This window comes from Actinomadura sp. 6K520 (genome assembly GCF_004349245.1).
GTDB lineage: Bacteria > Actinomycetota > Actinomycetes > Streptosporangiales > Streptosporangiaceae > Spirillospora.
This window is the reverse complement of the sequence record NZ_SMLC01000030.1, coordinates 1-54445: the sequence shown is the minus strand read 5'-3', so window position 1 is coordinate 54445 and position 54445 is coordinate 1. Positions and strand designations below refer to the sequence as shown.

The following is a 54445-nucleotide window of genomic DNA, read 5'->3' as shown; positions in this document are numbered from 1 at the left end:
CGGCAGCAGTACTAGCGTTGACCCATCAGCTAGCAACACTAGATTCTTGGAAGGGTCATCATGCTCTACGCACTTGAGGTCTGCGCCATCGTGGTTCTCGGCGTGATGGTGGGGGTGGAGTTCTCCGTCGCCTTCGTCTTCAATCCGATCCTCAACGCGCTCCCTGGTGACAGTGGCCAACTAGGCCGCGCCCACGGGGGCCGGATGCTCGGCGCCGTGATGCCGGTCTGGTACATCACCTCGCTCGCCCTCGTCGCGGTCCTGGCCGTCGCCGGGTGGGAGAGCCGCGGCACCGGCCTCACCGTCACCGCCGGCGCGCTGCTGGTCCTCAGCGTGGTCATGTCGATCCTGCTGCTCGTCCCGATCAACAACCGGGGCAAGACGTGGACCCCGGAGAACCGGCCCGCCGACTGGAAGGAGCAGGCGAACCGCTGGGACCGCCTCCACTACGTCCGCGTCGCCGTCATCGTCGCCGCCTTCGCCCTGCTGGCCGCCGCCCTGACCGGAAACTGACGACTCAGGAGCGATCGGGGCCGGGGCGTGCCGGCCTGGAGGGTCGGGCCGGTGGGTGATCAGCGGCTGATCCAGCGAGGATCAGGGGCTGGCGGCGCGTCCGTCGCAGCCCGGGTCAGGCTTGCTCCTCGCTCAGCGGGACGCCGACCCGGGTGGGGACGTCGTTGGCGAGGCCGCGGTAGCGCTCGACTGCCTCGGCCTTCAGGTTCGGATGGGGCGGGGCTGGTCGGCGATGCCTTCGGGGGCGCACGCAGGTCTGCTGTCCACTTGGGTGCCCGGGTCACCACGGAGGACGGCGGGCATCTGCGGGGGTCGCTGAAGCCGGTGGCCTTGACGCCCGGCGGCTGGGGCGGCGGGCCCGGGTCTCGGTGCCGTCGGTCCGCAGGTGGATGTCCCCTCGGCGGCGGCGTAGGCGAACAGGATGCCTCCGTCATGTGGTGGCGCCGTCGCCGTTCTTGGGCGGCTCCTGATCACTGCACTGCCAGGGGAAAGGTGCCAGGTCGGGTTCGACCCAGCCGGTGCGGGCCTGCGTGCCGGCCAGCGTCCTTGAGCGGTAGAAGCGGGCGAGCAGGCGTTTGTCGAGCAGCGCGGGATGCCGGTCGATGAAGACGGCGAAGTCGGGGGTGGCGTGCTCGGCGGCGTGGTGCGCCACCAGTTCCACCCAGGCCCGGCTGACGGTGGCGTGGTACTTCTGCGGTACTCCGGCATAGCGGGCAGTGCGCTGGATGCCCTCGCTGACCAGGCCGATGGCGGCCGGCATGCCGACACGGTGGACCGCCAGCCAGGTCAGGTGCAGGTGGGCGCGGTGGTCGAAGTGCTCGGTGGCGGCGGTCACCTCGGCCATCAACTCGTCGAAGAGCGATGCGGGCTCGGGTGTCGCGGAGCTGGTCGCGGTCATGCGGACACCTCCGCCAATGCGCGCAGGACGGTGTGGAAGCCCGCGATCGCCTCCGGGGGCAGACCGTCCAGGGCCTGCTCCTCCAGTTCGGCCAGGGTCTGCCGGATGGTGCCGGAGACCAGGCGGCCGGAGGCGGTCAGCTCGATGACCACCACCCGGCGGTCGTTCGGGCGGGGGCCGCGGGTGAGGTGACCGCGCCGCTCCAGCCGGTCCAGCACGCTGGTCATCGTGGTCGGCCGGGTGCCGGCGGCGGCTCCCAGCTCGGAGATGGTCCGTCCGCGTCCGTCCGCGAGGATGGCGAGGGCATTGATCTCGGAGGCGGTCAGATCGAGGTCGACCAGTTTCGCGGTGAGGACCTGCAAGGTGGCATGGGTGGCGCGCTGCAGCGCGATCAGCGCCGACTCTTCGGAGGGCACGGCAGAGTTAGTCACGAGATTGGAATATACGAAATCGTAGTACCGGACGGCAAGACCGCCGGATCGCGCTTCTTAGGCGGTTGTGGACCGGTTGTGGACCGGTTGTGGGCCGGTTGGGCGCTCTTCGTCGCGCGGGGCCGCGCCGTGCCTCGGGTTGGCGGGTTGGCGGGGCGGTTTGAGCGTTAGCGGCTGTGGACGGGCTTCAGGTCTATGTCGAGGGTGAAGGGGTGGGTTGCGGCGATCCGGTCGTGGTGGACGCCGGTTGGGACGTATTCGGCGGTGGCGTCGTCCAGCTCGTAGGTGTAGATCGCGAACGCCGGTGCGGTCTGGTCGGTCTCCACCCGCCAGTAGTGCCGGATGCGTGCCGCCGCGTACAAGGCCGGCTGCTTCCGCCGGTCTTTCGCTTGGTGGACGGGGTCACCACCTCGGCGACGAGAGTGACCAGGTCGGCGGGGATGGGCCTTTCGTAGACGTCGTGGGTGACCGAGTACACGACGATGTCGGGAGCGATCTCGACCGGCTCGACCGCGTCGTCGTCCAATAGGACATCCACGTCGGTGTCGACCTGCCAGGCGTCGGGAGCGGCGTCCTCGATACGGGTCGCCAAACGCCGCGCGATGCGCTGATGGATCGGGCGGGGCCGTGGGCTCACGACCAGTTGCCCGTGGACGAGGCTCACGCGCACCGGAAGGTCTTCGGGCAGCGCCTCATAATCCGCCCGAGTGCAGGTTTCGCCGGACGGCATGGGGAGAGGTGGGGCGTCCATGGCCTGTGGTGTCTCCGGTCCAGGTCGGTGCGGGTGATTGGAGGAGTGCGCCTGCGACGCGCTTTCGATCCTGTCTCATGGGCGGCCGGGCCGGTGCCCGGAGGCCGGACGGGGTGGAGGGGCGGACTGGGGGGCGCCGCCCCTCCGCTGGGATTCAGGAGCGGTCGATTACTGCGAAGACGACCTTGCCGGCGTTGTTCGCCAGCGGGCGGACGCCCCAGCAGCGGGAGAGTTGTTCCACAATCAGCAGGCCGCGGCCGACCTCGCTGATCATGTCGGCCTCCTGCACGTGCGGGAGTTCGCACGTGGCGTCCTGAACCTCCATCCATAGCGCGTCGTCCTCGGTGCGGCCCAGCCGCAGGGTCACGTCGCCGTCCTCCTCGGACGCGTGCCGGAGGGCGTTGGTGACCAGCTCGCTCGCCACCAGGCACGGCACGAAGTCGTCCATGCCCCACTGACCGGACACCAGCCGCACGAACCGCCGCACCTCCGCCACAACCCCGAAGTCCTGCTTCACCACCATCTCGCTCTCCGCCGCCGCACCCATGATCAACTCCTCACTATGTGTGATTTATCCAACACAGTGAGGCACTTTTCGCTTACGATGTGGCTGCCGTCGCAAGGTGGCAAACAAAGGAAGATCAATTCCGCCGTGGGCAGATGCCAACGAGAGGCAAGAGACATGTCCCCACGTCGTCAGCGTCGCCCCAGCGAGTCCCCCGCCCTCATCGCCTTCGGACGACAGATGCGCCGAATGCGCGAAGCCAAGGAGGTTAAGCAGGAGACGATCGCCCACATCACGCAGGTCAGCGGTCCACAGGTAAGCAAGATCGAGAACGGCAAGAAGCGCGCTACCCGCTCCTTCGTGGAAATCGTTGACGATCACCTGGAGGCGAACGGCGCCCTCATCAATCTCTGGGAGGACCTCAACAAGGACGGCCACCCAGTACCGATCTGGTTCGACTGGCCGAAGATCGAGGCCGACGCCGCGATGCTGATCACCTATCAGCACTCGGTGATCCCCGGCCTGGCGCAGACACCGGCCTACGCACTGGCAATCCTGCATAACAATCAGGAAGCCGCAGACGCTCGGATCAGTCGGCAGAAGATCCTCAAGGACCCGAGAGAGGACGACTCCTCCCCACCGATCTACGTGATCCTGATCGATGAACAAGCCCTCTACCGGCCGGTCGGCACCTCAGAGACGATGAGGGAGCAGTTGGAGCACCTAGTGGACGTAAGCATGTTGCCCAACATCACGGTTCAAGTAGTGTTGGGAAGCGGCGAACATGACGGCAACATGGGCGCGTTCGTGGTCGCGACGATGGAGGATCGAAGCGAAGTCGCGTACATCGAGACAGCCGTCCGTCCCCTCACGACGGACGATCCCGCAGACTTGTGCGTTGTCGCACGGACCCTGGTTGTTCTACGTTCACGGGCCCTGACAGAAGAGATGTCACGTGAATTCATAAGAAAGGTGGTCCAAGAAAAATGGACCTGAAGAACGCCGCATGGCGCAAGAGCAGCTACAGCGGCTCGAATGGCGGTGACTGCGTCGAACTGGCGGGGCTCCCCGGTGTCGTGGCGGTGCGGGACAGCAAGGACCCGGACGGTCCCGTCCTCCTGCTCCCCCGCGCGGCCCTGCGGACGGCCGTCCAGTCCGCAGCCAGGGCGCACTGACCGTCCAGCAACGACCGTCCCCCCGGCGTACCCGATTCGTTGAGTCACGGCGAGTCGTCCCGCCCCCTCAGCACGGACGACCCGCCGCAACCACCATCCCCCCAAACTCGCTAACTCCCCCCGCGGACCTCCATTACTCAGAGCGCGGGGTAATACGCGTATACGGGGTTCGCAGCGTCCGTGACCAGCATGGCCGGGTCGCCGCTCGTCCGAGCAGGGCAGCCCGAGAGACGAAGAGATCGCAGGCACCGCGAGGGGTCTAGCGGACACCTCCCGGTCAGTAGGAGCCTCCGAAGCCGCCGCCCGCGAATCCGCCGCCGCCGTAGTCGCCGCCGCCGTGGCCGCCGCCGCCGTAGTCGCTGCCGTAGGTGCTGGAGGGTCCATGGGTGGCGGTGTGCCCGCTACCGCGGCCATCGCGGGACCGTCCGGGATGCACTTCGATCCGCTCTCCGGTCAGTTCTTCCCAGGTCTCGACCTCGGCATAGGCCCTGTCCCCGTGCCGTTCTCGCATGGCCCGCGCAGTGTTGATTCCCCAGTGCACGGGCGTGTGCGGGTGCGCTGCGCGTTCCCTGGCTATTTCTGCCTGGACTTCGCGGGCGGTGGCGTTCGTCAGCGACGGTCGCTCGTCCAGGCCGACCGGGTCGCCGTCAAGCGCGGGCAGCCAGATCTCGATGCGCCGCCGCCCTTGGGAGGACTCCGTCACGGAGCACGCCCAGACCGCGTCCTCGGGACCGCCCAGGGCTGCGGCGCGCTCCTCACGCTCGCGGAGTTGCCGCCTTTGCCACGCTTCCCTCTCCCGTTGCGCCGCGAGCTCCTTGCGTTCCAGCTCCGCCTCGACGAGCTCCGTCAGGCCAGCGGCCTGTTCGTCGTACGCCTGGTAGGCAAGGACCAGTTCACTGTCGAGCCGGTCGCAGACGGCCCGGTACGCTTCTTCCACCTTGGTGCGGCCGCCCGGGTTGCGGATCATCCACAGGGCTCGGCGCCAGATCGGCGCGAACCTGGAATACCGGCGGTGACGGGCCGCGTCCCTCTCGTTACTTATCTCTCTCACCCGCAGGACGAGTGTGCGGGTGGCCTCGATCCAACGGTCCACGTCGGCGGCGGGCGCCCTCATCTTGGACGGGGCGACGCCAGTGTGGAATTCCCAACTCAGCTTCTCGTCGACGGCGAGGTATCTGTATCTGGCGAGGAACTCCGCGGCCGACTTCGGTGCGTGTGAGGAAAGGAAATGGTGAGCTGCGATGCCCAGCGGGGCAGGCAGGATGTTCGTGCGTAAGTAACCGAGTTCTCGTGTTCCGGTCCCTGGCATGGCTCACCTGCCGCGAGGAGGGGCCCTTCCGTTATACCTCGCGGCGCCGCCGGGGTTCAGCGGTTGTTGATGACAACCGGGACGTTCGGGGTCTTGCCGACGAGCCACAGGGCAGGGCTGCCCGGGACGGCGGTTCCGCCGGTGACCTGGCCGTCGCTCGGCGTGGGGGGCGCGACCTGCGTCCAGGACGAGCCGTCCAGGCGGTACAGCTCGCCCAAGTACTCCTGGAGCCCCCACAGCGTTCCGTCGCCGGTCTTGATCATCGTCTGGTGGGCCGGCGGGCGGGGGGCCTGCTGCCAGGACTGGCCGTCCCAGCGGACCAGGAACCGCTCGGACGTCGAACCGCCCGTGTTCCTGACGCCGGCCGCCCACACCTCGTCGGCCGAGACGGCGAGGACGTGCGTGAAGCGGGAACCGTCGTCGAAGCCCGGGATCTCGCTCCACGTCTGGCCGTCCCACTTCAGCAGGCCCCAGGTGGCCGCCGCCCAGGCGGCGTCGTCCGACAGCACGGAGATCTCGTTGACGGAGACGCAGCACGCGTTGGGCGGGCGGCCGGTCTCCTGCACGGTCCACTGGCCGTCCTGCCAGCGGTAGAGGTCGTTGCCGCAGGAGAACCAGGCACCGGCGGAGTCGGGGGCGGGGTTGCGCGGGGCGCAGTTCTCGGCGGGGCCCTGCACCTGCTGCCAGCCCGTCCCGTTCCAATGCGCGAGGTAGGGGGCGCCCTGCTGCCCGTGCGGGCGGAGCGTCCCGGCCACCCACACGTCGGACGGGGTCCTGGCCTCGACGTCCTGTATCACCGCGTCACCACCGGCGCCGGGCGGGTCGTAGGTCCGCCAGGACGAGCCGTTCCACCGGACCACCGCGGGCTTCGGCGGCAGGACGTGGATCGTGCCGGCCCCCCAGAACGGTACGGACCAGTCGATCCCCTGGTACCCCTGGTAGCCGACGGCCCACACGTCGTCCGGGCTGGTGGCGGACACCGCCTCCAGCCCGCTCCGCGGCCACAGCCAGGGGGCGGACGCGGCCTTGAGGGGGGCCGGTTCCGCCGCCGCGGCGGCGGTCGACGGCCCGGCGACCAGGCCCGCGCCGAGCAGACCGGCGGCGGCGATCCGGAGGACGAAGGTCGGTCTCATGCCGGGCTCCCGGGGGGGTGGAGGGTGACGGGCTGCGGCCATTTAACCAAGCCAGTGATCACTGACACAATAGGCGTCGGCACTTGGAATGCGCGCGCTGCTAGGTTGTGACTACGGCGTTCCACCGCTGACATCACGAGGAGACTTGCCATCATGGCGATGCCGGACGAGTCGCCGCCCGTTCGCGAGGACCTACGCGAGGCCTTCGCCGCGCTTGACGTGATGCCCGGGTTTCGTGCCGAGCTGGTTGATGGAGAGATCATCGTGTCACCGACCCCCGACGGGCAGCACGAGACCATCGTCGTGGCCGTCGATGACTGGGTACGGGACGTCCACGGCCTGCGACTGCACCGCAACCTGACCCTGATCAGCCCGGAAGGCGAGTACGTCCCGGACGGGATCGCCGCTCCCAAGGGCGCGTTCGCGGGACGCGAATGGCACAGCAAGCCGGACGGCGTGGTCCTGGTCCTGGAGGTGACGTCCGGTCGTCCGCGCGACCGTAAGGGCGCGGAACGCGACCGTGGGCCCAAACGCCGCGGCTACGCCGCCGCCGAGATCCCGTTGTACCTGCTGATCGACCGGCTGGACGGTAAGGCGACGATCTTCTCCGAGCCGCGGGGCGACGACTACGCGCACAGCGCATCGGCCGTCCTCGGGGACGACCTGCCCATCCCCGAGCCGCTTGACGGCGTCCTCCCGACCCACGGCTTCTGACCCGCGCGACAACGGGGCGGCCGGCTCCAGGATGGTGACATGACGACGCGCTACGAACCCGCCATCGACGTCGACGCGATCGTCGCCCTCGACGTCCACACGCACGTGGAGAGCGACGGGCACGGCCACTACGCGCTCGACGGCGAGCTGCTCGACGCCTCGGCGAAGTACTTCCGCTCCGACGACAACCGGACCCCGACGGTCGGGGACCTCGCGGAGTACTACCGGGCGCGCGGCATGGCCGCGGTGGTCTTCACGGTCGACGCGACGACCGGGCTGGGGCATCCCGGGCTGTCCAGCGAGGAGATCGCGAGCGCGGCGGTGCGGCACCGCGACGTCCTCATCCCGTTCGGCTCGGTCGACCCGCACGCCCCGGACGCCGTGGAGCGGGCAAGGCGGCTCGTCACCGAGTACGGCGTGCGCGGCTTCAAGTTCCACCCCAGCCTGCAGCAGTTCACGCCGAACGACCCCGCGTTCTATCCGCTCTACGAGGCCCTGGAGGAGCTCAGTGTGATCGGGCTGTTCCATACGGGGCAGACCGGGATCGGGAGCGGGATGCCCGGCGGGCGGGGGATCAAGCTGCGGTACTCCGACCCGATGCTCCTCGACGACGTCGCCGCCGACTTCCCCGGACTGCGGATGATCATGGCTCATCCGGCGGTGCCGTGGGTGGACGCGGCGATCTCGATCGCCACCCACAAGGCGAACGTGTACATCGACCTGTCGGGATGGTCGCCGAAGTACTTCCCGCCGCAGCTCGTCCGGCAGGCGAACACGCTGCTGAAGCACAAGGTGCTGTTCGGCTCCGACTACCCGGTGCTCAGCCCGGACCGGTGGATCGCCGCGTTCGACAAGCTGGAGATCAGGGACGAGGTCCGCCCACTGATCATGAAGGAGAACGCGATCGGCCTCCTCGGCCTGCGCTGAGCCGGGGACCGGGTCATGTCGGCGCCCGTGCCGCTCATCCCGCGAACTCCCGCACCGGCACGCCCCGCACGCCCGGGGTACAGGCGAACAGCGCGCCCGCCTCCGGCTCGGCTCCCGGATCGAGGTTCTCCCGGGACGTGGTGATGAACAGCCGGTCGAGCCCGGGGCCGCCGAACGTGCAGGCCGTCGCCTTGGTGACGGGCACGTCCACGACCTCGTCCAGGCCGCCGTCAGGCGCGTACCGGCGCACGGAGCCGCCGCCGTACAGGGCCACCCACACGCCGCCCTCCGCGTCCACGGTCAGGCCGTCCGGGCCGTCCGGCGCGGCGGCGAACGGGCGGCGGCCGGTCAGCCCGCGCTCGCGGTCGTAGTCGAAGACGTCGATCCGGTCGGTGGCGGTGTCGACGTAGTAGGCGCGGTCGCCGTCCGGGCTCCATTCGAGGCCGTTGGAGATCGTCACGCCGTCGAGGACGACCGCCGTGGAGCCGTCCGGGTCGAGGCGGTGCAGCGACGCCGCGCCCTCCCGCAGGTCGTAGGCGATGGAGCCGCAGTAGAACCGGCCGTCCGGATCGCATCCGCCCTCGTTCATGCGCACCCGGTCATGGCTCCAGAGCGGGGGCATGGGGGTCACCGTTCCGGCCGCGTCCTCCAGGGCGAAGCCGCGCTCGACGGCGAGCACCGCGCCGCCGCCGCGCCTGGGCCGGATCGCGGCGACGACGGTGCCGACGTTACGGCGCGTGACCATCCCGTCCGGGGCGAGGGACAGGACGTCGCCCGCCAGCATGTCCAGCCACCTGAGGCCGCCCCACGCGTCGGACCAGACCGGCCCTTCACCGTGGTGGACGAGCGGGTCGGTGATCTGCTCGGCCTTCATCGCCGGCTTCTCCTTCGGCTGTCGGCCCGCGCAGTCGAAAGGCACCGCGCGGAAAGGATGGGGAGGTGGGCGGCGCCCTGGGCCGGTCCGGAGACTCCGTGCGGGGGTCAGGACCATCGCCCACGCCGAATACCCTGGCAGGAACGGACCTCACCTCGGGATTCCCCAGGGTTGGTGACCCCATTGACCTGGCCGGGGGTGAGGTACTCGTCACGTGGTGCCCCTGTGGTCATCTGCTGTGATTACCGTTAGTGTCGTGAACGGTGTGCCGGGAAGTCTGGTCGGCGAGTCCTGACCCGAACGTCTCCCGGAGCGTGTCGATGACCCACCCGATCACGGCCTCCGTGGCCCGCCCGCGGGCGAGCGGCCACCTCAAGGCGATCCCGCCACCCCCTGCCTTCCGGCTGTTCCGGTGAACATCCGCGCCGACGGCACGGGCCGACCCGGCCCGCACGGCGCGTGATCAACTGGTCGTACCACGGCGTTCCCGCTCACCCGGAGATCGTCCCTGTCCAGCCCGGCGATCGGCATGGAGAACGATGTCAGCAAGGAATCCGCTAGTTTCGCGTCGCCGCGGGACCGCGCTCGCCCTGTCGCCGGTGCTGGCGGCGTTCTGGCTCGTCATGTCCGGGCACTACACGTGGCTGCTGCTCACGCTCGGCGCGGCGTCCGTCGCCCTCGTCGTCTGGGTGATCTGGCGGATGCAGGTCGTCGATGACGAGAGCCTTCCGCTGCGGGTCGTCCCGCGCCTGCCGGGCTATCTGCTGTGGCTGCTCGGGCAGATCATGCTTTCGGCCCTGACGGTGCTGCGGCTGGTGTGGTCGCCGCGGCGGAAGATCCGTCCCGGCGTCGGAACGGTGCCCGCCACCGGGATGTCGGACCTGGCGAAGGTCGTCTACGCGAACTCGATCACGCTGACGCCCGGCACCCTCTCCGTCTCCTTCAGCAACGGGGACATCGAGGTGCACGCCCTCCGCGCGGAGGGCGTCGCCGAGGTGGCCGACAGCGCGATGCCGCGCCGGGTCGAGGGGCTGGAGAAGCGGTGATGGTCGCCGCGGCCGTCATCGCCCTCCTCGTCGCGATGGCCCTCACCCTCGTCCGGGCCTTCGTGGGCCCCAGGCTCTACAACCGCCTTCTGGCGATCAACGTGTTCGGGACGAAGACCGTCCTGTTCATCTCGGTCGTCGGCATCATCTCGGGGCGGCCGTACATCTTCGACGTCGCGCTGCTGTACGCGCTGGTCAACTTCGTCTCCACGATCGCCGTGCTGCGGCTGACCCACCTCGACGAGCTGCTGCCCGCGTCCGACGAGGGGACCGCGCGGTGAGCCTCTCCCTGCTGACCGACATCGCGAGCGGCGCGCTGCTGCTGGCCGGCTGCCTGCTCGTCGTCTCCGGAGCGGTCGGGCTGCTGCGCCTCCCGGACTTCTACACCCGCACGCACGCCGGCAGCCTCACCGACGCCGCCGGCGCGACCCTGCTGCTCCTCGGGTTGCTCCTGCAGGCGGACGGCTGGCAGAGCGCGGTACGGCTCGTGCTGATCATGCTGTTCCTGCTGGTGACGAGCCCGACCGCCGCGCACGCGCTCGCCCAGGCGGCGCGCCGCGACGGCGAGCGCCTGCCGGCCGGGGACGAGGGGCGGCACTGATGTCCCTCCTGGTGCTGATGAACGTCTCGCTGTTCACCCTGCTCCTCGCGACGGCGCTCGCGATCACGCGGCAGCGGGCGCTGTACGAGGCGACGATGCTGACCGCGCTGGCCGGGCTGCTGTCGGCGAGCCTCTTCGTGGTGCTGGACGCGCTGGACGTGGCCATCACCGAGGCGGCCGTGGGAACGGGGATCAGCACGGTCCTGCTCGTCGCCACGTTGCGACTCACCCGGTCCCGTGAGGCCGTCACCCCTCGGCGCAGGCTGTGGTCGGGCGGCGCGGTGGCCGTCGTGCTCGGTGCCACGCTGCTGTACGCGGCCCAGGACCTGCCGCCGTTCGCCGATCCGGGCAACCCGGTGCAGACCCATCCCGTCACCCAGACCTATCTGCAGGAATCGCAGGAGGACATCGGCGTTCCGAACACGGTCGCGGCCGTGCTGGCCAGTTACCGCGGTTATGACACGCTGGGCGAACTTGTCGTGATCTTCACCGCCGGGGTCACGGTGCCCCTCCTGCTGCTGCGGACGCGGCGTCGCGCGGAGGACGACGGAGGACGCGACAGGGAAGACGGCGGGCACCCGGGCGGGGAACACGGCGCGGAGCACGGCGGGAAACACGGCGCGGAACACGGCGGGAAACACGGCGCGGAACATGAAACCGCGCGGGCGGTCGTCATGAGCGAGTACCGCGTTCTCCGCGTGGCCAGCAAAGCGCTGATGCCGTTCATCCTCCTCTTCGCCTGCTACGTCCTCTTCCACGGGGACTACGGGCCGGGCGGCGGGTTCCAGGCCGGTGTCATCTTCGCGGCGGGGTTCGTCCTCTACAGCCTGGTCTTCGGGATCGGGGAGGTCGAACGCGTCCTGCCGTGGCCGGTGATGCTGGGGCTCGTTCCGGTCGGTGTCCTGCTCTACGCCGGTCTGGGCGTCGCCAACATGGCGCTGGGCGGCGCGTTCCTCGACTACGACACGCTCGTCCCCGGCCACCCCGAGGAAGGCCAGCACTACGGGATTCTGATCATCGAGACCGGGGTGGGGATCACGGTGGCGGCCGTGCTGATCGCGGTGTACTACAGCTTCGCCAACCGCGGGGCGCGCCGATGACCGGAGGCCACTACATCTTCTGGTTCGTGTTCGTCCTGATGGTCATCGGCCTCTACACGGTGATCAGCCACGGCAACCTGGTGAAGAAGCTCATCGGGCTGAACCTGTTCCAGATCGGCGTGTTCATGTTCTACATCGCCCTCGGCAAGGTCGAGGACGGTCGCGCGCCGATCGTCGAGGAGGGCGTCGAGGTCTACTCGCACCCGCTGCCGCACGTCCTGATCCTCACCGCGATCGTCGTCGGCGTCGCCACCACGTCACTGGGGCTCGCGCTGGCGATCCGGATCTACGAGGCGTACGGCACGATCGAGGAGGACGAGGTCATCGCGCGAGACAACGCGGCGGATGAGGACGGCGTCCGCGACGGCGAGGCGGGCCCGTGACGGCACATCTCCCCGCGCTCCAGGTCGTCATCCCCCTGCTGGCCGCCCCCCTGTGCGTGCTGCTGCGTTCCCGCACGGCCGCCTGGCTGCTGTTCCTGACCGCCGCCGTGGCGGCCCTGGTCTGCGCGTCCGTGCTGGCCTGGCAGATCGCGGACGGCGAGGTGATCCACTACGCGATGGGCGGGTGGGAGCCGCCCGCCGGCATCGAGTACGTGATCGACAAGGCCAACGTCCCGGTGCTGATCCTCGTGTCGGCCGTCGGGGTCGCCGCCGCCGTCTACTGCCGCGCCAGCATCGCGGCGGAGATCGAGGCGTCCCGGATCCCGCTGTTCTACGCCTGCCTGTGCCTGAACCTCACCGGCCTGCTCGGCATCACGGCCACCGGCGACGCGTTCAACGCCTTCGTCTTCCTGGAGATCACCTCGCTGTCCTCGTACGCGCTGGTCGCGATGGGGCGGCGCAGGCGCGCCCTCCTGGCCGCGTTCCAGTACCTGATCGTGGGGACGATCGGCGCGACGTTCGTGCTGATCGGCATCGGGCTCGCCTACGCCGTCACCGGCACGCTCAACATGGCGGACCTCGCGCAGCGGCTCCCCGACATCTACGGCAACCGCGCCCTGGCCGCCGCCGTCATCTTCGTGTTCGTCGGGCTCGCCATCAAGATCGCGCTGTTCCCGCTGCACGGGTGGCTGCCCGGCGCCTACGCCGAGTCGCCGTCGGCGGTCTCGGCGTTCCTGTCGGCGACCAACACCAAGGTCGCGATCTACCTGCTGCTGCGCTTCGCGTTCGGCGTCTTCGGCGCGGCGCTGGTCTTCGGCCGGATGCCGATCACCGAGGTGGGGCTGGTGCTGGCGTGCCTGGGCATGCTCGTCGCGTCCGCCGTGGCCTGCTTCCAGTCCGACTTCAAGTACCTGCTGGCCTGGTCGAGCATCGCCCAGGTCGGGTACATCGTCGCCGGGTTCAGCCTCGCGACGTCCGACGGGGTGACCGCCGCGTACCTGCACGTCATCAACCATGCGGTGATCAAGGGCGCGCTGTTCGCCGCGGCGGGGATCGTCGTCCTCCGGCTCGGTTCGGCGCGGCTGTCGGACATGGCGGGGATGGGCCGGACGATGCCGTGGACGTTCGCCGCGATCGTCCTGGCCGGGCTCGGGCTCGTCGGGGTGCCGCCGACCGCCGGGTTCGTCAGCAAGTGGGTGCTCGCGGAGGCGCTCATCGCGGACGGGCGCTGGGCGGTCCTCGCGGTGCTGCTGGTCAGCTCGCTGCTGTCGCTCGTCTACGTCGGGCGGGTCATCGAGGCCGGCTGGTTCCGCCGGCACTCCGAATCCGTGGCGGTGGAGCGGCCGCCGCTGAGCATGTCCGCCGCGACCTGGGCGCTCGTGCTGGTGTCGCTGGTGTTCGGGATCGCGCCCGAGTGGCCGATGAGCCTCGCCGAAGGCGCCTCGTCCGTGCTGGTGGGGGTGGCGAAGTGAGCGTCCAGGCCACCGGCTGGCTCTCCGCCGGCGGCGCGCTCGCGCTGCCGGTCACGGTCGCGGTACCGCTGCTGGGCGGGCTGGCGGTCGTCGCCCTCCGGCACCGTCCCAACCTGCGGGAGGCGGCGTCGCTGGTCGCGGGCGTGGCGACGGCCGCGCTGGTGCTGTCGCTGTGGCCGGTCGCGAACGACGGGCTGACCTTCCGGCTGTGGGACTGGCTGCCGGGCATCTCGCTGGTCTTCGAGCTGGAACCGCTCGGGCTGCTGTTCGCGACCGTCGCCGGGCTGCTGTGGCCGGTCACGACCCTTTACGCGATCGGCTACATGCGCGGCAACCTGCAGCGCCACCAGGCCCGCTTCTACCTCTTCTTCGCCGTGGCCATCGCGGCCGCGCTCTGGATCGCCTTCTCCGGGAACCTGGCGACGCTGTTCATCGGCTACGAAGTGCTGACGCTGTCGACCTGGCCGCTGGTCACGCACTCGGGGAACGAGCAGGCCAAACGGGGCGGGCGGATCTACCTCGTCCTGCTGCTGACCACCTCGATCGGCCTGCTGCTCCCCGCCATCGTCTGGACGGCCGTCCTCGCCGGGACCACGGACTTCGCGCCCGGGGGCATCCTGGCCGGCACGGCGGGGACGGCCACCTTGACCGTGCTGTTCGCGCTCTACCTGTTCGGCATCGGGAAGGCCGCGCTGTTCCCCTTCCACCGCTGGCTGCCCGGGGCCATGGTGGCGCCCACCCCGGTGTCGGCCCTGCTGCACGCGGTCGCGGTGGTCAAGGCGGGCGTCTTCACGGTGCTCAAGGTCGCGATCTACGTGTTCGGGCTCGACACCCTCGACGTCACCGGGGCCGCCGAACCGATGATGTGGGTCGCGGCGGTCACGCTGCTCGGCGCGGGGCTCGTCGCGGTCACCCGGGACAACTTCAAGGAGCGGCTGGCGTACTCGACCGTGAGCCAGCTCGCCTACATCGTCCTCGCCGCGACGCTCGCCAACGACATCGCGGCGGCCGGCGGTGCGCTGCACATCGCCAACCACGCCGCCGCCAAGATCACCCTGTTCTTCTGCGCGGGCGCCGTCTACACCGCGACGAACCTGACCCAGGTGAGCCAGCTGGACGGGCTGGGCCGCGCCATGCCCTGGACTTTCGGGGCCTTCCTCGTCGCGTCCGTCTCCATCCTCGGGCTGCCGCCGCTGGGCGGCACGTGGAGCAAGTGGCTGCTGCTGCTCGGCGCGGCCGACGCCGGGCAGACCGCCATGCTCGGGGTCCTGCTGGCGGGGACGCTGCTGTCGCTGGCCTACCTGATGCCGATCCCGGTGCGCGCGTTCTTCCGCCCGCCCGCCGAGAAGGGGCACGGGGAGGCTTCCTGGACGCTGGTGGTACCGCTCGTCCTCACCGCCCTGGCCTGCGTGGCCCTGTTCATCGGGGTCGACGCGGTCATCGCCCCGCTCAACGAGGTCCTGGAGTCACCGTGAAAGACGACACCGTGAAAGACGATCATCGTTGGCTGGACGAGCCGCGCAACGTGGACCGCATCGTCCGCGGCCTCTACATCCTGTGCGCCCTGGTGTTCCTCGCCGACCTGCTCTACACCAAGCACCCGCACTTCGGCATCGAGAACACCTTCGGCTTCTACGCCCTGTACGGGTTCATCGGCAGCGTGACCCTCGTGCTGGTGGCCAAGGAGCTGCGGCGGGTCCTGATGCGCGGCGAGGACTACTACGAGCGGTCCGGCGATGACGATTAACCCGGCACTGCTGCTCATCGCGGGCGCGCTGCCCATCCCGCTGCTGCGCGGCCGGGTGCGCGCGGTGTGGATGATGCTGCTCGCCCCCGCCGGGCTCGCCGCGCTGTGGACGCTCCCCGAAGGCGTCCACGGGAGCTTCGAGATCCTCGGCCTCCAACTGGAGACGCTGCGGGTGGACGCCCTGGCGCGGATCTTCGCGACGGCCTTCCTCACCGCGGCCCTCATCTCCATGGTCTACGCCCTGCACCTGCGGGACGCGCTGCAGCAGACCGTGATCCCCGTCTACGCCGCCTCGGCCGTCGGCGGGGCGCTCGCCGGCGACCTCATCACGCTGTTCGTGTTCTGGGAGCTGGCCGGGCTGTCCTCGGTGTTCCTGATCTGGGCGCGGCGCACCGAACGGGCCTACCGGGCGGGGATGCGCTACCTCGTCGCGCAGGTCGCGTCGGGGCTGCTGATGCTGGGCGGGATCGTCCTGCACGTCAACGCGGGCGGCGGGCTGGAGTTCGGGTTCATCGGCGCGTCCGGGGCGGGCGGCCTGCTGATTCTGCTGGCCGTCGGGATCAAGTGCGCCTTCCCGATCCTGCACTCCTGGCTGACCGACACCTACCCCGAGGCCACGATCGTCGGGACCGTGGCGCTGTCGGCGTTCACGACCAAGTTCGCCGTCTACGTGCTGGCGCGCGGCTATCCCGGCACCGGGGAGCTGGTGTGGGTCGGCGTGGTCATGGCCTGCTTCCCGATCTTCTACGCCGTGATCGAGAACGACCTGCGCCGCGTCCTCGCCTACAGCATGATCAACCAGCTCGGCTTCATGGTCGCGGCGGTCGGCGTCGGCGGCGCCCTCGGCGTCAACGGCGCCGCCGCCCACGCGTTCGCCGACATCCTGTTCAAGGGCCTGCTGTTCATGAGCATGGGCGCGGTCCTGCTGCGCACCGGGACGGCCAAGGGGTCGGAGCTGGGCGGGCTCTACAAGTCGATGCCGCAGACCATGGTGCTGTGCGTCATCGGGGCCGCGTCCATCTCCGCGTTCCCGCTGTTCTCCGGCTTCGCCACCAAGTCGATCATCATGGAGGCCGTCGCCGCGGAGCACCGGACCCTCGTCTGGCTGCTCCTGCTGTTCGCCTCGGCCGGCGTCTTCCACCACGCCGGAATCAAGATCCCGTTCTTCTCCTTCTTCGCCCACGACCGGGGATACCGGGTCGCCGAGGCACCCCTGAACATGCGCGTCGCGATGGGCATCGCCGCGGCCGGGTCCATCCTGATCGGCGTGGCGCCGAACCTCCTCTACGGCCTGCTCCCGTACGAGATGGACTACTCGGCCTACACGACCGCGCACGTCGTCAACCAGGTGCAGCTCCTGCTGCTCGCGTCGATGGCGTTCACCGTCCTCATGCGGACCGGCCTCTACCCGCCCGAGCTGCCGTCGGTGAACATCGACGCCGACGTGCTCTACCGCCGCCTCCTGCCCCGCCTCTGGCGGACGGGCGTCGACGGCCTGACCCGCCTGCGGGACGCGACCGCCCCGCTGCACCACCGCGCGGGCCGCCTCTCGTCCGGCGTCCGCCCCCTCCGGACGGCGTCCTCGCCGACGGACCTGATGGTCCTATGGGTGGCACTGCTCCTCGCCCTCTTCCTCCTGATCTCCCTCCTCTGACCCCACCGGAGGCCCAGACTTCCGTCACAGTTCCCAATACAGAATTCCGCCGTGGTCCAGACAGGTGCGATGGAGGGAGTGGCGTGGGCGAGCGGTTGCGGAAGTTGTATGCCCATGGGCGGGAGTTCGCGTGGACGGGGCGTATTCGGTACGTAACTGGTCGCGACCGCCACAGGTGCGTTCGGGTGCGGGTTTGGGGTGGCGGAAAGAACAGTCAGGTGCTCCAGGCGGATCTGGTGTCCAAGGCGATCCTGCCGTGGGGATGCGCCACCGATGACGCCTATCCGACGCCCAAGGACGTGCGGAGCGTCATCGACTATGCCTTGACGCAAGGCTGGAACCCCGACCTTGCCGGCGGGACGTTCTTTCTCAGCGAGAGCGAACACGCTTCGAGCTTCGAACTGGACGACTTCCTACTCACCGACCGCCTGCGGACCGAAGCGGCCCCCGACCCGACGACACGGGTTTTCCGGGCCGCCGAGGAGCATCCAGATCGTTAACCCTTTTCTGACTCCGATCTCTACCAAGATGTGACGTCAACGCGGACGTCCTCGATTTATGATCTTGGTTCGAGAACGTTCGGGTGCTGTTCGGAGAGGGTGTGTATTGTGAAGTCGTTAGGAAAATGGAGGGTGGCGCTGGTCGCGTTGGCGGCCGTCATGCTCGGAGTATCCGGATTCGCGGCACCCGCCGCCGCCGGCACGTCGCCCGCCGCCTGCGGCCCTCGGCTCTCGGCACTGGAACTACCGAGCGAGAAAGTCCATTCGGGCGGAGAGGCGCAGGGCGTCGTCAAGGTGAACTGCCCATCACCCGTTCCGCTCGTCGTGACGTTGACGTCCGCGGACACGTCCTGGGTGAGCGTGCCGGACAGGGTCATCGTGCCGCCCGGCGCAACGGAAGCGACCTTTCCCATCCGGACGCACCAGCCGGACTACATCTACGGTGATCTCGCCGTCTCACTGGTGGCGAAACTACGAGGCCGAACACTCACGCAGCCGGTCATACTGCAACCAGGGCTGAGGTTCGTCGACTTCGGCGGCCGTTCGAGCATCGTCAGCGGCGACGACGCCTCGATTTTCGTCGGTCTCAATGGCACGGCGCCCGAGGGCGGGATGGTCATCTCGCTGGAAAGCGACAACCCGGCACTGCAGATCCCGGCGAGCATCACGATTCCCAGCGGGACTCTTGGAATAGGCTACCCGCGGGCGAAGAGCACGCGGATCCCGGAGAACGCGGATGTCACGGTGACTGCGAAGCTTCCCGGACAGAGCCTCAGCGCGGTCCTCACGCTTCTCGCATGGAACTACGACCCCGGCGAGTGGAGCTTTACGGGACCGGCCGAGACGTACGGCGGTTCCTACTACAACATGACCCTGAACCTGCCGAATCCCGTGCCGCACGGCGGCATCACCGTCAGTTTCAGCTCCGACGCCCCGAAACTCCAGTACCCGCCCAGCCCCCGGCAATACCCGGAAGGGTTCTCTGGGACGTCGCAGATCCAGGTCTCAATGCCGCCCGACATCGACGGCGACGTCACCATCACGGCGAGAATCGAGGGAGTGGGCACACGGAGCCACACCGTCCGTGTGCACCCCGGTCTCACCGGGTTCGACATCGAGCCGTGGTTCATCACCGGCGGCCAGCCGTTCGAAGGCACAGTCCACCTCGGGACGACCACGAGCGTGCCGATCACGATCCAGCTCGCCAGCTCCGACCCGTTCGTCCAGGTCCCCAGCGAGGTGACCATCCCGGCAGGCCAGTCCTCGGCCACCTTCCAAGGGACGACGTCACAGGTGGACGATTTCGCGAGCGCCACCCTCACGGCCCGCCACCCAAGCGGCAACACCTGGGAACAGAACGTTTACCTGGATCCCACGACCTAGCGTCACCCCCCGGCCCGCGCTCTCTCGTCATTCACGAGAGAGCGGGGGCCGGGGCGGGCGGTGGGCTTTAGCAGTACTTTGAGGAGCCCTTGCTCGTCCAGGAGCAGTAGTCGGCGAGTTTGCCGTTCGGGTACAGCAGGTACGCCGTGTCGCCCGTGTTGTTCCAGACGTACGCCTTCCGGCCCCAGTACCGGTGTGTCGCGTTGTTCGGGCCCCGCCCCGTGTGGACGTACACGCTCTTGCGGCCCTTCAGCTGGAACCACCCGAACGTGTACGTGTAGCCCGTCTTGTCGCGGAGCTTCACGCCCTTCAGCTGGCGGGTCTTCGTCGTGCGGTTGTACAGCTGCACCCATTCGCCGTTCAGCGACGTGTTCGACCGGGTGTCCTTGCCCGGCGAGTCGAAGTACACCCGGTAGATCTGCACCGGCGACGCGGCCTCCGCCGGAACCGCCATCAGGCCGAGCGCCGTCGCCGCGGCCGCCGCCGTCGCGAGAATCCTCTTCACCATTTGCCTCCCGTGTCGGTGAAGCACCAGTTCTATCGGCGTTTGACCCGCGATTTCCGGTCATGACCGGCACGGGTCGGCGCGTCAACCGAGCACCTTGATCGAGCGTCTTCGGGCTCGGCATCTTCGGGGGCGGTGGGGGCATGAAGCGCTGGGTACCGCGGGCGGAGGCGGGACGTTGGGCTCGTGGGCCGGGACGTTGGGCACTACCCGTGCCGTCCCCGGAATTCAACGCTGGATATTGCAGCCGAACCCCATTTAGGAGGCGCATCATGCGAGCTCTGGTGTATCACGGCCCCGGCGAGAAGGCGTGGGAAGAGGTGCCCAAGCCCCAGGTCGTCGAGGACGGCGACGCGGTGGTACGGGTGGACGCGGTGACGATCTGCGGGACGGACCTGCACATCCTCAAGGGGGACGTCCCCACCGTGACCGACGGGCGCGTGCTCGGCCACGAGGCGGTCGGGACGGTCGAGTCGGTCGGGCCTGCGGTGAAGACGGTCAAGCCCGGCGACCAGGTGCTGGTGTCCTGCATCACCTCGTGCGGGACGTGCCGGTTCTGCCGGGAGGGCCGCTACGGGCTGTGCCTGGGCGGCGGTGGCTGGATCCTCGGCCACACGATCGACGGGACGCAGGCCGAGTACGTGCGGGTGCCGTTCGCCGACACGTCCGTGCACCCGATTCCCGACGGTGTGCCGGCGCAGGACGTGCTGATGCTGGCCGACATCCTCCCGACGGGCTACGAGGTGGGCGTCCTCAACGGCGCCGTCCGCCCCGGTGACGTGGTCGCGGTCGTGGGCGCGGGCCCGATCGGGCTCGCGGCGATCATGGGTGCGCGGCTGCTCAGCCCCAGCCAGATCATCGCGATCGACCTGGCCGACAGCCGGCTGGAGGCGGCCAAGCAGTTCGGTGCGGACATCACCGTCAACAACTCCCGGCAGGACCCGCTCGCCGCCGTCCGCGACCTCACCGGGGGGCTGGGCGCCGACGTGGCGATCGAGGCGGTCGGCGTCCCCGAGACCTTCGAGCTGAGCGTGGCGCTGGCCCGGCCGGGCGGCCACATCGCCAACATCGGCGTGCACGGCGGCCCGGCCACGCTGCACCTGGAAGAGCAGTGGATCCGCGGCATCACCATCACCACGGGGCTGGTGGACACCTTCTCCACCCCGACGCTGCTCCGCCTGCTCTCCGGCCGACAGCTCGACGCCGGACGGTTCGTCACGCACCACTTCACGCTGGACGAGTTCCCCAAGGCGTACGACGTCTTCGCCGACGCCGCCCACTCCGGCGCGCTGAAGGTCGTCCTGACCCGCTGACGCCGCACCGCGCAGCCGCGGCCGCTCCCCGGCGGCCGCGGCTGCGCGCTGCCCGGTCAGCCGACCGCGCGGCCGTCCCGGACGGGGCCCTCCCAGGATGTGCCGGGCTGGATCTCGATCTCCTCGGTTCGGTAGGAGACGCGGATGGGGGAGGCGGCGCCGGGGCGGAGCGTCACGCGGATCAGGTCCTGGTGGCAGGTCAGGTCGATGCCCCAGTGGCCCCGGTAGCGGAGTCCGAGGCGGAGTTCGCCGATCGCGGCGGGCAGGCGCGGTTCCAGGTGCAGGGTGCCGCCGCGGGTGCTGATTCCGGCGTGGCAGCGCTGGACGAGGTCGACGGTGCCGGCCATGGCGCCCAGGTGGACGCCCTCGGCGGTGGTGCCGTGCTGGGCGTCGGTGATGTCGCTGAACAGGGACTTGAGGAAGAGTCTCCAGGCGGTGTCGCCGTCGATGCGGGCCAGGATCCAGGCGTGCACCAGTGAGCTGAGCGTCGATCCGTCGCTGGTGCGTGGCAGGTAGTAGGCGATGGTCCGGGCGTCCAGGGCGGGGCCGTGCTCGTAGCCGAGCCGGCTCAGGACGTCGTCAAGTTCGGTGGGCGAGAGGGCGTAGAACAGCATCAGCACGTCGGCCTGTTTGGAGACCTTGTACCGGTTGGGGGTGTCGCCTTCGGCTTCCAGGATTCGGTCCAGCCGGCGGATGTCGCCGTAGCGTTCGCGGTAGCGGGTCCAGTCGAGTTCTTCCAGGTCGGCGTAGCCGTCGAACTGGCTGATCACGCCGTCGTGGAAGGGGACGTACATCTTGCGGGCGACGTCTTCGCAGCGGGTGATGTCCTGGCGGGTCAGGGTGAGCCGTTCGTGCAGTTCCGCGCGGCGGTCCTCGGGCAGCGCGGCGAACGCGTCCAGGGCCCGGCGCAGCACCCAGGCCGCGAGGACGTTGGTGTAGGCGTTGTTGTCCAGGCCCGGCCCGTCCCGTCCGGGGTAGGCGTCGTGGTACTCGTCGGGCCCCATGACGCCGTGGATCTCGTACCGGTCGGTGGAGCGGTCGTAGGCGGCCAGGTCCGCGAAGAACCGGGCGACCTCCAGCATGATCTCGGCGCCGTGCTCGGCGAGGAACTCGATGTCGCCGGTCGCCTCGTAGTAGCGCCAGACGTTGACGGCGACGGTGAGCCCGACATGCCGCTGCAGGTGCGAGTGGTCGGGCAGCCACCGGCCCGAACGCGGGTTGAGATGGAGGTGCTGGGTCTCCTCGCGTCCGTCGGCGGCGCTCTGCCAGGGGTACATCGCGCCGCGGTGCCCGGCGGCGGCCGCCGCGCGGCGCGCCGCGGGCAGGCGCCGCCACCGGTACATCAGCAGCGCGCGGGCGATCTCGGGGAAGCGCATGGTCAGGAACGGCAGGATGAACAGCTCGTCCCAGAAGACGTGGCCGCGGTAGGCCTCGCCGTGCAGGCCGCGGGCGGGGACGCCCACGTCCAGGTCCACGATGTGCTCCGACACCGTCTGCATCAGGTGGAAGATGTGCAGGTTGAGGGCGCGCTGCACCTCGACGTCGTCGACGCTGAGCTGGCAGCGCCGCCAGAGCCGGGACCACGCCAGCGTGTGGCGTTCCAGCAGGGCGTCGAAGCCGCCGGCGTCGGTGGCGGCGGTCAGCGCGGCCTGGCCGCATTCCTCGACGGCGTGGTCGCGTGAGGTGAACACCGCGGCGACCTTCTCGACCGTGACCGGCTCCCCTTCGCGGACCTCCAAGGTCAGATCATGGCCCGTCCAGCCGTCCTCGCAGCGGGTGATCCGTTCGGCCTGGGCCGATATCCGGGTGCGGGCCGCCACCGCGATCCCGATCTGGGAGGAGAGCGTCCGGGTGCGCAGCAGGAGCAGTTCCGGGTCGTCCGGCTGGGAGGTCTTCTCGGGGCTCAGGTGCGCCCCGGGCAGCCCTCGATAGCGCTGCACGCCGGTGTTGACGACGCGGCCGTCCAGCGCCGAGATGATCTGCGCGGTGCCGCTCCAGTCCTCCGCGACGACGGTCGTCTCCAGCGCGGCCAGGTGCGGGTCGTGCATGGACACCATGCGGCGCTGGGCGATCCGTGAGGTCCGTCCCTGCTCGTCGCGTACGCGCACGAGCCGCGTCAGGACGCCCCGCCGCAGGTCCAGCTCCTGCCGGTGGGACAGCAGCCGGCCGTCCGCCTGCGCCCGGTCCAGATCGAGCCACTCGCCGTCGGCGGCGCGGAAGGCCAGGGGCAGCCAGTTCGGCATGTTGACCAGGTCGGCGTTGTCGATGTGCTGCCCGCCCACCTGCGCCGCGAGCCGGTCGTAGCAGCCCGCGATGTAGGTCCCCGGGTAGTGGACGGCATCGGCGGACGCCTCCGGAGCGGCTCCCCGGGTGGCGAAGTAGCCGTTCCCGAGGGTGCACAGGGCCTCCCGTAACCGCTCGGTGCCGGGATCGTAGTCGTCGTAGGACAGGGTCCACCGGTCCATGGAGTCTCCCCATGCCATCGTTCGAGACCATCCGGTAGGAACTCCCCGGTTCGGCCTGGAGGCGTCAGTCGGGGCCCATCCGGCCTCGGTTCGGGCGGGCCGGGACGCCGCTCGGCATCACGGGTTCGATGCGGTACAGGGACGGCATACCCGTGCTGCGCGGCGCGATGTCGTGCTCCACACCGGCGAGCGCGGCGATGAGGTCCCGGGCGGTGATCAGGCCGACGAGGACGCCGTACCCGTTCGTCACCGGGACGTAGTCCGCGGCGGCCTCCAGCATCGTGCCCGCCACTTCGGGCATGGCGGCCGACGGCCGCACCGCCGTGGGCGGCCGGGGCGGCAGGAGCACGGTCACGGGCCGGCGGGCGTCGCGCGGGGTCGCGGAGTTCCAGGTCGAGGCGAGGGTCTGCGCGTCCACGACGCCGAGGAACCCGCCCTCGTCGTCGACGACCGGCAGGTGGTGCACCTCGGCCTTGCACATCAGCTCCCAGGCCATCAGCACCGACTCGGACGCGGCGATGGTGAGCAGGTCCCTGGTCATCACGTCGGCGGCGATGCGCCGCTCCAGTGGCGGATGGGTGCTCATTGCTACTCCTATGGCTCTCCGTCGGGCCGGGCCATTCCCCCTACCTTCACCGAACAGCAAGCCGCGGCGTCGGCGGCAGGGTCGAAGGTCCCTCCATCGGCGGACCCATGCCACTGTCCCCCGCACCCATGCCTGGACGAGCGTGGGGTACAGCGGCGGAGACAAGGAGGTGGGCAGTGATGGACGAACGGCCCGTGCTCGTCGGTTACGACGGCTCCCCCGCCTCGGAGCGGGCGGTCCATTGGGCGGCCGCCGAGGCGGCCCTGCGCGGAGCGCCACTGAGCATCTGCCATGCGTGGAGCTGGCCCTATCCGCAGCGCCCCGGGGACCGCGACGCGATGGAGATCGTCCAGGGCATGGGGGCCCTGACCCTGGAGGACGGCGTCCGGCTCGCGCGGGAGGCCGCACCCGAACTGGAGGTGCGCCCGGTGCTGCTGAAGGGCACGTCGTCCGGGGCGCTGCTCGGCGCGGCGGTGGACGCGTCGTTGATCGTCGTCGGTGCCCGCGGGGCGGGCGGTTTCGACCGGCTGCCGCTCGGCTCCACCGCCGTGCACGTCCCGGCGCACGCCAACCGGCCGGTGGTCGTGGTCCCGGCCCGGCAGCGGGCCGGCGCCGTCCGGCGGATCGTCGTCGGCATCGACGGTTCACCGGCCAGCGAGGCCGCACTGCGGTTCGCCCTCCGGGAGGCGCGGCTGCGGGACGCCTCGGTCACGCTGGTGTGCGCGTGGTGGGACCCCGCCTCGCTGCCCGGCCCGGAGCGGCTGCCGTACACCGACCCGGAGGCCGTCAAGGAGCAGGTCCGGGCGCGGTTCACCAGTGCCGTCGGGCCGCAGCTGGTCGACTATCCCGACATCACCGTCGAGGAGAGGTTCGTCAGGGAACGCGCGGGGCGCGCCCTGGTCGACGGCGCCGCCGGCGCGATGCTCCTGGTCGTCGGGGACCGCGGGATCGGGTCGTCCCCGACGACCCTGCTCGGCGCCGTCACCCGGGCCGTCCTGCACGAGGCGCCGAGCCCGGTCGCGGTCGTCCACGAGCACGACCAGTACGAGCACGACCAGTACGGGCACGAGCAGTACGAGCACGACCAGTCAGAGGACGTGCAGGACCGGCAGGTGAAGGAGTCGTCATGATGCGAGTGCTGGTGGCGTACGCCTCCGAACGCGGAGGAACCGCCGAGATCGCCGAATGGGTCGGCGACGGGCTGCGGCAGGCGGGCGTGGACGCCGACGTGCGTCCCGCCGGCGAGATCACGACGCTGGAGGGATACGACGCCGCCGTCGTCGGCGGCGCCCTGTACGGCGGACGCTGGCACCGGGCGGCGCGGCGCTTCGTCCGCCGGCACGCGGACGCGCTGGCGCAGCGGCCGGTGTGGCTGTTCAGCAGCGGTCCGCTCGACCGCACCGCCGAGGAGCAGGAGATCGTCCCCGCACCGGGGGTCGCCAAGGCCGCCCGCAGGGTCGGTGCCAACGGGCACGCCACCTTCGGCGGACGCCTGGCCCCCGACGCCCAGGGGTTCCTGGCCTCCAAGATCGCCAAGCGGATGAGCGGCGACTACCGGGACCGCGCCCACGTCACCGAGTGGGCGGCGGGGGTCGCCCGCGAACTCCGGAGGGTCACCGTATAGGCCGCCCCGCATAGCCCGCCTGTATAGGCCGCCCCGTACAGGCGGCTTCGGGCGGTGTCCATGTGCCGTGTCCCACTATTGCCGCCGATTCCCCACAACGCGCCCCGTCGCCGACTGGGGAATACTGACCGGGTGGCTGAAGAGGCGGATATCGGTTCGGACCGGGCGCGGCTGATCCTGCCGCAGTTGCAGCTCGACGAGCTCCTGCGGGAGCTCCAGACGCGGCTGGAGGCGGCTCGGGCGACGCGTGACCGCGTGCACGCGCTGCTGGAGGCCGTGGTCTCCATCGGCAGTGACCTGGAGCTGGAGACGGTGCTGCGGCGCATCACCGAGGCCGCCACGACCCTGGTCGACGCGCGGTACGGGGCCCTCGGCGTGATCAGCGACGAGGGGGAGCGGCTCATCCAGTTCGTCACGGTGGGCGTGGGCGAGGAGGAGATCGAGGCGATCGGGAACTGGCCGCACGGGCACGGCATCCTCGGGCTGCTGATCCGCGAGCCGCACGCCATCCGGCTGCCCGACCTGGGCGAGCACCCCGACTCCCACGGGTTCCCGCCGAACCATCCGCCGATGCGCACGTTCCTCGGGGTGCCGATCCGGGTGCGCGACGAGGTGTTCGGCAACCTCTACCTGACCGAGAAGGCCGGCGGCGGCGAGTTCGAGGACGAGGACCAGGTCGTGGTGACCGCGCTGGCCACCGCGGCGGGCGTGGCGATCGAGAACGCCCGGCTGTACGAGGAGACGCGGCGGCGGGAGCGGTGGCTGGACGCGTCGCGGGAGATCTCCACGGCGCTGCTGTCGGGCACCGACCCGCAGGAGGTGAGCGCGCTGGTGGCGCAGCGGGCCCGGGAGGTCGCCGACGCCGCGCTGTCGGCGGTGGCGCTGGTCGAGGAGGGCGCCACGAAGTTCGTGGTGGAGGCCGCCTACGGCGAGGGTGCCGACGCCCTGCGCGGGCTGCGGGTGCCGCTGGACCATTCGATCGCGGGTCCCGTGTTCGCCGAAGGGGTCCCGCTGCGGCTGGCCGACGGCAGCGAGGGCGCCCGCGAGGCGAACGTGCCGGCGCAGGTTCGGGTCGGGCCCCTGCTGGTGGTGCCGCTCGGGGTGGGGAACTCGGCGCGCGGGGTCATCTCGGTGCTCAACCCGCCCGGCGGCGCGGCCTTCACCGAGGGGACGCAGCGGCTGCTGGAGACGTTCGCCGGGCAGGCGGCGGTGGCGCTGGAACTGGCGGAGCGGCGCAGCGACGCCGAGCGCCTGACGCTGCTGGAGGACCGCGACCGGATCGCCAAGGACCTGCACGACACCGTCATCCAGCGGCTGTTCGCCACGGCGATGACGCTGATGGCGACGCTCAAGCTGGTGCAGCGCAAGGAGGTGGCGGTCCGGGTGCAGCGGGCGGTGGACGACCTCGACGACACCGTGCGGCAGATCCGCTCGACGATCTTCGCGCTGCAGGGCCCGGAGGACGCCGAGTCGCTGCGCAGCCGCGTGCACGCGCTCATCGACGCGGCGGCGGAGAACCTCGGGTTCGCGCCCTCCGTCCGGCTGGACGGGCTGCTGGACACCTCCGTCGCCGACGACGTCGGCGAGCAGCTGCTGGCCGTCGTCCGGGAGGCGCTGTCCAATGTGGCGCGGCACGCCCGCGCGTCCGAGGCCACCGTGGTCATCGACGTCGGCGAGGACCTGGTGCTGCGCGTCGAGGACGACGGCGTCGGCATCCCCGAGGGCGGCCGCCGCAGCGGGCTGCGCAACCTGGGTGAGCGGGCCGAGAGCCTGGGCGGGTCGTTCGGCACCGACGCACGCGCGGGCGGCGGCACCGTACTGCGCTGGCAGGTCCCGCTCGAGAACGGCTGACCGGGGCCTCTGCGGCTCCCCCACAGGCCCGTCCCCCGCGGGCCTTTCGCATCACCGGCTCGGGGACCTTGGTCCCCCCGGCCGTGCCCCTACGGTCCTATGGCGCCGGACGGCGGGGCGGTTGACTCATAGGTGAAGCGAAAAGGCGATGTGAGGGAAGGCGAGAGGCCATGGCAGTCTCCGAGCACAAGACCCGCAAAGAGCACGGCACTCTGATCCGGGTGGTGACCCCGAGGCCCCTGGCCGAGTCGGCCGCGGCGCGGTACGTCTGGGCGGCGGCCCGGGTGGCGCTGGGCTGGATCTTCGCCTGGGCGTTCGTGGACAAGCTGTTCGGGCTGGGCTACGCGACCCCGGCCGACAAGGCGTGGATCGACGGAGCCAGCCCCACCGAGGGCTTCCTGGCCAACGCGCCGCAGGGCCCGTTCGCCGGCCTCTACAACGACCTCGCCGGGGCGGCCTGGGCCGACTGGCTCTTCATGATCGGCCTCGCCGGTATCGGCGCCGCGCTCATCCTGGGCATCGGGATGCGGATCGCCGCCGCCAGCGGCGCGCTGATGATGGTCCTGATGTGGACCGCCGTTCTCCCCCCGGAGAACAACCCCTTCATGGACGACCACCTGATCTACGCGATCGTTCTCGCCGGACTGGCCCTGGTCAAGGCCGGCGACACCCTGGGCCTGGGCCGCTGGTGGAGCAACACCCGGCTGGCCGAGCGGTTCCCCTTCCTCAAGTGACCGACCGAGACCCGAAGGGCGCCCACCGGACGGTGGGCGCCCTTCGTTCTGCCGCCCGGACGCCGCCGCCCGGACGCCGTCCGATGACCTGTCGCCCCTCGTGGAGGGGACCTTCGGCTCTTAATCGCGGGCTTCGCATGGCGGAGGCTGAAGGTGAGGAAAAAGAAGATCGGCACGCACCGGAGGTGTCGCCATGAGCAAGATGACGGTCATCCATCGAGAGAACGACGCCTTCGCGGTACTGACGCGGGGTCACGTGATCCACGTGGACCAGCCGTACTTCGCCGGCGGCACGGACGCCGGTCCAACGCCGGTCGAGCTGTTCGTGGCGTCCCTGGCCGCCTGCGCGGCGCACTACGCGCGGCGGTACCTGGTGCGGCACGGCCTTCCCGCGGAGGGGCTGGAGGTCACCGCGGACTTCGCCATGAGCGCGAGCGGCCCGGCGCGGGTGTCGCGGATCGGCCTGCGGGTGCATCCGCCCATCCCGCTCCCGGCCGGGAAGACCGAGGGGCTGCGGCGCGCCGTGGAGGCGTGCACGGTCCACAACTCCATCCTCGACGCCCCGCGGATCGGCCTGGAGATCGAGAGCCCGGTCAAGGTCGCGTGACGGCGGCAGAGAAGTCAGGGAGGACGTCATGAGCCATGTGGTCGTCGGCTACGACGGAACCGCCGAGAGCGACCGGGCCCTGCGGTGGGCGGTGGACGAGGCGCGGCTGCGGCGGCTGCCGCTGACGGTCTGCCACGTCTGGCGCTGGCCGTACCCGATCAGCTACATCGATTATGAGGGCGTCGCCATCGTCCGCAGGATGGGCGAGCACCTGCTCGACCACGGCGTGGCGCTGGCCAGGGACCTCGCCCCGGGCCTGAAGGTGCGCAAGCGGCTGCACGACGGCAGTGCCTCCTCGGCGCTGATACACGAGAGCCACGACGCCGAGCTCATCGTGGTCGGCTCCCACGAGCCGGACGAGATGCCCGTGGGGTCGACGGCCCTGCGGGTGCCGGCCCAGGCCGCCCGTCCCGCCGTGGTCGTCCGGTCGGCGGCCACCCGCGACGGGCTGGTCGTCGTCGGCGTGGACGGCTCGGCGGGCGCCGACGCGGCGCTGGCCCTCGGCTTCGAGGAGGCGGCGTTGCGCGGCTGGCGGCTGCGGGCGGTGTACGGCTGCTGGGAGCCCGGCGCGGCGCCCGACGGCGACCTCTCACTGTTCGGCGACGAGGAGAAGCTGCGCCGCGTGTGCGGAACCGTGCTGGAACGGGCGGTGGCGCCCTGGCGGGTGAAGTACCCCTACGTCCAGGCGACCACGTCCCTCGTGGTGGAGCCGCCGCGCGAGGCGCTGCTGGCCGCGGCGGAAGAGGCGACGCTGACCGTGGTCGGCGCCCGCGGCACCGGCGCCGTCGACGCGCTGGCCCTGGGCGCGACCAGCGATGCGCTGCTCAAGCACGCCCCGTGCACGGTCGCCGTCGTGCCGAACCGCGACGGGTGACCCCGGCGGGGACGGCATGAGCGCACCGGGCCGGACGGCCGAAGACCATGGAGGGAGCGAGTCGATGAGCGGGGTGACCGCGGCCGAGCTGGCCCGCGAACCGTTCCTGAGCGGTATGCGGCGTGCCGACCTGACCAGGCTGGCCACGGCCGCCCGCCGCACCGAGTTCCCGGCGGGGCGGCGCATCGTCGGCGAGTCCGACCCGGCGGAACGGTTCTGGCTCGTCCAGGACGGGACCGTGGCCCTGGACCTGCGCCCGCCCGGCCGGGAGCCGGTCGTCGTGGACACCTTCGGGCCGGGCTCCGCGCTGGGCTGGTCGTGGCTGTTCCGCCCGCACCGGTGGCGGTTCGGCGCTTTCGCGCAGACACCGGTCCGGGCGATCGAGTTCGACGGGCGGCTGGTGCGGACCCTCTCCGCCGTCGACCCGTCGCTGGGCTACGAGCTGACGCGCCGCTTCGCCGAACTCGTCGTGGAACGGCTCGAAGCGACCCAGACGCGGCTGCTGGAGGTCTCCCTGGACGAGGCTCCCGTGCCGTAACGGAGCGGGCCCCCGGGAACCTATGATCGGCGGCATGGCGCTGAGACCCGTGCAGGTGAACATCAAGGCCCGCGATGACTCGGCCCTCGGCCGGTTCTGGGCGGATGCTCTCGGCTGGGGCGTCTCCAGCGAGGCACCCGGCGTGACCAACCTCGAACCCGAGGGCGTCGCTTGGCCCGACCCCTCCGGCTTCTACATCGATCTCGTTTCCGTACCCGACCCCGAGACGGTGAAGTACCGCGTCCACATCGACCTCGCCACCACCTCGGCGGCCCATCAGACGGACCTGGTCGCGCACCTGAAGGACCTCGGTGCGACCCCCGCCGACGTGGGCCAGGGCGACGTCCCGTGGACGGTCCTGGCGGACCCCGAGGGCAACGTGTTCTGCGTGCTGGAACCCCGGGAGACCCTCCGGGACACCGGACCGATCGCCGCGGTGGTGGTCGACTGCGCGGACCCGCGCGCCATGGCCCGGTTCTGGGACGATGCGCTCGAATGGACGCTGCACGAGGTGACCGACGAGCACGCGGTCCTGCGTTCCGCCGACGGCACCGGCCCGTATCTGGAGTTCCTCCGCACGTCCGGTGCGCGGACCTGGTGGAACCGCGTGCACGTGGACCTGCTGCCGATCCCCTTCGACGCCAAGGAGGCGGAGGTGGCCCGGCTGCGTACCCTCGGCGCCACCGACGTCGACCTGGGCCAGGGCAAGGTCCCGTGGTCGGTGCTGGCCGACCCGGAGGGCAACGAGTTCTGCGTCCTCGGGCGATCCTGACCGTCATGCGGCCTGGACGGCCTCCTTGAGCAGCTCGTCGATGCCGTCGCGGATGCCCGCGGAGAGCGTCTCCAGGTCGGGGACGGCGTCATGGTCGCCGGTTAGCCCGAACGCCAGGCCGCCGTCGTAGGACACGATGCCGACCGAGATGCGCACGCCCGCCGCGATCGGGATGTAGGGGTCGAGCTCCAGCATCCGGCGTCCCATGGCGTAGAGCGGGATCGGCGGTCCCGGGACGTTGGTCACGATCGTGTGGATCAGCGGCTGGCGCCGCCGCAGCGCCGTGTGCGCGGCCGCGGCCAGCAGGCCGGGCGCGGCACCGACCAGCCGCACGAAGGCGTCGAGCCCGGCGGCCTGGTCACGGCTCTTCAGGTCGTCCATCTGCGCGCGGACGAGCGCCAGCCGGCGCAGCGGATCGGGCTCCCCGCACGGCAGGTCGACGGACACCGCCGACACCCGGTTGGAGGGGACGCCGCGCTCGTCGGACGACCGGACGGACACGGGCACCATCGCGCGGACGTACGACTTCTCGTCGAGGATGCCGCGGGCGTCGAGCAGGTCGCGGAACCCGCGCGCCGTGGCGGCCAGGGCCACATCGTTGACCGACCCGCCGAACGTGCGCCGGATGCGGTCGACCTCGTCCAGCTCCGCGTGGGCGCGGGACCAGCGCCGGCGCGGCCCGGTCGGGCCGTTGAGCGAGGACGCCCCGAACCCGGCCAGCCGCGCCGCGTACCCGGGAATCGCGCCCGCGACGGCGACGGAGTCGCGCAGCACGGGCAGGAACAGCCGGGTCGCCTGCCGCTCGAAGCCCCGCAGCCTGTCCGCGATGCCGCCGCGCAGCACGGCCCACGCGGGCGGCTCCGGCTCGGGCGTCCACGCGTGGGGCTGCGCGGGCGCCCGGTCGGGGTCGATGTCGAACAGCGCTCCCAGCAGGTCGATGCCGGCCACGCCGTCCACCATGCAGTGGTGCACCTTGCAGATCAGCGCCCAGCGGTCGTCGGCCAGTCCTTCGACCAGCCATACCTCCCACGGGGAACGGGTGAGGTCCAGGGGACGGCTCAGGATGGCCTGTGCCAGATCCCGCAGGTCCTCCGGAGCGCCGGGCTCGGGGGCCGCCGTCCGCAGCACGTGGTCCTTGATCGCGAAGCGCTGATCGTCCACCCAGACGGGATGGGCGACGTGGAAGGGGACGGTCCGCACGCGCTGCAGGCAGCGCGGCGCGAGCCGGAGCCCGGCGAAGACCTGGCGCACCAGATCCGGATATTCGGGCGCCGGCCCCTCGAAGACCGTCACCGTGCCGATCTGCAGGGGCGTCGAGTCGTTCTCGGCGAAGAACATGCCGGCGTCCAGCGCGTTCATCCGTTCCATGGTCCACCGTCCTCAAGAGAGGTTCCGTCTCAAGCCAACCCCTTCCGGGCCGCCGTCCCCAGTGGCATTGGCCCCGCGACCGGCGGGACGAAGGTCCCCGGCACGCACGCCTGAGACCGGGTAGGTCAAAAGTCCCGACATATGGGACTTTGGGCAGGCTGCCGGTTCGACCCCGCCGCGGGACGCTGAAGGTGCCGGACACTCACGGCTGGAGGTCATCGAAATGATCAACGCTACGCGCACCGCGGCGAAGCCCCGGGACACGAACGAACGGCCCGATCTGGCGGCACGCTTCGTCGTGCGCGCCGCGATCCAGGCACCGTCCATCCACAACACCCAGCCGTGGGGTTTCGTCGACCGCGCCGACGGGCTGGAACTCTGGGCCGACCGGACGCGGCTGCTGCCGATCACCGACGCGGCCGGGCGCGAGATGGCGATCAGCTGCGGCGCGGCCCTGTTCAACGCGCGGCTGGCCGTCCGGCGCCTCGGCTTCACCGCGCGGGTCCGGCTGCTGCCCGACCCGGCGCGCCCCGACCTGCTGGCCCGCATCACCTGGGGGACGCGAACGGCGGCGCGGCCGTACGAGGAGCGGCTGTTCCGCGCGATCAGCCGCCGGCACACGCACCGCGGACCGTTCCTGGCGACCCCGCTGCCGCCCATGCTGCCGAACGTCCTGGCGGGCATCGCCCGGCACGAGGGGGCCGACCTCCGCCTGATCTCGGACGCGGACCAACTCCGCCGGCTGGCCGAACACGTCCAGGCGGCCGAGGCGATCCAGCTGGCCGACGCCCGTATTGCCGACGAGCTGCTGGACTGGGCGGTCCCGCCGCACAGCAGACGCCGCGACGGTCTCGCTCCGGACTCCCTACCGGCCACACCGGACGGCCTGGAGTTCCCGTCCCGGGAGTTCTTCGCCGGGACGCCATGGGCTCCCCGGCACCACGGCCCGCCCACCGGCACCGCGGGGACGGTGGCCGTGCTGACCACCCGGGAGGACAGGCGGGTGGACTGGCTGCAGGCCGGTCAGGCCCTCCAGCACGTACTGCTGCACGCGGCGACACTGCAGGTGAGCGCGGCCTTCCACACGCAGCCGCTGGAACTGCCCTACCTGCGCGTGGCGGTACGCCGTGACCTGGTCTGCGGACACCCCCAGATGGTGCTGCGCCTAGGCCATGCCCCAAGGACTCTGCGCACCCGCCGACGCCCTGTCACGAACGTTCTCCTCGGCGAGTAGCGTCCCCCGGCGCCGCGGGCCCTTCGTCCTTCGAGCCGGGACTTACATCCCTACTCGCGCGCAACTCCGCTCGCGATGGTGGATGCATGCGACCCGTCCCGGCGTGGCTGACGACGCCCGGGGCGCCGCCACAAGACGCGGAGGAATCATGACCTGCACCGGTGTCGAGCCAGTGGAGACGGCCGTCCTGGACGTTCGGCTACGCGAGCATCACCGGCGCTGCCTGCCCGCCCTGAGCAGGCTCAGGATGCTGGCCAAGGACGGCTGGGAAACGAAGGTCGACGTACGAGCGGCCACCGCCGAGGTAATGGGCGAACTGAGCGCCGCCGAGTCGATCCTGCTCGCCGCCCTCGCCGGAAACGTCCGCCGAGACGCCCTCGCGAATTTCCTGGGCCGCCGCGTCAACCGCCTGGCGATCGTCGCCGAACACGCCGCCGCGACGGCGGACGCCAAGGACCTGCCCGCCCTGCGGCGCCTGCTCTACCAGTTCCACGCCCTGGCCGAAGCAATGTGGAAAGTGCAACTGAGCCTCCAGACACCGAACCCCTGACACAGTGTCCGACCCGGCTGGTACAGATTCGGGTATGCGCGCTGAAGAGTTCCTGCACGTGGTCCTCGGCTTGCCGGAGGTCACCGAGCGCGAGGCGTTCTCGAACATGACCGGCTTCCGGGTCTGCGACAAGGGGTTTTGCTACCTCGACGAGGGCGAGGGCATCGTCATGCTCAAAGCCACCCGGGAAGAGCAGGTCGCCCTCGTCGCCGAAGACCCGGCCACCTTCTCCCCGTCCTGGGCCAGCGGACGCTTCGCATGGGTACAGGTCAAGCTGGCCACCGTCGACCCAGAGGAACTGACCGAACTGGTCACCGAAGCCTGGCGCCTGTCAGCCCCCAAACGCCTCACCAACGCGCTCCGCACCTGAGCAGCCCATAAGACGCGACCCCCTTGACGGCCTTGGGGTGACAAGTGGCGCTCGGGAGCAGCCAGATTAAACCCTACGGGGGTACAGTAGGCTGTTCCCACTGTAAGCGTATGACGTACTCCTCAAGGGGACATATGGGCATCAGCTCCGAGCGCGATCTCGTCGAATTCATCGTCGACTACACCCGGGACATGGCCCTCTCAGAGGAAGAGCCCGGCACGATCCTTGACCGCTACTTCGTTCCGGACTTCGAGTACTGCAACGACGGCCTGGTGATCGACCGGCAGCGGATGATCGACCACGTCCGCCCCGTCCGCAAGAACGTGGACAAGGCGGCCATGGCGGCCAATGACAACGCCGGTGTCGAGGTCCACCAGGCTCTGGTCCGCGGTGACCAGATAGCCGCACGCTGGACACTCCGCACCACACTGCGCAAGGGCAAGACCTTCACCGCGGAGATCTACATGTTCGGCCGCCTGGCACCCGACGGCCGAATCCAGCGGATCGATCAGACCAACCGGCAACTCGACGACCAGCCGTGACTCCCAGGCCACGACCTACCTCCCCGCCTGGCCCTATCGGTGATCGCGTTCGTCGGCTTGGCCGGTGGTGGGTCCGGCGGTGAGTTCGGCGGTGAGTTCGGCGGTGAGCCGCTCGATGCGGGTGCGGATCTCGTCGCGGATGGGGCGGACGGCGTCGACGCCTTGGCCGGCCGGGTCGTCGAGTTCCCAGTCGAGGTAGCGCTTGCCGGGGAAGACGGGGCAGGTGTCGCCGCAGCCCATGGTGATGACGACGTCGGAGGCCTGGACGGCGTCGACGGTGAGGATCTTGGGGCTTTCGGCGGAGATGTCGATGCCCTCCTCGGCCATCGCCTGGACGACGGCGGGGTTGACCTGGTCGGCGGGGGCCGATCCGGCGGAGCGGACCTCGACCCTGTCGCCGGCGAGGTGGGTGAGGTAGGCGGCGGCCATCTGGGACCGTCCGGCGTTGTGGACGCAGACGAACAGCACGCTGGGCTTGTCGGGCATCAGGTTCCTCGCTGGTCGAGCGTGGTGAGCAGGTCGGTGACGAGCAGGTCGAGTTCGTCGCGGATGCGGCGGACTTCGGGCGGTGGCCGGTGGGCGGGGTCGGGGACGGCCCAGTCCAGGTAGCGGGTGTGCGGGAGGAGCGGGCAGGCGCCGCCGCAGCCGAGCGTGACCACCAGGTCGGCGGCACCGACCAGTTCGTCGGTCAGCGGCTTGGGGAACTCGGCCGAGATGTCCACGCCGATCTCGGCCAGCACGTCCACGATGGCCAGTTCCAGTTCGGCCGCCGGTGCGGTGCCGGCCGACCGGGCGTGGACGCGTCCTTTCCCGCGGGCCAGGGCGAGCGCGGCGGCCATCTGGGAGCGTCCGGCGTTGGCGTCGCAGACGAACAGCACCTCGGGGACGGGTTTGCCGAGCCGCCCCTCCGCCTGGGCGAGCGCGGTCAGCCGTTCGGCGGTGAAACGTTCCGCCATCACCACCAGGTGGGTATCGACCCGCGAGGTGGCGCGCAACTGTTCGTAGGAGTCGATGGCCAGCCGCAGGATGGTGTCGGCCGACACCACGCCGTGGAAACGGGGGGCGAGCCGGGCGGCGATCCGCTCGAACACCGCCTGGCCGGGCGGGGCGGTCATGTCGTCCTCGCCGGCCGGGTCGTGAAGCGGCGGCGGAGCCACAGCGAGACGTACACCAGGGCGACGAGGACCGGGACCTCGATGAGCGGCCCGACCACCCCGGCCAGCGCCTGGCCGGAGGTCACGCCGAAGGTGCCGATGGCCACGGCGATGGCCAGCTCGAAGTTGTTGCCGGCGGCGGTGAACGCCAGCGTCGCGGTGCGGTCGTAGGGCAGGCGGATGGCGCGGCCGAGCGCGAACGATCCGCCCCACATGAGGGTGAAGTAGACCAGCAGCGGGACGGCGATGCGGGCGACGTCGGCGGGCCGGCCGGTGATGGTGTCGCCCTGGAGCGCGAACAGGATGACGATGGTGAACAGCAGCCCGTACAGGGCGACCGGGCCGATGCGGGGCAGGAAGCGCGTCTCGTACCACTCGCGTCCGCGGGCCTTCTCGCCGGTGCGGCGGGTGAGGTAGCCGGCCAGCAGCGGGATGCCGAGGAACACCAGCACGTTGACGACGATCTTGCCGGTGGAGAAGTGCACGTCGTCGGTGTCCAGGCCGAGCCAGCCGGGGAGCACCTTGAGGTAGAACCAGCCCAGCGCGCCGAACGCGACGACCTGGAAGACCGAGTTGAGGGCGACCAGGACGGCGGCGGCCTCGCGGTCGCCGCGGGCCAGGTCGTTCCAGATGATGACCATGGCGATGCAGCGGGCCAGCCCCACGATGATCAGGCCGGTGCGGTACTCGGGCAGGTCGGGCAGGAACGTCCAGGCCAGCGCGAACATCACCGCCGGTCCGATGAGCCAGTTGAGCACCAGCGAGGAGACCATCAGGCGGCGGTCGCCGGTGACGGTGTCGAGCCGGTCGTAGCGGACCTTGGCCAGCACCGGGTACATCATGACCAGCAGCCCGAGTCCGATGGGCAGGGAGATGCCGCCGATCTCGACCTTGGACAGCGCGTCGTCCAGTCCGGGCACCGCACGGCCGAGGCCGAGACCGAGTGCCATGGCGGCGATGATCCACACGGGCAGGAAGCGGTCCAGCGCGGACAGTCGGCTCACCAGGCCGGACTCGGCGGTGTCAGTCTGCGGCGTCGCCGGTTCGGTGGTGGTCACGGGCAGGGCCTCCTGATGTCGCTGTCACGAGTGGTGCGGGCTTCCGCCGCCAGGTCGCCGAGCCGTGCGGCCAGGGCGTCCAGCGCCTCGGGGCGCAGCCGGTAGTAGGTGAAGCGGCCGCAGGGTTCGCTCTCCACGAGCCCCGCGTCCTTCAGCACCCGCAGGTGGTTGGAGATGTTGGTCTGCCTGGCACCGGTCTCCTCCACCAGGTGGCAGGTGCACAGCGCCTCGCCGGCGAGCAGGGTCACGATGCGCGCACGGAGGGGGTCCGCCAGGACCCGCAACACATCAGTCTCAACTGACATCACCATAGGATGATACGTTAGCAGCCGCCTGGCGCCGGGTCAGGGCCGATGACCGCCGTCCAGCAGGATCAGCGCGCTGCCGTGGATCGGTCGGTCACGTCCGGTGCGAGGAGTCCCGTTGTGGCGGGTCGGGGGCGCTGGCCAGGAGTGCGGCGAGGGCCGCGGCGAGCGCGAGGACGGTGAAGAGGGCGGGGTAGCTGCCGAGGGCGTCGGCGAGGGCGGCTCCGGCCCAGGGGGCGAGGGCGGTGGCGACGGTGACGGGGGCGGCCAGGATGCCCGAAAGGGTGCCGTAGGCGGCGATGCCCCAGCGGTCGGTGACGGCGGTGGCCTGCAGGAGTGTGGCGATACCGCGGGTGATGCCCGCCAAGACCACGACGGCGATGAGCAGTTGCATCGGGCCTGGGATGAGTGCCAGGGCGGCGGTGGTGGCGGCGGAGAGGCCGAGTATCCAGGCGGTGCGGCCGCGGACGCTGGTGCGCCTCGACAGCGGGCGGTAGCACAGGCGGCCGGCGACCTGGCCGATGCCGCCCAGGCCGAGTGCCCAGGCGGCCAGAGTGGGGCTGGCGCCGCGGTGGGTGAGCAGCGGGATGAGGTTGATCAGAACCGCGAACATGGCGAACGCGGACAGGGTGAGCGCGATGGCCAGCAGCCAGAACGGGCGGCTGCGCGTGATGTGGCGAACCGCCGGTGGGCGGACGGCATGGGCGGTGCCATGGTCGGTGGCATGGTCGGTGGCATGGTCGGTGGCATGGTCGGCGACGGCCGGCCGAGCGCCGGAGGACCCGGGCCATGGGCGGCGTAGGGCGATGGCGTGCAGCGGGATGGTGACGGCGGCGAGGACACCGGCGAGGGCGAGGTAGACGCCGCGCCAGGTCAAATGCGCCGCGAGGGTGTCGGTGAGCGGAGCGAACACGGTGCTGGCCAGGCCCGCCACCAAGGTGAGGGTGGTCAGGGCGGACAGATGGCGGGGGGCGTAGTAGCGGGTGAGCGCCGCGAAGGCGGGCTGGTAGAGGACGGCCGACATCGCGACTCCGGCCAAGGACCAGGCTGCGGCGAACCAGAGCGGCGACGGCGCCGCCGCCACCGCCACGGTCGCGATCGCGGCCAGGACGGAACCGCCCGTCATCAGGGCGTGCGGGCCGCGGCGGTCCAGGACGCGGCCCACCGGGATGCCGACGAGGGCGGCGACGATGAGCGCGGCGGAGAACGCGGCGGTGATGGCGGGCGTGGACCAGCCGGTGTCGGCGGTGATGACCGGGGCCAGCACCGGAAAGGCGTAGTACAGCACACCCCAACTGGTGATCTCGGTGATACACAGGGCGGCCAGCACACCACGCGCGCCTGAGCCGGTCCCGGCGGCCGAAACCGCCGGGACCGGGAGGGAAGATGCGGTATCCACCGACCGTGGGCTCAGCCTTCGCCGCGTTCGACGTCGCCGGAGTAGCCGTGCACCCGTCCAGTGGCGAATCCGACACCGGCCGGGGCACCCACGCCGACGGTGACCGGTTGCGGTGCCTGCTCCGAGGAGCCGCAGCAGGACGACGGGCTCTCCTCGGCTGCGGGTTCGGCGGCGCAGGAGGTGCCGCATCCGTTCGCTTCCGCACCGGGGAGCTGGTCTTCGGTGACCGGGTCGGTGGAGCAGACGCCGGTTTCGGGGAGGTCGAGCTGGACGGTGTCGGCGGCTTCGCGGTCGCCGGCGAGCGCGGCGGTGATGGAGCGGACCTGCTCGTAGCCGGTGGCCATCAGGAAGGTGGGGGCGCGGCCGTAGCTCTTCATCCCGGCCAGGTAGAACCCGGTCTCGGGGTGGGCGAGGTCGCGTTCGCCGTGCGGCGGGACGGTCCCGCAGGAGTGGAAGTTGGGGTCGATCATCGGTGCGAGCTTGGCCGGCGCCTCGGTGGCGGGATCGAGGTCGAGGCGGATCTCGCGGAGCATGTCCAGGTCGGGACGGAAGCCGGTGGCGGCGACCACGGTGTCGGCGGCGATGGCGTGTTCACCATCGGGGGTGGCGCCGGTGACGGTGACCGGTCCGGGCTCGCCGGGTCCGTCCTCGGGGACGGTGAAGCGGGTGATGGTGAAGCCGCGGACCAGGTCGATCGAACCGGCCTCGACGGCCCGCTTGAGCCGGGTGCCCAGCGCCCCGCGGGCGGGCAGTCCGTCGGCTTCCCCGCCGCCGTAGAGCCGGGTGACGGAGGCGGAGCGGACGACCCAGCTGATGCGGGTTCCCGGGGCCTGCTCGGCGAGTTCGGCCAGCGCGAGAAGGGTGTTGGCGGCCGAGTGCCCCATGCCGACGACCAGGGTGTGGCGTCCGGCGAACCGGTCGCGGTCGCGTCCCAGCACGTCCGGTAGCGGCCCCGCCAGGTAGCGGGCGGCCTGGTCTTCGCCGATGGCGGGCAGGCCGGAGTGGCCGAGCGGGTTGCGGTGTCCCCAGGTGCCGGAGGCGTCGATGACGGCGCGCGCGGTGCGGTCGCGGACCGTCCCCTCGGCGTCGATGGTGCGGACCAGGAGCGGATGCCGGTCGCGGTCGATGGTGCGCGTGGCGTCGATGCCCTGGCGGGTGACGGCGACGACGCGCGTCCCGGTGTGGATGCGGCCCGCCAGCTCCGGGACGCCGGCGAGCGGGACGAGGTAGTCGCGGACGAGTTCGGCACCGGTCGGCAGGTGGTCAGGGTCGGGGGCGGTCCAGCCGGTGGGCTCCAGCAGGCGGCGCGCGGCGGAGTCGGTGTTGTAGCGCCATGGCGAGAACAGCCGGACGTGACCCCATTCGGAGATCGCGGCGCCGACTTCCGGGCCGGCCTCCAGCACGCGGAAGTCCAGGCCGCGTTCGGCCAGGTGCGCGGCGGTGGCCAGCCCGACCGGTCCGGCACCGATCACCAGTACCGGCAGGCCGTCCTCGCCGTCGTGGTCCGCGACGCAGCCGCACCCGGCTTCGGTCTTGGCCTGCAGCAGCGTGGCTCCGGGGTCGACGGGCTGCTCGGCGTCGGTGCAGCAGGCGCTGACGCCGCAGCAACCGCCGCTCTGGGTGGACTGACCGGTGTCCTGGCCCGCCGCGGAGGCGGCGGGCTCGTCCCGGCCGGTGCTGGTGCTCATGGGCGTCTCCTTCGAAGTCACGGCACTGCGTCCTGTTTCGACTAACATCGAATCAGCGCAAGAGTGCATCACTGATTAGATGGATGTCAAATTAGAGAGGTGGCTGGGTCGATGGAACTTGAGGACGTCTCCGCTCCGGTGTGCTGCGAACCGTTGAGCGGCCCGGTGATGGAGGAGGACGAGGCCGCCGACCTGGCCCGGGTCTTCAAGGCCCTGGCGGACCCCGTGCGCCTGCGGTTGCTGAACCTGATCGCTTCGGCGAAGGGCGGCGAAGCGTGCGTCTGCGACCTGACCGGCCTCTTCGCCGTGTCCGCACCGACCATCTCCCACCATCTGAAGATCCTGCGTCAGGCCGGGCTGATCGAGGGCGAGCGCCGCGGGACCTGGGTGTACTACCGCGTGGTCCCCGAGCGCCTCACCCGGCTGTCGGGACTGTTCGCGCTGCCGGACCTCACCGGCGCCTGACCCCTGGAACCGACGCCGGATCGCCCGCGGGCACCGGAACTCCGGCGCGGCGTGACCGCTTGAGCAGCCGGGTGAGGACGTAGCGGGCGTCTGCGCCGACGCCGCGCAGGGTGGCCGAGGCGAACGAGCGCTGCCATTCCAGCCCGACGTAGCCGAGCCCGGGGACGGCGGTGGAGATCCCTGCGCGGTGGCGGGGGGCGCCATCCTCGTCCAGGGCTCCGAGTCCGGCCAGGTAGTCGACGCCGGGCCGGTACCCGGTCGCCAGGAGGACCACATCGACGTGCTCGCGCATACCGTCGCTCCAGATGACCTGGTTGCCGTCCAGGCGGTCGAACATGGGACGGCGGTCCGGGTTCCCCGAGGCGACGGTGTCCCGGTAGGTGCCGGTGTCCATGACCGGGGTGCCCTTGCCTCCGGTCAGCAGCGGCCTGGCCCACCCGGCGCTGTCCAGGCCAGTGCGCTGCAGCCAGAGGTGGATGTCGCGGCCCGCGATCCGCTGCGGCATGAAGCGGAGCGGATGCCGGGTGGCGAGCGTGACATCGGCGACCTCGGCGAGCTCGATCGCGATCTGCACCGCCGAGTTCCCGCCGCCGACGATCACCACTCGCCTGCCGGTGAACGGCTCGGGACGCCGGTAGTCGGACGAGTGCAGCACCGTCCCGGCGAAGGAGTCCAGGCCCGGCGGCGCGGGGCGGTAGGGACGGCTGAAGGCGCCCGTCGCCGCGATCACCAGCGGGGCGGTGAACACGTCCCCGTCCGCGGTGACGGCCTGGAACCCGGCTTCGTCCCCGGTGCGGGTGATGCGTTCGACCCGGTGGCCGGTGCGGATGTCGGCGTCCAGCCGGGCGGCGTAGCCGGTCAGGTAGGCGACCACCTCGTCCCGTGCCGGATAGCGGTCGGGATCGCCGGGGAAGGGCACGCCGGGCAGGGCGCTGCGGCGGGCCGGGGAGAACAGGGTGAGGCTGTCGTAGTAGTGCGGCCAGGATCCGGCCGGCCGGTCGGCGGCCTCCAGGACCAGCGGGGTCAGGCCGAGGGCACGGGCGATGCGTGCGGTGGCCAGTCCGGCCTGGCCGCCGCCGACGATGAGCAGTGCGGTTGTCCGAGCGGTCATACCCGGAACATATCATCAAATTATAATATTACAATGTGAGGATGGGTCGCGTAAGCTTGCCGCCAGACGCCGCCGCGAGGGAGAGCCGAAGTCTTGACCGAACGCGTGACCGGACCACCGCCGCAGCCGACGGCGCCCGTCGACGCATCGCGCGCGGCGGCGGACACCGGATGCGGGGCCTCGACGGCTCGGCTCGGAGCCGGGGCGCGCGAGTTCCTCAAGGCACTGGCCAGCGAGCAGCGCCAGGCGATGCTGGAGTTGTTCACCGGAGGCATCGAGCTCACCGTCGGCACCGTCGCCGAACGCCTCGGCATCGCCCAGCCGACCGCCTCCCAGCAACTGGCGCTCCTGCGCCGCGGCGGCCTGCTGACCTCCCGCAGAGACGGCAAGCAGGTCCACTACCGCATTGACGCCGACGCCGTCGCGCAGTCCCTGACCGAACTCCAGACCTACCTGCACGTCTGCTGCCCGCCCAGCGGCCGCTGACCCGCCGGCTTCCGCGGAGCACGGCAGACCTCTTGCCTCTTCCCTATTCATCGCTTATCGTCGATTATCGATGAATAGGGAAAAGGGACCGCTGGACCGGTCCACCGCAACCGAGTACGCGTCCTGGTTCAAGGCGCTGGCCGACCCGACCCGGATCCAGATCGTGTCGCTGCTGGCCCGCCAGGGACGCCCGATGAGCGTGGGCGAGATCGTCGAGTTCGTCGACGTCGGCCAGTCCACCGTCTCGGCGCACCTGAAAGTGCTGGCCGAGGTCCGGTTCGTGCTGGCCGACAGCCGCGGCACCGCGCGCTTCTACCGGATCAACGACGCCTGCGTGGACTGCTTCCCCACGGCCGCCGACATCATCATGGGCAAGCCCGCCCCCATACCGCCGTCCTGCGGCCCCACCGGCTGAGGAGCATCTCAATGACGGACCCCGACGACCGGCGTCCCCACCGGTCAACGGCAATCGTGGACCACTACGGCGCGCTCGCCCGCGCCGCCCTGGAGGGCACCCACGCCATCGGCGGCGAGACATGCTCGTCCACCGGGTGCGGTCCCACCGGCTACGACGACCTCACCGGCCTCCCGGACGGTGCCGTCCGCGCCAGCCTCGGCTGCGGCAACCCGGTCGCCGTCGCCGACCTGCGGCCTGGTGAGACCGTCCTGGACCTGGGCTCGGGCGGCGGAATCGACGTGCTGATGTCGGCTCGCCGGATCGCCCCCGGCGGCCTTGCCTACGGCCTGGACGCCAGCCCGGACATGCTCGCCCTCGCCGCGGCCAACGCCGACCAGGCCGGTCTCGGCAACGTCCGGTTCCTGCGCGGCCACATCGAGGACATCCCGCTGCCGGACGCGGCCGTCGACGTGGTCATCTCCAACTGCGTCATCAACCTCTCGGCCGACAAGCCCCGCGTCCTGGCCGAAGCCTTCCGCGTCCTTCGCCCCGGTGGACGGCTGGGCATCAGCGACATGATCGCCGACGACGTCCAGGCAGATCCCGCCGAGCCGAGGCACCAGTGTGCCGCCCAAGCCCTGACGGCCGACGCGTATCTGAAGGCGCTGCGGCTGGCCGGGTTCACCCAGGTCACCATCACCGGCACCGGTGCGGCCCAGGGCGGAGTGCGCTCGGCCATCGTTCACGCCACCAAGCCGGACAGGGCTTCCGGGCGGTGACGAGTAAGGACCACCGCGCCGTCCCGGGCTCGGCGGAAGCAGCGATGACCACCGCACCGGCCCAGGTCGCCATCCGTCCCATGCGCCCCGGAGACGCGGACCAAGTCCTGGCGATCTACCAGATGGGCTTGGACACCGGCGACGCCAGCTTCGAGGTCACCGCGCCGTCCTGGCATGCCTTCGATGCCTCCAGACTGCCGCAGCACCGCTACGTGGCCGTCGGAACCCCCGCGGCCGTGGGCGGTGGCACGACATTGGGCTGGATCGCCGCAACGGCGGTATCCGACAGGTGCTGCTACGCCGGCGTCGTCGAGCACAGCGTCTACATCGCTCCGCAGGCTCGCGGCCGCGGTGTCGGGAGGGCATTGCTGACCGCTTTCATCGCCTCCACCGAGGCCGCCGGTATCTGGACGATCCAAACCGGCATCTTCCCCGAGAACACCGCCAGCCTGCGCCTCCACCACGCCGCGGGCTTCCAGACCGTCGGCACCCGGACCCGCCTCGCCCGTCACCACGACCGGTGGCGTGACGTCATCCTCCTCGAACGCCGCAGCACCATCGCCGGAACCACCTGACCCGGCAACCTCGCAGCAGTAACCGCCTGATCACGCACAGTCCGACCCGTGGGTGACGCCCGGATGAAGTGAACGGCGGCCCCGCGGGACGGCAGCGGGGCCGGGCCGGTTCTTGCCGCACCGGCCCCGCCGACCAGGTACCCCGTATAGGTATAAAGCCGGGTACTGCGCCGAGCCGTCGACCCCGGACCCTCGCCGGACGCCTCCCGAGCCACGGCATGCGATGAACGTGGCGGACACGAGCAGGCTGAGCGGCAGGACGAGTTCGATCTCCGTCGACTTCAGGGGTTGCGGGTTGGAGAATACGCCCGTAGGGTATGCCGCGTTCTGCAGATACCCCCTAGGGGTAAGGAGGATTGGTCATGTCCACTCGTTCCGCACCGCCCACGAACCGCCGCTGGTGGGCGCTTGCCCTGATCGCGATGGCCCAGTTCATGGTGATCATGGACACTTCGATCATCGGGGTGGCGCTGCCCCGCATGCAGGAGGACCTCGGGTTCTCCCAGGAGAACCTGTCGTGGGTGTTCAACGCCTATGTCGTCGCCTTCGGCGGCCTGCTGCTGCTCGGCGGCCGGCTGTCCGACCTGTTCGGGGCGCGGCGGCTGTTCTCCACCGGCTGGGTCGTCCTGCTCGCCGGATCCGCCGTGGCGGGCGCCGCCGGCACCGTGGCCGTCGAGCTCACCGGCCGCGCGCTGCAGGGCGTCGGCGCCGCGCTGATCGCGCCCGCCGCGCTCACGCTGCTGATGATGCTGTTCGGCTCCGAGCCGCGCGAGCTCACCAAGGCCCTGGCCCTGTACGGCGCCGCGGCTCCGGCCGGCGGGACCGCGGGCGTGTTCCTCGGCGGCGTGATCACCGAGTACGTCTCCTGGCCGTGGGTGTTCTACATCAACATCCCCATCGCCGTCCTGGCACTGGCCGCCGCACCGCTGCTGATGCCCCGCGGGGGAGGCGGCGCGCGCGGCTCGATCGACCTGGTCGGCGCGCTCACCGTCACGGCGGGGCTGGGTGCGATCGTCTTCGCCATCGTGCGCGCACCCGAGGTCGGCTGGGGCTCCACCGCGACCTGGGGTGTTCTCCTCGGCGGACTGGTGCTGCTCGCGGCCTTCCTCGCCGTCCAGGCATCCCGCCGCGCCCCGCTGATGCCGCTGTCGATCTTCCGCGCCCCGAACCTGGGCGCGGCCAACCTCGCGCAGCTCCTGCTGGGCGGAGCGTGGATCCCGATGTGGTTCTTCCTGAACCTCTACCTGCAGCAGGTACTCGGGTACAGCTCGTTCCCCTCGGGCGCGGCGCTCGTCCCGATGACCGCGCTCATCATGATCGGGATGATCGTGCTCGCCCCGCGTGCCATCGGCCGCTTCGGCCCCAAGGCGATCACCGTCTCCGGGCTGCTGGTACTGGCCGCCGGCATGGGCTGGCTGTCGCTGGCCCGTCCGGACGGGTCGTACTGGGTCGACGTCCTGCCGGCCTCGCTCGTCGCGGCGCTGGGCATGTCGCTGGCCTTCATCCCCACCCTGGGCACCGCGATCTCGGCGGCCAAGCCCGAGGAGGGCGGGCTGGCGTCCGGAATCGTGAACACCAGTTACCAGGTCGGTTCAGCGCTGGGGCTGGCCGCGATGACCGCCATCGCCGCCTCCTTCGGCGCGGACGAACCGGGGAACCTGCCCGCGCTCACCGACGGCTTCTCGGCCGCCTTCATCGGTGCGGGCCTGATCGCGCTCGCCGGAGCCGGGCTGGCCGCCGGCACCCTGCGGACCCCGCGCCCGGCGCCGGAGACCGCGCCCGCGGCGCCGCGTGAGAAGGCCACGGGCCGCTGACCGGGACGAACCGAGGGGGCCGCGTCCGGCGGCCCCCTCCGACACGGATGGAGACGATCATGCGGAACCTGCCCCCGCTCACCCCGGACGAGGCACCGGCCAAGTCCCGCGAACTCCTCGCCGACATCATCGGCCGGCACGGATCCGCCGGCGACATGGTCAGCACCATGGCCCACTCGCCCGCCCTCCTCCAGGGCTACCTGGAGCTTTCCCGGGCGATGAAAAGGAGCAAGATTCCCCGCCCGCTGAGCGAGAAGATCTCCCTGGCCCTCCAGGAGTGGATCGGCTGCGGTACCTGCATGGCCGCGCACATCGAGGCGGGCCGGGCCGCGGGACTCACCGGGAGCGACATCGCCCTCGCCCGGCAGGGCACCTCGGCCGACGCCCGCGAGGCCGCGCTGGTCGACTTCGCGCTGCGGGTCCTGACCGAACCGTCCTCCCTCACCTCGGACGACGTGGCCGCCCTGCGCGGGCACGGCTGGACCGACCGGGTCATCAGCGAGATCGTCGGCCTCGTCACCCTCAACATGCTCACCGGGTCGTTCAACCTGGTCGCCGGCAACCAGCCGTCCTCCCCCGCGTGAGCACACCGGTGCCGAACTCTTCCAGCCGCCATGAGGGTCGTCTCGTATCAGCCGACGATGGGGCGTTCCTCAGGTAGTTCGTAGAGGTGGGCGCGCTCGCGCAGGGCGAGCGCGGTCGCGAACGTCAGTGGCCCGATGCGTCCCAGGAACATCAGGGCGACCAGCAGCAGATGCCCGGTGTCCGGAAGATCGGCGGTGATGCCGGTGGACAGGCCGACCGTGCCGAACGCTGAGGTGACCTCGAACAGCACCTGGTCCAGCGAGTACGAGGTCAGGGACAGCAGCGTGAACGTCATGGCGGTGACCAGGCCGACGCTCAGCAGCACGATCGCCAATGCCTGACGCTGCGTGCCTTCGGGGAGCCGCCGGTGACCGACGTTCACCCGCGCCTCGCCGCGCATCTCGGCCCACAGGACGAACCCCAGCAGCCCGAACGTGGTGACCTTGATTCCGCCGGCGGTGCCGGCGCTGCCGCCCCCGATGAACATCAGCACGTCGGTGGCCAGCCAGCTCTCCGTCCGCATCTGGGCCACGTCGATGGTGTTGAAACCGGCGGTGCGCGGCATGACCGCCGCCGCGAAACCCGCCAGCCACCGCGACGGTCGCGGCATCGCGCCCAGGGTTCCGGGATTGTCCCACTCGGCAACGGTCAATACGAGCGTTCCGCCGACCAGGAGCAGGGCCGTCATGGTCAGTGTCACCCGGGTGAGGATCGTCCACCCGGCGGGATGCCGCCATTGCCGCACCAGATCGAAGACGACGGGGAAGCCGAGCCCGCCGACGATGACCGCCGTGCAGATCGTCAGATTGATCCAGGGATCGGTCGCGAACCGGACGAGGCTGTCGGGCCACAGGGCGAACCCGGCGTTGTTGAAGGCCGACACCGCATGGAACACCCCCAGGTAGAGGGCACGGCCTAAAGGTTCGCCGTGGCCCAGTACCAGCCGGGCGGTCAGCACCCCGGCGACCACCGCCTCCGACACCAGGCTGAACAGGACCACGTTGCGTACGACGCGCCGCACGTCGGCCATCCGCATGGTCTTGGTCTCCGCCTGGGCCGCCATCCGGGCCCGCAGCCCCAGCCGACGCGACAGCAGTACCGCGAACAGGGTGGCGAGCGTCATCAGCCCCAGACCGCCCACCTGGATCAGCCCCAGGATCACCAGTTCGCCGAACGTCGACCAGTAGGTGCCGGTGTCGACTGTGACCAGCCCGGTCACGCACACCGCCGACGTCGAGGTGAACAGCGCGTCCAGCCAGGGCGCCGACCCTTCGCCCGCCGTCGCCTGCGGCAGCGACAGCAGCAGCGTCCCCGCCGCGATCGTCACCGCGAACCCGCTGACCACGACCTGGGCGGGGTGCTGAAACCGCTCTAGCAGCGCCGCCCCTCGCGGCCTGCGAGACGAGCTCAGACGAATCCGCTGAATCAGAACGGCTCCCTTGAGCGAACACCCTTCCACCCGAGCACATACCACCACACCTTGCCCCGAACGCAGCATCCAGCACCCGACCTGGCGGAACCTGCCCGTACCCACGCTCCGGTGCACACCTCCAAAGAAGGCTGTGCCGGGGTGGAGGCCAGGGGCGCTGAGCGGGAACTACCCCGTGCAGAACCGCTCCCCTCCCACGGGATTCTGCGCTTTGTGCTGGCCTGTTCGTGCTACCAGGGGGAGAGTATGAGTGCCTGGAGGGTCAGTGCCAGGACGGCCTGGGCCGACAGCCAGAGGCGAGCCGGAGGCTTGTGCTGGGCCGCCGCGACGACCACCCAAGCCGCATAGGGCACCCAGATGCGTTCCACCTCACCCCTGGTCACGCCTGAGACGTCCAGTGCGAGCAGGCCGACCAGGGCCGCCCCCACCAGCCAGGCCAGGGGACGGCGATTGGAGAGTGACGCGGGTAGGGCGTGGGCGGTCGCCGGTCCCACCAATAGGCCGAGCACGGCGATGTTGGCGATGACGAAGTAGGCGTAAGAGCGCTGTGCGGATCCTCTGCTGATGACGTAGGTCTCGTGGGTCGCCGCTACCCCGTCCGGCCACCAGAAGCCGCCCAGGGTGAAGGCCAACGGGACGATCGCCGCGCAGCAGAGCAGCACCACGGCCAGGCGTGGGGTGATCCGGGTGAGGAGGGCGGCGGCCAGGGGCAGCGCGAAGAGCGGGAGCAGGCCGTAGCTGAGGTAGGGGAGCGTCCCCAGGAGAAGACCGCCTCCCGCGGCCGCGAGCAGGTTCCCTCGCTTGGCGGCTACGGCGACCAGGGCGGTGGCCCAGGCGCCGACGCCGAGGAAGAAGGCGTCCATGGACGTGGCTATCCACAGCGCGAGCGGCGCCAGGGCCAGGAAGGGCACCGCGCGCCGGGCCGTGGCCTCGTCGGCGACGCACCGGACCGTGATGGCGATGGCGGCGACCGCCGAGGTTCCCACCAGGATGATGAGGGCGGCAGACCAGCCGGTGCCGCGTAGGCCGGTCTCCTCCAGCGCCCACAAGACCAGCATCGGCAGCGGCGGGTGTCCCCGTACGTGGGTGGTGTAGCCGCCCAGCCTCTCGGTGAACGTGCTCAGCCACACCCCTGGGTCGGCCCGTACGGCATCAAGTCCGGCCGGGTATTCGGTGGGCGAGTCCAAGGGGCGGTGCAAAGCGTCCAGACCATCGCTCAGTGCGAGCGCGACCGTCCACGCCACGGCCGCGACCCAGGACACCGGCAACAACAGCCGCCAGGACAGCCGCTGGGCAAGGGACGGCAGGACGCTCACGGCGACGGCGGCCACGCAGGCGGCGGGCAGCATCTGCCAGGTGAGCAACCGGGGTTCGGCGTGGAGCGGAGGCAGGTTGTCTTCTGTGGAGAGCCCCGCGCGGCGCAGTCCCTCCCCTGTGACCAACGCACCGATGATCAGCAGCGCCCAGAGCGCGACCGCGATCCACCCGGACCGGGCACTCCGCTCAGCCGCTTCAGGAGGGGAGACGGGGCGTCGCCGCTTCAGCTCACCGAGTGTCATCGAAACGCTTCCTATGACGGACCAACGCGGTCCACACGACGGCGACCACGGCGATGGTGGAAAGGGCGATGATGAGGTTCCTGCCGTAGGCGAGCGGCAGGATGGACGGGTTGTCGGCCCGCCGCCCGTACCCCAGGACCATGGGCAGCGCGACAAGCGCCACCGAGCCGCCCACCACCAGCGTGGCCTGCACAAACCTCCGGTGGGACGCGGGCAGGCGAGTGGTGAGCGCCCCCAGGAGCAGCACGCAGGGGACGAAGATCCCGTCATGGACGACCACCGCCCCCGCGAACCAGACCCCCCAGCCCCGGGGATTGGTGGTCCCCGTGAGGACGCCCCACAGCCCGAGAAGGATGAACCCCGCGCCGATCGCATAAACGGTGATGCGCGTCCTCATACGATGCTCGTCTTCATAGGGTTCTCGTCTTCATACGGTGCTCGCCCTCATACGACGACCACCTGGCGCACCCATTTCGTCTGATGCACACCCGGGCGGTTGGGCGCGATCAGCCGGCAAGGGAACCCGTGGTCGAGGTCGAGGGGTTCCCCGTTCACGATGAGAGCCAGCAGGGTCAACGGGTCGTGCCAGTGGCGGGGGCTGACCCAGGAGGTCCGGAAGAGCCCCCTGGCTTCCATGGATACGAGCCGCACGCGGGCGTCGCCGGCGACCCCGGCCATGTGGAGGAGATCCCGTAGCCGGATGCCGTGCCAGGTGGCCCCGGCGCTCCAGCCTTCCACGCACGCGATGGGCAGCCTGGCGGAATGGGACGGGAGTGTTTGCAACTCCTCCAGTGAGAGGGACAGTTCTCGTTGGACTCGTCCAGTGACCCGTAGCCGCCAGGCCGGATCGCCGGCGGCCGCCAGGCTGACCCCGGCCGCGTACGCCGACCTGTTGACCGGCACTCCTTGAGGGCCGACCCCGGGACGCCTGGGCGCCAGCAACGCCGCCTTGGCCAGCGGGGAGAACGCCTCACCGACCGTAGTGACGGCGACCGTTCCGCTAGCGGCCGCGACGCCAAGCAGGAACCCGCGCCGGTCGAGGCCGTCCTCCGGGCGCTTCATCACGGTGCGCTGCACCTTGGGCCACTTGTTCACCACGTGTATGACGAGGGACCCAACGAGGATGTACGCCGTCCAGTAATGGGCCGATGTGAAGAAGAACGGGAAGGCGTACCAGTAGGAGATGTTCAACACCCCCGTGACGAGCTGGAACAGTGCCGCCCCCACGAGGACGAATATCAGCGCCCGCTCGACGGCGTGCCCTACGGAACGGACCGGCGGCCGCTGGAACAGCCTGGGATAGACCGTCCACATCTTCGCCAGCAGCAAGGGGATCGTGGCCAGCCCGCCGATGACATGCAGGCCCTGCGTAACCCGGTACAGATTCACCGGACGTGACGGCCACATCAGCCAACCCGGCGGTTGCTGCATGAAGTGGCTGATCAGCCCCGTGACGAACGCGGTGGTGAACGCGACGCCCAGCCATATCCCCAGCCAGGCCGCCACGCGTTCGTCATGCAGGCGGCTCTTGAAGCGCGGCACGCGCGAAGGAGTCAGCGGCTCAGCGCGACGAACCATCGGCCCGCCTCCTCCCAGGTCTCCTTCACGGCGGCACCGCACTCCCCGGCGAACCCTGCGATGTCGTCCGCGGACACCCACGCCCACGGGAACCACTCACCGACCGCCTGGCCGGCGCGGAGCCGGACGGGACCGGTGTACGCCCCCGTCCCGGGCGCCCGCACCTCGGCGAGGACCCGCCCGCCGGGAGCGAGCAGGGTGAACGCCCGGGCCAGCAGGGCGGAGGGGGCACCACCGATGCCGATGTTGCCGTCGGCCAGCAGCAGCGTCGTCCAGATCCCGGCGCCCGGCACCCGCCCGAACACGTCCCGGCACAGCGCCGGGCCGCCGGCCGCCACCGTCAGCGCCACCGCGTGCGGTGCGGTATCGATGCCGAGGGCGAGCATCCCGCGCTCGGTCAGCGCGGCGGTGAGCCGCCCGGGCCCGGATCCGACGTCCAGCGTGGGGCCGTCGCAACGATCGAGCACGCCCTGGTCGCCGGGACGCAGCGCCATCCACTCCTGGACGGGCAGCGCGCTGCGGCGGCCCGTGCCGTCCTCGACCTCGACTCCGGCGCTCCCCTCCAGGGCCCGCTCGTACAGCTCGCCGATCACTTCGTCCCCGCCTGTACCGGCTCCCGCACGGCGGCCCCGGCGGCCCGGACGGCGGCGGCGAAGCGGCCTTGCGGCGCCAGCCCCGCGACCTCGGCCGCGTCGCGGGCGGTGTCCACGTCGGTCAGCTCCGGCAGCAGCGCGACGTCCAGTCCGGCCGCGCGCAGCCGGGCGAGCTGGATCCGGCCGGTGTCGGGGCGGGACATCGGTACGCCGCGCAGCAGCCGCGCGTCCGGGTGGGCCAGGCCGAGCAGCCAGAACCCGCCGTCGGCCGCCGGGCCGAACACCGCGTCCCGGGTCCGCAGCGCCGCCCCCGCCCGTGCCAGCAGGCCGGGGCCGGCCTGGGGGGTGTCCATGCCGATCAGGACGAGCGGGCGCCCGGCGTAGCCGTCGTCGAATGCGTGCGCGAGCCGCTCGTCCAGGCCGTCCCCGCGCTGCGGGAGCACCCGCAGGCCGGGCGGCAGCCACGGACCGGGACGGCCGCTCAGGACGAGGGTGCGGGCCCCGGCCGGGGTGCGGGCGACGGCGCCGAGCGTGTCGGCCAGGGACGCCTCCGCCAGCCCGGCCGCCTGCCCGGGTGTGTACGGGGGCGTCAGCCGGGTTTTCACCCGCCCGGCGACGGGCTCCTTGGCGATCACGAGCAGATCGGCGGTCACGGCGCCGCCCCTGACACCTCGGCCAGCACGCGCCGCATGTCGCGCACCGCCCGTACCGTCCCGCCGACCGTCCCGGTGACCTTCGACCGGCCGGTACGGGGCCGGTACGGGACGTCGACCTCGCTGATCCGCCAGCCCGCGGCGGCCGCCCTCAGCACCATCTCCAAGGGGTAGCCGAAGCGGCGGTCGGCCAGCTCCAGCGCCAGCAGGTCGGCCCGGCGGGCGGCGCGCATCGGCCCGAGGTCGTGGAGCGCGGTGCCTGCCCGCCGGTTGAGCGACCTGGCCAGGACGGCGTTGCCGAGCCGGGCGTGCAGGGGCCAGGCTCCGCGCCCTACCGGACGGCGCCGTCCGAGCACCAGCTCAGGCCCGGCACGGTGGAGATCCGCGAGCAGGCGGGGCAGGTCGCCCGGGTCGAGCGAGGCGTCGGCGTCCATCACGCACACGAGGTCCGCGGTGGCCGCCACCAGGCCGGCGTGGCACGCGGCACCGAAACCCCGTTGGGGGGCTTCCACGACATGGGCGCCATGACGGTGGGCTATAGCGGCCGAGTCATCTGTGGATGCGTTGTCCACCACTATGGGACGGAACCCCTCCGGCATGCGCGACAGCACCCATGGCAGGGCCTCGGCCTCATTGAGGCAGGGCAGGATGACATCGATTTCGCGGGTCACCGCCCCGTCCCCACCGTCGCCTTGGCGAACTCGGCGATGCCCCCGGCGAAAGGCACCTCCGCCTCATAGCCGAGTTCTTGCCGGGCACGCTCGGGACTGGCCACGATGTGCCGCACATCGCCCAGTCGGTAGCCACCGGTCACCTGCGGAGGCGGGCCGCCGTGGACATCGGCCAACGCCTCCGCCATGTCGGCTATGGACCGCGGGTTGCCACTGGCGACGTTGTACGCCCGCAGCCGTGCCTGCTGCGCCACCTCCAACCGCTCCAGCGCGAGGACGTTGGCGCGCGCCACATCGCGAACGTGGACGAAGTCCCGCCGCTGACGCCCGTCCTCGTACACCAGCGGTGCCTCACCCCGCCGCAGCCGGGACCGGAACAGCGCGGCCACCCCGGCGTAGGGCGTGTCCAGCGGCATCCTCGGCCCGTACACGTTGTGGTAACGCAACGCCGCCACGCGCCCGCCCGTCATGCGCGCCCAGGACGCGGCCAGGTGCTCCTGTGCGACCTTGGTGTCCGCATAGACGTTCCGTGGGTCGAGGGCCGTGTCCTCCCTGACGACACCGGGTTCCAGCGGGCTACCGCAATCCGGGCAGGGCGGCTCGAACCGTCCAGCCCGCAGGTCGTCCTCCGTACGCGGACCCGGCCGGACGTCCCCATGACTCCGGCAGGTGTAGGCACCCTCCCCGTAAACGACCATCGAGGACGCCAGCACCAGCCGGTGCACCCCGGCCCGCGCCATCTCGGCCAAGAGCACCGCCGTGCCGGCCACGTTCACCGACGTGTACGCCGGGAGGTCGAACACGTCCACACCGAGACCGACCATCGCGGCCTGATGGCAGACAGCGTCCACGCCCCGCACGCAGTGCGCCACCGCGTCGCGGTCGCGCACATCCCCGACCTCCCCGCCCGGGAGCAGATCGAGCCCGCGCACCTCATGCCCGCGGGCCCTCAGTGCCTCGGCGACGTGTGAGCCGATGAACCCGGCCGATCCTGTCAGCAGCACTCGCATGCGACGACCGTAGGTCGCCGGGCGTGCCCGCTCACCTGCGAAGCGCGACCTGTACGATTCTCGTAAGATTTGCCGCCCCGCACATGG

General features: G+C 70.9%; 62 protein-coding genes. 36 read left to right on the top strand and 26 right to left on the bottom strand.

Annotated elements, in window-relative coordinates:
* Positions 1–60 precede the first annotated feature (60 nt).
* Entirely contained in the window at positions 61–513 is a 453-nt protein-coding gene (locus tag E1289_RS11060; RefSeq protein ID WP_131978493.1) for a DUF1772 domain-containing protein, read from the top strand.
* Positions 514–943: 430 nt separating this feature from the next.
* Here the strand turns inward: E1289_RS11060 and E1289_RS11055 are convergent, their stop codons facing one another.
* The 4 genes from E1289_RS11055 to E1289_RS11040 all read right to left on the bottom strand — a co-directional run bounded on the left by E1289_RS11055 (position 944) and on the right by E1289_RS11040 (position 3140).
* Positions 944–1411, bottom strand: coding sequence for a hypothetical protein (locus E1289_RS11055; protein ID WP_131978490.1), 468 nt, complete (start codon positions 1409–1411; stop codon positions 944–946).
* On the bottom strand, positions 1408–1842 hold the full coding sequence (locus E1289_RS11050) for a MarR family transcriptional regulator (protein WP_207928904.1): 435 nt from the start codon (positions 1840–1842) through the stop codon (positions 1408–1410). The genes E1289_RS11055 and E1289_RS11050 overlap by 4 nt, the downstream gene beginning before the upstream one ends.
* Before the next feature lie 167 nt (positions 1843–2009).
* A complete protein-coding gene (locus tag E1289_RS39525; RefSeq protein ID WP_243712745.1) occupies positions 2010–2204 on the bottom strand; it encodes a hypothetical protein in 195 nt (64 codons plus the stop codon).
* Between the two features lie 543 nt (positions 2205–2747).
* Entirely contained in the window at positions 2748–3140 is a 393-nt protein-coding gene (locus E1289_RS11040) for an ATP-binding protein (RefSeq protein ID WP_131978485.1), read from the bottom strand.
* Between the two features lie 15 nt (positions 3141–3155).
* Between E1289_RS11040 and E1289_RS11035 the strand changes: the two genes are divergently transcribed.
* Positions 3156–4094: a helix-turn-helix transcriptional regulator gene (locus E1289_RS11035; protein WP_131978482.1), complete on the top strand. Its 939-nt coding sequence runs from the start codon at positions 3156–3158 to the stop codon at positions 4092–4094.
* Entirely contained in the window at positions 4085–4273 is a 189-nt protein-coding gene (locus E1289_RS11030) for a DUF397 domain-containing protein (RefSeq protein ID WP_131978479.1), read from the top strand. The genes E1289_RS11035 and E1289_RS11030 overlap by 10 nt, the downstream gene beginning before the upstream one ends.
* A 277-nt stretch (positions 4274–4550) precedes the next feature.
* Here E1289_RS11030 and E1289_RS11025 read toward each other — a convergent pair whose 3' ends face one another.
* Together E1289_RS11025 and E1289_RS11020 are read right to left on the bottom strand one after the other, a co-directional pair.
* Positions 4551–5582 (bottom strand): hypothetical protein, encoded by a 1032-nt coding sequence (locus E1289_RS11025; RefSeq protein WP_131978476.1) that lies wholly within the window; start codon positions 5580–5582, stop codon positions 4551–4553.
* 56 nt (positions 5583–5638) lie between these two features.
* Positions 5639–6715 carry a hypothetical protein gene (locus E1289_RS11020; protein ID WP_131978473.1) on the bottom strand — a complete coding sequence of 359 codons (1077 nt, stop codon included), beginning with the start codon at positions 6713–6715 and terminating at the stop codon, positions 5639–5641.
* Between the two features lie 153 nt (positions 6716–6868).
* Between E1289_RS11020 and E1289_RS11015 the strand changes: the two genes are divergently transcribed.
* Positions 6869–7429, top strand: coding sequence for a Uma2 family endonuclease (locus E1289_RS11015; protein WP_131978470.1), 561 nt, complete (start codon positions 6869–6871; stop codon positions 7427–7429).
* 39 nt (positions 7430–7468) lie between these two features.
* Entirely contained in the window at positions 7469–8356 is an 888-nt protein-coding gene (locus E1289_RS11010) for an amidohydrolase family protein (RefSeq protein WP_165970427.1), read from the top strand.
* Positions 8357–8390: 34 nt separating this feature from the next.
* Here the strand turns inward: E1289_RS11010 and E1289_RS11005 are convergent, their stop codons facing one another.
* Positions 8391–9230, bottom strand: coding sequence for an SMP-30/gluconolactonase/LRE family protein (locus tag E1289_RS11005; RefSeq protein WP_131978467.1), 840 nt, complete (start codon positions 9228–9230; stop codon positions 8391–8393).
* A gap of 539 nt (positions 9231–9769) precedes the next feature.
* On the opposite strand from E1289_RS11005, the gene E1289_RS11000 reads away from it, so the two are divergent.
* The 11 genes from E1289_RS11000 (at position 9770) to E1289_RS10950 (ending at position 19116) form a co-directional block, all read left to right on the top strand.
* Positions 9770–10276, top strand: a complete 507-nt coding sequence (locus E1289_RS11000; protein ID WP_131978464.1) for a Na+/H+ antiporter subunit E — start codon at positions 9770–9772, stop codon at positions 10274–10276.
* Complete coding sequence (locus E1289_RS10995) at positions 10276–10557, top strand: monovalent cation/H+ antiporter complex subunit F (RefSeq protein ID WP_131978535.1); 282 nt, start codon at positions 10276–10278, stop codon at positions 10555–10557. The genes E1289_RS11000 and E1289_RS10995 overlap by 1 nt, the downstream gene beginning before the upstream one ends.
* Entirely contained in the window at positions 10554–10877 is a 324-nt protein-coding gene (gene mnhG, locus E1289_RS10990; RefSeq protein ID WP_131978461.1) for a monovalent cation/H(+) antiporter subunit G, read from the top strand. The genes E1289_RS10995 and mnhG overlap by 4 nt, the downstream gene beginning before the upstream one ends.
* Positions 10877–11977 (top strand): DUF4040 domain-containing protein, encoded by a 1101-nt coding sequence (locus tag E1289_RS10985; protein ID WP_131978458.1) that lies wholly within the window; start codon positions 10877–10879, stop codon positions 11975–11977. The genes mnhG and E1289_RS10985 overlap by 1 nt, the downstream gene beginning before the upstream one ends.
* Entirely contained in the window at positions 11974–12360 is a 387-nt protein-coding gene (locus E1289_RS10980; protein ID WP_131978455.1) for a cation:proton antiporter subunit C, read from the top strand. The genes E1289_RS10985 and E1289_RS10980 overlap by 4 nt, the downstream gene beginning before the upstream one ends.
* On the top strand, positions 12357–13832 hold the full coding sequence (locus E1289_RS10975) for a monovalent cation/H+ antiporter subunit D family protein (RefSeq protein ID WP_131978452.1): 1476 nt from the start codon (positions 12357–12359) through the stop codon (positions 13830–13832). The genes E1289_RS10980 and E1289_RS10975 overlap by 4 nt, the downstream gene beginning before the upstream one ends.
* Positions 13829–15307 carry a proton-conducting transporter membrane subunit gene (locus E1289_RS10970; RefSeq protein ID WP_207928902.1) on the top strand — a complete coding sequence of 493 codons (1479 nt, stop codon included), beginning with the start codon at positions 13829–13831 and terminating at the stop codon, positions 15305–15307. The genes E1289_RS10975 and E1289_RS10970 overlap by 4 nt, the downstream gene beginning before the upstream one ends.
* Positions 15304–15579 (top strand): hypothetical protein, encoded by a 276-nt coding sequence (locus E1289_RS10965; RefSeq protein ID WP_207928901.1) that lies wholly within the window; start codon positions 15304–15306, stop codon positions 15577–15579. The genes E1289_RS10970 and E1289_RS10965 overlap by 4 nt, the downstream gene beginning before the upstream one ends.
* The gene (locus E1289_RS10960) at positions 15569–17233 is read left to right on the top strand and encodes a Na(+)/H(+) antiporter subunit D (RefSeq protein WP_131978449.1); all 1665 of its coding nucleotides are present in this window, start codon (positions 15569–15571) and stop codon (positions 17231–17233) included. The genes E1289_RS10965 and E1289_RS10960 overlap by 11 nt, the downstream gene beginning before the upstream one ends.
* A gap of 236 nt (positions 17234–17469) precedes the next feature.
* Entirely contained in the window at positions 17470–17733 is a 264-nt protein-coding gene (locus tag E1289_RS10955) for a hypothetical protein (RefSeq protein ID WP_207928900.1), read from the top strand.
* Between the two features lie 132 nt (positions 17734–17865).
* Positions 17866–19116 (top strand): hypothetical protein, encoded by a 1251-nt coding sequence (locus E1289_RS10950; protein ID WP_131978446.1) that lies wholly within the window; start codon positions 17866–17868, stop codon positions 19114–19116.
* A gap of 67 nt (positions 19117–19183) precedes the next feature.
* Here the strand turns inward: E1289_RS10950 and E1289_RS10945 are convergent, their stop codons facing one another.
* Complete coding sequence (locus E1289_RS10945) at positions 19184–19624, bottom strand: lamin tail domain-containing protein (RefSeq protein WP_243712744.1); 441 nt, start codon at positions 19622–19624, stop codon at positions 19184–19186.
* Between the two features lie 269 nt (positions 19625–19893).
* On the opposite strand from E1289_RS10945, the gene E1289_RS10940 reads away from it, so the two are divergent.
* Positions 19894–20934: a zinc-dependent alcohol dehydrogenase family protein gene (locus tag E1289_RS10940; protein WP_131978443.1), complete on the top strand. Its 1041-nt coding sequence runs from the start codon at positions 19894–19896 to the stop codon at positions 20932–20934.
* 56 nt (positions 20935–20990) lie between these two features.
* Here the strand turns inward: E1289_RS10940 and E1289_RS10935 are convergent, their stop codons facing one another.
* Positions 20991–23399, bottom strand: coding sequence for a glycosyl hydrolase family 65 protein (locus E1289_RS10935; RefSeq protein ID WP_131978440.1), 2409 nt, complete (start codon positions 23397–23399; stop codon positions 20991–20993).
* 64 nt (positions 23400–23463) lie between these two features.
* Positions 23464–23985 carry a CBS domain-containing protein gene (locus E1289_RS10930; RefSeq protein WP_131978437.1) on the bottom strand — a complete coding sequence of 174 codons (522 nt, stop codon included), beginning with the start codon at positions 23983–23985 and terminating at the stop codon, positions 23464–23466.
* Between the two features lie 179 nt (positions 23986–24164).
* Between E1289_RS10930 and E1289_RS10925 the strand changes: the two genes are divergently transcribed.
* The 8 genes from E1289_RS10925 (at position 24165) to E1289_RS10890 (ending at position 30985) form a co-directional block, all read left to right on the top strand.
* On the top strand, positions 24165–25115 hold the full coding sequence (locus E1289_RS10925; RefSeq protein ID WP_131978433.1) for a universal stress protein: 951 nt from the start codon (positions 24165–24167) through the stop codon (positions 25113–25115).
* Positions 25112–25609: a flavodoxin domain-containing protein gene (locus E1289_RS10920; RefSeq protein WP_207928899.1), complete on the top strand. Its 498-nt coding sequence runs from the start codon at positions 25112–25114 to the stop codon at positions 25607–25609. The genes E1289_RS10925 and E1289_RS10920 overlap by 4 nt, the downstream gene beginning before the upstream one ends.
* A gap of 132 nt (positions 25610–25741) precedes the next feature.
* Positions 25742–27460, top strand: coding sequence for a GAF domain-containing sensor histidine kinase (locus tag E1289_RS10915; RefSeq protein WP_131978430.1), 1719 nt, complete (start codon positions 25742–25744; stop codon positions 27458–27460).
* 170 nt (positions 27461–27630) lie between these two features.
* Complete coding sequence (locus E1289_RS10910; protein WP_131978427.1) at positions 27631–28194, top strand: DoxX family membrane protein; 564 nt, start codon at positions 27631–27633, stop codon at positions 28192–28194.
* 193 nt (positions 28195–28387) lie between these two features.
* Positions 28388–28801, top strand: a complete 414-nt coding sequence (locus E1289_RS10905; protein ID WP_131978424.1) for an OsmC family protein — start codon at positions 28388–28390, stop codon at positions 28799–28801.
* 28 nt (positions 28802–28829) lie between these two features.
* Complete coding sequence (locus tag E1289_RS10900; RefSeq protein ID WP_131978421.1) at positions 28830–29675, top strand: universal stress protein; 846 nt, start codon at positions 28830–28832, stop codon at positions 29673–29675.
* A 64-nt stretch (positions 29676–29739) separates the two neighbouring features.
* Positions 29740–30213, top strand: a complete 474-nt coding sequence (locus E1289_RS10895; RefSeq protein ID WP_207928898.1) for a cyclic nucleotide-binding domain-containing protein — start codon at positions 29740–29742, stop codon at positions 30211–30213.
* Between the two features lie 34 nt (positions 30214–30247).
* Positions 30248–30985, top strand: coding sequence for a VOC family protein (locus E1289_RS10890; RefSeq protein WP_131978418.1), 738 nt, complete (start codon positions 30248–30250; stop codon positions 30983–30985).
* Positions 30986–30988: 3 nt separating this feature from the next.
* Here E1289_RS10890 and E1289_RS10885 read toward each other — a convergent pair whose 3' ends face one another.
* Positions 30989–32353 (bottom strand): wax ester/triacylglycerol synthase family O-acyltransferase, encoded by a 1365-nt coding sequence (locus E1289_RS10885; RefSeq protein WP_131978415.1) that lies wholly within the window; start codon positions 32351–32353, stop codon positions 30989–30991.
* 223 nt (positions 32354–32576) lie between these two features.
* Between E1289_RS10885 and E1289_RS10880 the strand changes: the two genes are divergently transcribed.
* The 4 genes from E1289_RS10880 to E1289_RS10865 all read left to right on the top strand — a co-directional run bounded on the left by E1289_RS10880 (position 32577) and on the right by E1289_RS10865 (position 35049).
* Positions 32577–33587: a hypothetical protein gene (locus tag E1289_RS10880; RefSeq protein ID WP_131978412.1), complete on the top strand. Its 1011-nt coding sequence runs from the start codon at positions 32577–32579 to the stop codon at positions 33585–33587.
* Positions 33588–33735: 148 nt separating this feature from the next.
* Entirely contained in the window at positions 33736–34137 is a 402-nt protein-coding gene (locus E1289_RS10875; RefSeq protein ID WP_131978409.1) for a hypothetical protein, read from the top strand.
* A gap of 34 nt (positions 34138–34171) precedes the next feature.
* A complete protein-coding gene (locus E1289_RS10870) occupies positions 34172–34507 on the top strand; it encodes an MmcQ/YjbR family DNA-binding protein (RefSeq protein WP_131978406.1) in 336 nt (111 codons plus the stop codon).
* Between the two features lie 134 nt (positions 34508–34641).
* The gene (locus E1289_RS10865) at positions 34642–35049 is read left to right on the top strand and encodes a nuclear transport factor 2 family protein (RefSeq protein ID WP_131978403.1); all 408 of its coding nucleotides are present in this window, start codon (positions 34642–34644) and stop codon (positions 35047–35049) included.
* Between the two features lie 33 nt (positions 35050–35082).
* On the opposite strand, the gene E1289_RS10860 is transcribed toward E1289_RS10865, so the two are convergent.
* From E1289_RS10860 to E1289_RS10835, 6 genes are all read right to left on the bottom strand, one after another.
* A complete protein-coding gene (locus tag E1289_RS10860; RefSeq protein ID WP_131978400.1) occupies positions 35083–35535 on the bottom strand; it encodes an arsenate reductase ArsC in 453 nt (150 codons plus the stop codon).
* Positions 35535–36164, bottom strand: a complete 630-nt coding sequence (locus E1289_RS10855) for an arsenate reductase ArsC (RefSeq protein WP_131978397.1) — start codon at positions 36162–36164, stop codon at positions 35535–35537. Before E1289_RS10855 ends, E1289_RS10860 begins: the two co-directional genes overlap by 1 nt.
* The gene (gene arsB / locus E1289_RS10850) at positions 36161–37261 is read right to left on the bottom strand and encodes an ACR3 family arsenite efflux transporter (RefSeq protein WP_131978394.1); all 1101 of its coding nucleotides are present in this window, start codon (positions 37259–37261) and stop codon (positions 36161–36163) included. Before arsB ends, E1289_RS10855 begins: the two co-directional genes overlap by 4 nt.
* Positions 37258–37572: a metalloregulator ArsR/SmtB family transcription factor gene (locus E1289_RS10845; protein WP_131978391.1), complete on the bottom strand. Its 315-nt coding sequence runs from the start codon at positions 37570–37572 to the stop codon at positions 37258–37260. Before E1289_RS10845 ends, arsB begins: the two co-directional genes overlap by 4 nt.
* 88 nt (positions 37573–37660) lie before the next feature.
* Positions 37661–38896, bottom strand: a complete 1236-nt coding sequence (locus E1289_RS10840; RefSeq protein WP_165970426.1) for an MFS transporter — start codon at positions 38894–38896, stop codon at positions 37661–37663.
* 80 nt (positions 38897–38976) lie between these two features.
* A complete protein-coding gene (locus tag E1289_RS10835; RefSeq protein ID WP_131978386.1) occupies positions 38977–40653 on the bottom strand; it encodes an FAD-dependent oxidoreductase in 1677 nt (558 codons plus the stop codon).
* A gap of 111 nt (positions 40654–40764) precedes the next feature.
* Between E1289_RS10835 and E1289_RS10830 the strand changes: the two genes are divergently transcribed.
* The gene (locus E1289_RS10830; RefSeq protein WP_131978383.1) at positions 40765–41118 is read left to right on the top strand and encodes a metalloregulator ArsR/SmtB family transcription factor; all 354 of its coding nucleotides are present in this window, start codon (positions 40765–40767) and stop codon (positions 41116–41118) included.
* On the opposite strand, the gene E1289_RS10825 is transcribed toward E1289_RS10830, so the two are convergent.
* The gene (locus tag E1289_RS10825; RefSeq protein WP_131978380.1) at positions 41105–42229 is read right to left on the bottom strand and encodes an NAD(P)-binding domain-containing protein; all 1125 of its coding nucleotides are present in this window, start codon (positions 42227–42229) and stop codon (positions 41105–41107) included. The genes E1289_RS10830 and E1289_RS10825 overlap by 14 nt on opposite strands.
* Positions 42230–42322: 93 nt before the next feature.
* Here E1289_RS10825 and E1289_RS39520 point away from each other — a divergent pair, with 93 nt between their 5' ends.
* The 6 genes from E1289_RS39520 (at position 42323) to E1289_RS10795 (ending at position 46864) form a co-directional block, all read left to right on the top strand.
* Positions 42323–42715 (top strand): metalloregulator ArsR/SmtB family transcription factor, encoded by a 393-nt coding sequence (locus E1289_RS39520; protein WP_243712743.1) that lies wholly within the window; start codon positions 42323–42325, stop codon positions 42713–42715.
* A gap of 70 nt (positions 42716–42785) precedes the next feature.
* The gene (locus E1289_RS10815; RefSeq protein ID WP_131978377.1) at positions 42786–43130 is read left to right on the top strand and encodes a metalloregulator ArsR/SmtB family transcription factor; all 345 of its coding nucleotides are present in this window, start codon (positions 42786–42788) and stop codon (positions 43128–43130) included.
* Between the two features lie 11 nt (positions 43131–43141).
* On the top strand, positions 43142–43891 hold the full coding sequence (locus E1289_RS10810; protein ID WP_131978374.1) for a methyltransferase domain-containing protein: 750 nt from the start codon (positions 43142–43144) through the stop codon (positions 43889–43891).
* Between the two features lie 44 nt (positions 43892–43935).
* Complete coding sequence (locus E1289_RS10805; protein ID WP_131978371.1) at positions 43936–44466, top strand: GNAT family N-acetyltransferase; 531 nt, start codon at positions 43936–43938, stop codon at positions 44464–44466.
* Between the two features lie 362 nt (positions 44467–44828).
* Complete coding sequence (locus E1289_RS10800) at positions 44829–46280, top strand: MFS transporter (RefSeq protein WP_131978368.1); 1452 nt, start codon at positions 44829–44831, stop codon at positions 46278–46280.
* A gap of 59 nt (positions 46281–46339) precedes the next feature.
* Positions 46340–46864 (top strand): carboxymuconolactone decarboxylase family protein, encoded by a 525-nt coding sequence (locus E1289_RS10795; RefSeq protein WP_131978365.1) that lies wholly within the window; start codon positions 46340–46342, stop codon positions 46862–46864.
* Between the two features lie 47 nt (positions 46865–46911).
* On the opposite strand, the gene E1289_RS10790 is transcribed toward E1289_RS10795, so the two are convergent.
* The 8 genes from E1289_RS10790 to E1289_RS10755 all read right to left on the bottom strand — a co-directional run bounded on the left by E1289_RS10790 (position 46912) and on the right by E1289_RS10755 (position 54358).
* A complete protein-coding gene (locus tag E1289_RS10790; RefSeq protein ID WP_347813570.1) occupies positions 46912–48243 on the bottom strand; it encodes a potassium transporter TrkG in 1332 nt (443 codons plus the stop codon).
* 281 nt (positions 48244–48524) lie between these two features.
* Positions 48525–49853 carry a hypothetical protein gene (locus tag E1289_RS10785; RefSeq protein ID WP_131978362.1) on the bottom strand — a complete coding sequence of 443 codons (1329 nt, stop codon included), beginning with the start codon at positions 49851–49853 and terminating at the stop codon, positions 48525–48527.
* On the bottom strand, positions 49840–50250 hold the full coding sequence (locus E1289_RS10780; RefSeq protein ID WP_131978359.1) for a hypothetical protein: 411 nt from the start codon (positions 50248–50250) through the stop codon (positions 49840–49842). Before E1289_RS10780 ends, E1289_RS10785 begins: the two co-directional genes overlap by 14 nt.
* Positions 50251–50297: 47 nt before the next feature.
* Positions 50298–51395, bottom strand: a complete 1098-nt coding sequence (locus E1289_RS10775; protein ID WP_243712741.1) for a molybdopterin-dependent oxidoreductase — start codon at positions 51393–51395, stop codon at positions 50298–50300.
* Positions 51396–51406: 11 nt separating this feature from the next.
* The gene (locus E1289_RS10770; protein ID WP_131978353.1) at positions 51407–52024 is read right to left on the bottom strand and encodes an SAM-dependent methyltransferase; all 618 of its coding nucleotides are present in this window, start codon (positions 52022–52024) and stop codon (positions 51407–51409) included.
* Complete coding sequence (locus E1289_RS10765) at positions 52021–52677, bottom strand: TIGR04282 family arsenosugar biosynthesis glycosyltransferase (RefSeq protein WP_131978350.1); 657 nt, start codon at positions 52675–52677, stop codon at positions 52021–52023. Before E1289_RS10765 ends, E1289_RS10770 begins: the two co-directional genes overlap by 4 nt.
* Positions 52674–53348, bottom strand: a complete 675-nt coding sequence (locus tag E1289_RS10760) for a glycosyltransferase family 2 protein (protein ID WP_207928897.1) — start codon at positions 53346–53348, stop codon at positions 52674–52676. The genes E1289_RS10765 and E1289_RS10760 overlap by 4 nt, the downstream gene beginning before the upstream one ends.
* Entirely contained in the window at positions 53345–54358 is a 1014-nt protein-coding gene (locus tag E1289_RS10755) for an NAD-dependent epimerase/dehydratase family protein (RefSeq protein WP_131978347.1), read from the bottom strand. The genes E1289_RS10760 and E1289_RS10755 overlap by 4 nt, the downstream gene beginning before the upstream one ends.
* Between the last annotated feature and the right edge of the window lie 87 nt (positions 54359–54445).

Bases quoted from the DNA above. Each gene is read 5' to 3' on its own strand.
- E1289_RS10945 (WP_243712744.1), bottom strand. From the start codon at position 19,624: ATGGTGAAGAGGATTCTCGCGACGGCGGCGGCCGCGGCGACGGCGCTC.
- E1289_RS10895 (WP_207928898.1), top strand. From the start codon at position 29,740: ATGAGCGGGGTGACCGCGGCCGAGCTGGCCCGCGAACCGTTCCTGAGC.
- E1289_RS11055 (WP_131978490.1), bottom strand. From the start codon at position 1,411: ATGACCGCGACCAGCTCCGCGACACCCGAGCCCGCATCGCTCTTCGAC.
- E1289_RS10795 (WP_131978365.1), top strand. From the start codon at position 46,340: ATGCGGAACCTGCCCCCGCTCACCCCGGACGAGGCACCGGCCAAGTCC.
- E1289_RS10890 (WP_131978418.1), top strand. From the start codon at position 30,248: ATGGCGCTGAGACCCGTGCAGGTGAACATCAAGGCCCGCGATGACTCG.
- E1289_RS10815 (WP_131978377.1), top strand. From the start codon at position 42,786: ATGAATAGGGAAAAGGGACCGCTGGACCGGTCCACCGCAACCGAGTAC.
- E1289_RS10930 (WP_131978437.1), bottom strand. From the start codon at position 23,985: ATGAGCACCCATCCGCCACTGGAGCGGCGCATCGCCGCCGACGTGATG.
- E1289_RS10900 (WP_131978421.1), top strand. From the start codon at position 28,830: ATGAGCCATGTGGTCGTCGGCTACGACGGAACCGCCGAGAGCGACCGG.
- E1289_RS11015 (WP_131978470.1), top strand. From the start codon at position 6,869: ATGGCGATGCCGGACGAGTCGCCGCCCGTTCGCGAGGACCTACGCGAG.
- E1289_RS10825 (WP_131978380.1), bottom strand. From the start codon at position 42,229: ATGACCGCTCGGACAACCGCACTGCTCATCGTCGGCGGCGGCCAGGCC.
- E1289_RS10935 (WP_131978440.1), bottom strand. From the start codon at position 23,399: ATGGACCGGTGGACCCTGTCCTACGACGACTACGATCCCGGCACCGAG.
- E1289_RS11005 (WP_131978467.1), bottom strand. From the start codon at position 9,230: ATGAAGGCCGAGCAGATCACCGACCCGCTCGTCCACCACGGTGAAGGG.
- E1289_RS10980 (WP_131978455.1), top strand. From the start codon at position 11,974: ATGACCGGAGGCCACTACATCTTCTGGTTCGTGTTCGTCCTGATGGTC.
- E1289_RS10755 (WP_131978347.1), bottom strand. From the start codon at position 54,358: ATGCGAGTGCTGCTGACAGGATCGGCCGGGTTCATCGGCTCACACGTC.
- E1289_RS10920 (WP_207928899.1), top strand. From the start codon at position 25,112: ATGATGCGAGTGCTGGTGGCGTACGCCTCCGAACGCGGAGGAACCGCC.
- E1289_RS10880 (WP_131978412.1), top strand. From the start codon at position 32,577: ATGATCAACGCTACGCGCACCGCGGCGAAGCCCCGGGACACGAACGAA.
- E1289_RS11035 (WP_131978482.1), top strand. From the start codon at position 3,156: ATGTGTGATTTATCCAACACAGTGAGGCACTTTTCGCTTACGATGTGG.
- E1289_RS11030 (WP_131978479.1), top strand. From the start codon at position 4,085: ATGGACCTGAAGAACGCCGCATGGCGCAAGAGCAGCTACAGCGGCTCG.
- E1289_RS10940 (WP_131978443.1), top strand. From the start codon at position 19,894: ATGCGAGCTCTGGTGTATCACGGCCCCGGCGAGAAGGCGTGGGAAGAG.
- E1289_RS10885 (WP_131978415.1), bottom strand. From the start codon at position 32,353: ATGGAACGGATGAACGCGCTGGACGCCGGCATGTTCTTCGCCGAGAAC.
- E1289_RS11060 (WP_131978493.1), top strand. From the start codon at position 61: ATGCTCTACGCACTTGAGGTCTGCGCCATCGTGGTTCTCGGCGTGATG.
- E1289_RS11040 (WP_131978485.1), bottom strand. From the start codon at position 3,140: ATGGGTGCGGCGGCGGAGAGCGAGATGGTGGTGAAGCAGGACTTCGGG.
- E1289_RS10830 (WP_131978383.1), top strand. From the start codon at position 40,765: ATGGAACTTGAGGACGTCTCCGCTCCGGTGTGCTGCGAACCGTTGAGC.
- E1289_RS10910 (WP_131978427.1), top strand. From the start codon at position 27,631: ATGGCAGTCTCCGAGCACAAGACCCGCAAAGAGCACGGCACTCTGATC.
- E1289_RS10860 (WP_131978400.1), bottom strand. From the start codon at position 35,535: ATGCCCGACAAGCCCAGCGTGCTGTTCGTCTGCGTCCACAACGCCGGA.
- E1289_RS10875 (WP_131978409.1), top strand. From the start codon at position 33,736: ATGACCTGCACCGGTGTCGAGCCAGTGGAGACGGCCGTCCTGGACGTT.
- E1289_RS10810 (WP_131978374.1), top strand. From the start codon at position 43,142: ATGACGGACCCCGACGACCGGCGTCCCCACCGGTCAACGGCAATCGTG.
- E1289_RS10985 (WP_131978458.1), top strand. From the start codon at position 10,877: ATGTCCCTCCTGGTGCTGATGAACGTCTCGCTGTTCACCCTGCTCCTC.
- E1289_RS10995 (WP_131978535.1), top strand. From the start codon at position 10,276: ATGGTCGCCGCGGCCGTCATCGCCCTCCTCGTCGCGATGGCCCTCACC.
- E1289_RS10845 (WP_131978391.1), bottom strand. From the start codon at position 37,572: ATGGTGATGTCAGTTGAGACTGATGTGTTGCGGGTCCTGGCGGACCCC.
- E1289_RS10865 (WP_131978403.1), top strand. From the start codon at position 34,642: ATGGGCATCAGCTCCGAGCGCGATCTCGTCGAATTCATCGTCGACTAC.
- E1289_RS11000 (WP_131978464.1), top strand. From the start codon at position 9,770: ATGTCAGCAAGGAATCCGCTAGTTTCGCGTCGCCGCGGGACCGCGCTC.
- E1289_RS10905 (WP_131978424.1), top strand. From the start codon at position 28,388: ATGAGCAAGATGACGGTCATCCATCGAGAGAACGACGCCTTCGCGGTA.
- E1289_RS10870 (WP_131978406.1), top strand. From the start codon at position 34,172: ATGCGCGCTGAAGAGTTCCTGCACGTGGTCCTCGGCTTGCCGGAGGTC.
- E1289_RS10805 (WP_131978371.1), top strand. From the start codon at position 43,936: ATGACCACCGCACCGGCCCAGGTCGCCATCCGTCCCATGCGCCCCGGA.
- E1289_RS11010 (WP_165970427.1), top strand. From the start codon at position 7,469: ATGACGACGCGCTACGAACCCGCCATCGACGTCGACGCGATCGTCGCC.
- E1289_RS10960 (WP_131978449.1), top strand. From the start codon at position 15,569: ATGACGATTAACCCGGCACTGCTGCTCATCGCGGGCGCGCTGCCCATC.
- E1289_RS10835 (WP_131978386.1), bottom strand. From the start codon at position 40,653: ATGAGCACCAGCACCGGCCGGGACGAGCCCGCCGCCTCCGCGGCGGGC.
- E1289_RS10800 (WP_131978368.1), top strand. From the start codon at position 44,829: ATGTCCACTCGTTCCGCACCGCCCACGAACCGCCGCTGGTGGGCGCTT.
- E1289_RS10780 (WP_131978359.1), bottom strand. From the start codon at position 50,250: ATGAGGACGCGCATCACCGTTTATGCGATCGGCGCGGGGTTCATCCTT.
- E1289_RS10785 (WP_131978362.1), bottom strand. From the start codon at position 49,853: ATGACACTCGGTGAGCTGAAGCGGCGACGCCCCGTCTCCCCTCCTGAA.
- E1289_RS11025 (WP_131978476.1), bottom strand. From the start codon at position 5,582: ATGCCAGGGACCGGAACACGAGAACTCGGTTACTTACGCACGAACATC.
- E1289_RS10855 (WP_131978397.1), bottom strand. From the start codon at position 36,164: ATGACCGCCCCGCCCGGCCAGGCGGTGTTCGAGCGGATCGCCGCCCGG.
- E1289_RS11020 (WP_131978473.1), bottom strand. From the start codon at position 6,715: ATGAGACCGACCTTCGTCCTCCGGATCGCCGCCGCCGGTCTGCTCGGC.
- E1289_RS10925 (WP_131978433.1), top strand. From the start codon at position 24,165: ATGGACGAACGGCCCGTGCTCGTCGGTTACGACGGCTCCCCCGCCTCG.